The sequence below is a fragment of the Pseudomonas quebecensis genome (assembly GCF_026410085.1).
In the GTDB taxonomy this organism is placed as follows: domain Bacteria; phylum Pseudomonadota; class Gammaproteobacteria; order Pseudomonadales; family Pseudomonadaceae; genus Aquipseudomonas; species Aquipseudomonas quebecensis.
Map to the genome: position 1 here is coordinate 4,486,979 of NZ_CP112866.1, position 57,671 is coordinate 4,544,649.

At 57.3% G+C, this 57,671-nt stretch carries 47 protein-coding genes, 2 tRNA genes, 3 rRNA genes and 1 pseudogene (2 of these 53 running past the window's edge); 28 read left to right on the top strand and 25 right to left on the bottom strand.

Annotated features, from left to right (window positions below):
* Both OSC50_RS20965 and OSC50_RS20970 read left to right on the top strand, forming a co-directional pair.
* A protein-coding gene (locus OSC50_RS20965) for a hypothetical protein (protein WP_078827578.1) crosses the window boundary here: on the top strand, positions 1-24 show its final stretch. 201 nt of this gene lie to the left of the window's left edge; 24 of the gene's 225 nt are visible here — the last part of the coding sequence; the start codon falls outside the window, past its left edge; it ends in the stop codon at positions 22-24.
* Between the two features lie 789 nt (positions 25-813).
* Positions 814-1,014 carry a hypothetical protein gene (locus tag OSC50_RS20970; RefSeq protein ID WP_266245835.1) on the top strand — a complete coding sequence of 67 codons (201 nt, stop codon included), beginning with the start codon at positions 814-816 and terminating at the stop codon, positions 1,012-1,014.
* 100 nt (positions 1,015-1,114) lie between these two features.
* On the opposite strand, the gene OSC50_RS20975 is transcribed toward OSC50_RS20970, so the two are convergent.
* A complete protein-coding gene (locus tag OSC50_RS20975) occupies positions 1,115-1,309 on the bottom strand; it encodes a hypothetical protein (RefSeq protein WP_108525240.1) in 195 nt (64 codons plus the stop codon).
* A 20-nt stretch (positions 1,310-1,329) separates the two neighbouring features.
* A complete protein-coding gene (locus tag OSC50_RS20980) occupies positions 1,330-2,196 on the bottom strand; it encodes an SDH family Clp fold serine proteinase (protein WP_266245829.1) in 867 nt (288 codons plus the stop codon).
* 707 nt (positions 2,197-2,903) lie between these two features.
* On the opposite strand from OSC50_RS20980, the gene OSC50_RS20985 reads away from it, so the two are divergent.
* Together OSC50_RS20985 and ggt are read left to right on the top strand one after the other, a co-directional pair.
* Positions 2,904-3,683: a PhzF family phenazine biosynthesis protein gene (locus OSC50_RS20985; protein ID WP_266245827.1), complete on the top strand. Its 780-nt coding sequence runs from the start codon at positions 2,904-2,906 to the stop codon at positions 3,681-3,683.
* A gap of 37 nt (positions 3,684-3,720) precedes the next feature.
* Entirely contained in the window at positions 3,721-5,550 is a 1,830-nt protein-coding gene (ggt, locus tag OSC50_RS20990; protein ID WP_253510348.1) for a gamma-glutamyltransferase, read from the top strand.
* A 38-nt stretch (positions 5,551-5,588) separates the two neighbouring features.
* Here the strand turns inward: ggt and ddlA are convergent, their stop codons facing one another.
* Positions 5,589-6,683: a D-alanine--D-alanine ligase gene (gene ddlA / locus OSC50_RS20995; RefSeq protein WP_181079564.1), complete on the bottom strand. Its 1,095-nt coding sequence runs from the start codon at positions 6,681-6,683 to the stop codon at positions 5,589-5,591.
* A 159-nt stretch (positions 6,684-6,842) separates the two neighbouring features.
* On the opposite strand from ddlA, the gene OSC50_RS21000 reads away from it, so the two are divergent.
* The gene (locus tag OSC50_RS21000; protein ID WP_253510344.1) at positions 6,843-7,652 is read left to right on the top strand and encodes an AraC family transcriptional regulator; all 810 of its coding nucleotides are present in this window, start codon (positions 6,843-6,845) and stop codon (positions 7,650-7,652) included.
* A gap of 15 nt (positions 7,653-7,667) precedes the next feature.
* Here OSC50_RS21000 and OSC50_RS21005 read toward each other — a convergent pair whose 3' ends face one another.
* Entirely contained in the window at positions 7,668-8,243 is a 576-nt protein-coding gene (locus OSC50_RS21005; RefSeq protein ID WP_253510342.1) for a flavin reductase family protein, read from the bottom strand.
* A gap of 209 nt (positions 8,244-8,452) precedes the next feature.
* Here OSC50_RS21005 and OSC50_RS21010 point away from each other — a divergent pair, with 209 nt between their 5' ends.
* Complete coding sequence (locus OSC50_RS21010) at positions 8,453-9,823, top strand: GntT/GntP/DsdX family permease (RefSeq protein WP_266245822.1); 1,371 nt, start codon at positions 8,453-8,455, stop codon at positions 9,821-9,823.
* Positions 9,824-9,826: 3 nt separating this feature from the next.
* Here the strand turns inward: OSC50_RS21010 and OSC50_RS21015 are convergent, their stop codons facing one another.
* Positions 9,827-11,116, bottom strand: coding sequence for an MFS transporter (locus tag OSC50_RS21015; protein ID WP_181079560.1), 1,290 nt, complete (start codon positions 11,114-11,116; stop codon positions 9,827-9,829).
* A 186-nt stretch (positions 11,117-11,302) separates the two neighbouring features.
* Between OSC50_RS21015 and OSC50_RS21020 the strand changes: the two genes are divergently transcribed.
* The 4 genes from OSC50_RS21020 to OSC50_RS21035 all read left to right on the top strand — a co-directional run bounded on the left by OSC50_RS21020 (position 11,303) and on the right by OSC50_RS21035 (position 16,621).
* Positions 11,303-12,721, top strand: a complete 1,419-nt coding sequence (locus OSC50_RS21020) for a short-chain fatty acid transporter (protein WP_253510338.1) — start codon at positions 11,303-11,305, stop codon at positions 12,719-12,721.
* Between the two features lie 235 nt (positions 12,722-12,956).
* Entirely contained in the window at positions 12,957-14,657 is a 1,701-nt protein-coding gene (locus OSC50_RS21025) for an acid phosphatase (RefSeq protein WP_266245820.1), read from the top strand.
* Positions 14,658-14,779: 122 nt separating this feature from the next.
* Entirely contained in the window at positions 14,780-15,949 is a 1,170-nt protein-coding gene (locus OSC50_RS21030; protein ID WP_266245818.1) for a hypothetical protein, read from the top strand.
* Positions 15,950-16,108: 159 nt separating this feature from the next.
* Positions 16,109-16,621, top strand: coding sequence for an SET domain-containing protein-lysine N-methyltransferase (locus OSC50_RS21035; protein ID WP_253510334.1), 513 nt, complete (start codon positions 16,109-16,111; stop codon positions 16,619-16,621).
* Here OSC50_RS21035 and can read toward each other — a convergent pair.
* Positions 16,618-17,262, bottom strand: coding sequence for a carbonate dehydratase (can, locus tag OSC50_RS21040; RefSeq protein WP_025856499.1), 645 nt, complete (start codon positions 17,260-17,262; stop codon positions 16,618-16,620). The genes OSC50_RS21035 and can overlap by 4 nt on opposite strands.
* Positions 17,263-17,400: 138 nt before the next feature.
* Between can and OSC50_RS21045 the strand changes: the two genes are divergently transcribed.
* Positions 17,401-17,805 carry a serine kinase/phosphatase gene (locus OSC50_RS21045; protein WP_181079555.1) on the top strand — a complete coding sequence of 135 codons (405 nt, stop codon included), beginning with the start codon at positions 17,401-17,403 and terminating at the stop codon, positions 17,803-17,805.
* Positions 17,806-17,862: 57 nt separating this feature from the next.
* Here the strand turns inward: OSC50_RS21045 and rimI are convergent, their stop codons facing one another.
* Together rimI and OSC50_RS21055 are read right to left on the bottom strand one after the other, a co-directional pair.
* Positions 17,863-18,315: a ribosomal protein S18-alanine N-acetyltransferase gene (gene rimI / locus OSC50_RS21050; protein ID WP_003188286.1), complete on the bottom strand. Its 453-nt coding sequence runs from the start codon at positions 18,313-18,315 to the stop codon at positions 17,863-17,865.
* Positions 18,308-19,051: an energy transducer TonB gene (locus OSC50_RS21055; RefSeq protein ID WP_181079656.1), complete on the bottom strand. Its 744-nt coding sequence runs from the start codon at positions 19,049-19,051 to the stop codon at positions 18,308-18,310. Before OSC50_RS21055 ends, rimI begins: the two co-directional genes overlap by 8 nt.
* A gap of 187 nt (positions 19,052-19,238) precedes the next feature.
* On the opposite strand from OSC50_RS21055, the gene mksB reads away from it, so the two are divergent.
* The 3 genes from mksB to mksF are packed head-to-tail and all read left to right on the top strand — an operon-like array spanning position 19,239 to position 24,050.
* The gene (gene mksB, locus OSC50_RS21060) at positions 19,239-20,516 is read left to right on the top strand and encodes an Mks condensin complex protein MksB (RefSeq protein ID WP_181079554.1); all 1,278 of its coding nucleotides are present in this window, start codon (positions 19,239-19,241) and stop codon (positions 20,514-20,516) included.
* Complete coding sequence (mksE, locus tag OSC50_RS21065) at positions 20,506-21,213, top strand: Mks condensin complex protein MksE (RefSeq protein WP_253510327.1); 708 nt, start codon at positions 20,506-20,508, stop codon at positions 21,211-21,213. Before mksB ends, mksE begins: the two co-directional genes overlap by 11 nt.
* The gene (gene mksF, locus OSC50_RS21070; RefSeq protein WP_181079552.1) at positions 21,210-24,050 is read left to right on the top strand and encodes an Mks condensin complex protein MksF; all 2,841 of its coding nucleotides are present in this window, start codon (positions 21,210-21,212) and stop codon (positions 24,048-24,050) included. The genes mksE and mksF overlap by 4 nt, the downstream gene beginning before the upstream one ends.
* Before the next feature lie 101 nt (positions 24,051-24,151).
* Here mksF and OSC50_RS21075 read toward each other — a convergent pair whose 3' ends face one another.
* The 10 genes from OSC50_RS21075 to aptA form a co-directional block, all read right to left on the bottom strand.
* Positions 24,152-26,455: a PqiB family protein gene (locus tag OSC50_RS21075; protein WP_181079551.1), complete on the bottom strand. Its 2,304-nt coding sequence runs from the start codon at positions 26,453-26,455 to the stop codon at positions 24,152-24,154.
* A complete protein-coding gene (locus OSC50_RS21080) occupies positions 26,448-27,071 on the bottom strand; it encodes a paraquat-inducible protein A (RefSeq protein ID WP_181079550.1) in 624 nt (207 codons plus the stop codon). The genes OSC50_RS21075 and OSC50_RS21080 overlap by 8 nt, the downstream gene beginning before the upstream one ends.
* Positions 27,058-27,717 (bottom strand): paraquat-inducible protein A, encoded by a 660-nt coding sequence (locus OSC50_RS21085; RefSeq protein WP_253510323.1) that lies wholly within the window; start codon positions 27,715-27,717, stop codon positions 27,058-27,060. Before OSC50_RS21085 ends, OSC50_RS21080 begins: the two co-directional genes overlap by 14 nt.
* 204 nt (positions 27,718-27,921) lie before the next feature.
* Positions 27,922-28,037 (bottom strand): 5S ribosomal RNA (rrf, locus tag OSC50_RS21090).
* Positions 28,038-28,188: 151 nt separating this feature from the next.
* A 23S ribosomal RNA gene (locus OSC50_RS21095) occupies positions 28,189-31,080 on the bottom strand.
* 247 nt (positions 31,081-31,327) lie between these two features.
* A tRNA-Ala gene (locus OSC50_RS21100) sits at positions 31,328-31,403 on the bottom strand.
* A 30-nt stretch (positions 31,404-31,433) separates the two neighbouring features.
* Positions 31,434-31,510 (bottom strand) — tRNA-Ile (locus OSC50_RS21105).
* 82 nt (positions 31,511-31,592) lie between these two features.
* Positions 31,593-33,129, bottom strand: a 16S ribosomal RNA gene (locus tag OSC50_RS21110).
* The 16S, 23S and 5S rRNA genes sit together here with 2 tRNA genes alongside, the layout of an rRNA operon.
* A 627-nt stretch (positions 33,130-33,756) precedes the next feature.
* A complete protein-coding gene (locus OSC50_RS21115; RefSeq protein ID WP_181080832.1) occupies positions 33,757-35,250 on the bottom strand; it encodes a CoA-acylating methylmalonate-semialdehyde dehydrogenase in 1,494 nt (497 codons plus the stop codon).
* 39 nt (positions 35,251-35,289) lie between these two features.
* Positions 35,290-36,639: an omega-aminotransferase AptA gene (gene aptA, locus OSC50_RS21120; RefSeq protein ID WP_253510318.1), complete on the bottom strand. Its 1,350-nt coding sequence runs from the start codon at positions 36,637-36,639 to the stop codon at positions 35,290-35,292.
* A 125-nt stretch (positions 36,640-36,764) separates the two neighbouring features.
* On the opposite strand from aptA, the gene OSC50_RS21125 reads away from it, so the two are divergent.
* The 6 genes from OSC50_RS21125 (at position 36,765) to OSC50_RS21150 (ending at position 42,785) form a co-directional block, all read left to right on the top strand.
* The gene (locus OSC50_RS21125) at positions 36,765-37,685 is read left to right on the top strand and encodes a LysR family transcriptional regulator (RefSeq protein WP_181080834.1); all 921 of its coding nucleotides are present in this window, start codon (positions 36,765-36,767) and stop codon (positions 37,683-37,685) included.
* 88 nt (positions 37,686-37,773) lie between these two features.
* A complete protein-coding gene (locus OSC50_RS21130) occupies positions 37,774-39,168 on the top strand; it encodes a uracil-xanthine permease family protein (RefSeq protein ID WP_266245814.1) in 1,395 nt (464 codons plus the stop codon).
* A gap of 87 nt (positions 39,169-39,255) precedes the next feature.
* Entirely contained in the window at positions 39,256-39,915 is a 660-nt protein-coding gene (locus tag OSC50_RS21135; protein WP_181080836.1) for a TetR/AcrR family transcriptional regulator, read from the top strand.
* 12 nt (positions 39,916-39,927) lie between these two features.
* The gene (locus OSC50_RS21140) at positions 39,928-40,509 is read left to right on the top strand and encodes an IMPACT family protein (RefSeq protein WP_253510311.1); all 582 of its coding nucleotides are present in this window, start codon (positions 39,928-39,930) and stop codon (positions 40,507-40,509) included.
* Positions 40,510-40,566: 57 nt separating this feature from the next.
* The gene (locus tag OSC50_RS21145; protein WP_266245810.1) at positions 40,567-41,253 is read left to right on the top strand and encodes an SDR family oxidoreductase; all 687 of its coding nucleotides are present in this window, start codon (positions 40,567-40,569) and stop codon (positions 41,251-41,253) included.
* 173 nt (positions 41,254-41,426) lie between these two features.
* Positions 41,427-42,785: an 8-oxoguanine deaminase gene (locus OSC50_RS21150; protein WP_253510309.1), complete on the top strand. Its 1,359-nt coding sequence runs from the start codon at positions 41,427-41,429 to the stop codon at positions 42,783-42,785.
* 33 nt (positions 42,786-42,818) lie between these two features.
* Here the strand turns inward: OSC50_RS21150 and OSC50_RS21155 are convergent.
* Positions 42,819-43,592 (bottom strand): annotated as a pseudogene (locus OSC50_RS21155) (calcium:cation antiporter); the annotation flags it as partial.
* 1,009 nt (positions 43,593-44,601) lie between these two features.
* On the opposite strand from OSC50_RS21155, the gene OSC50_RS21160 reads away from it, so the two are divergent.
* The 4 genes from OSC50_RS21160 to OSC50_RS21175 are packed head-to-tail and all read left to right on the top strand — an operon-like array spanning position 44,602 to position 50,872.
* Positions 44,602-46,710 carry a hypothetical protein gene (locus OSC50_RS21160; protein ID WP_266245808.1) on the top strand — a complete coding sequence of 703 codons (2,109 nt, stop codon included), beginning with the start codon at positions 44,602-44,604 and terminating at the stop codon, positions 46,708-46,710.
* On the top strand, positions 46,710-48,884 hold the full coding sequence (locus tag OSC50_RS21165) for a hypothetical protein (RefSeq protein WP_266245807.1): 2,175 nt from the start codon (positions 46,710-46,712) through the stop codon (positions 48,882-48,884). The genes OSC50_RS21160 and OSC50_RS21165 overlap by 1 nt, the downstream gene beginning before the upstream one ends.
* Positions 48,865-49,413, top strand: coding sequence for a hypothetical protein (locus tag OSC50_RS21170; protein ID WP_266245806.1), 549 nt, complete (start codon positions 48,865-48,867; stop codon positions 49,411-49,413). Before OSC50_RS21165 ends, OSC50_RS21170 begins: the two co-directional genes overlap by 20 nt.
* Complete coding sequence (locus OSC50_RS21175) at positions 49,406-50,872, top strand: site-specific integrase (protein WP_266245805.1); 1,467 nt, start codon at positions 49,406-49,408, stop codon at positions 50,870-50,872. The genes OSC50_RS21170 and OSC50_RS21175 overlap by 8 nt, the downstream gene beginning before the upstream one ends.
* 31 nt (positions 50,873-50,903) lie before the next feature.
* On the opposite strand, the gene OSC50_RS21180 is transcribed toward OSC50_RS21175, so the two are convergent.
* Positions 50,904-51,185 (bottom strand): hypothetical protein, encoded by a 282-nt coding sequence (locus OSC50_RS21180; protein WP_266245803.1) that lies wholly within the window; start codon positions 51,183-51,185, stop codon positions 50,904-50,906.
* 410 nt (positions 51,186-51,595) lie between these two features.
* On the opposite strand from OSC50_RS21180, the gene OSC50_RS21185 reads away from it, so the two are divergent.
* Entirely contained in the window at positions 51,596-52,018 is a 423-nt protein-coding gene (locus tag OSC50_RS21185; protein WP_266245801.1) for a hypothetical protein, read from the top strand.
* Positions 52,019-52,498: 480 nt separating this feature from the next.
* Here the strand turns inward: OSC50_RS21185 and OSC50_RS21190 are convergent, their stop codons facing one another.
* The 3 genes from OSC50_RS21190 to OSC50_RS21200 all read right to left on the bottom strand — a co-directional run bounded on the left by OSC50_RS21190 (position 52,499) and on the right by OSC50_RS21200 (position 53,843).
* The gene (locus OSC50_RS21190) at positions 52,499-52,996 is read right to left on the bottom strand and encodes a GNAT family N-acetyltransferase (protein ID WP_266245799.1); all 498 of its coding nucleotides are present in this window, start codon (positions 52,994-52,996) and stop codon (positions 52,499-52,501) included.
* Positions 52,997-53,201: 205 nt separating this feature from the next.
* Positions 53,202-53,417: a hypothetical protein gene (locus tag OSC50_RS21195; protein ID WP_266245797.1), complete on the bottom strand. Its 216-nt coding sequence runs from the start codon at positions 53,415-53,417 to the stop codon at positions 53,202-53,204.
* An 18-nt stretch (positions 53,418-53,435) separates the two neighbouring features.
* Positions 53,436-53,843 carry a hypothetical protein gene (locus OSC50_RS21200; protein WP_099455446.1) on the bottom strand — a complete coding sequence of 136 codons (408 nt, stop codon included), beginning with the start codon at positions 53,841-53,843 and terminating at the stop codon, positions 53,436-53,438.
* A gap of 464 nt (positions 53,844-54,307) precedes the next feature.
* Here OSC50_RS21200 and OSC50_RS26295 point away from each other — a divergent pair, with 464 nt between their 5' ends.
* The 3 genes from OSC50_RS26295 to OSC50_RS21215 all read left to right on the top strand — a co-directional run bounded on the left by OSC50_RS26295 (position 54,308) and on the right by OSC50_RS21215 (position 55,525).
* Positions 54,308-54,631, top strand: coding sequence for a DUF7693 family protein (locus OSC50_RS26295; RefSeq protein WP_099455907.1), 324 nt, complete (start codon positions 54,308-54,310; stop codon positions 54,629-54,631).
* Between the two features lie 211 nt (positions 54,632-54,842).
* Positions 54,843-55,052, top strand: coding sequence for a hypothetical protein (locus OSC50_RS21210; RefSeq protein WP_150580683.1), 210 nt, complete (start codon positions 54,843-54,845; stop codon positions 55,050-55,052).
* A complete protein-coding gene (locus OSC50_RS21215; protein WP_150580684.1) occupies positions 55,049-55,525 on the top strand; it encodes a hypothetical protein in 477 nt (158 codons plus the stop codon). The genes OSC50_RS21210 and OSC50_RS21215 overlap by 4 nt, the downstream gene beginning before the upstream one ends.
* A 177-nt stretch (positions 55,526-55,702) precedes the next feature.
* On the opposite strand, the gene OSC50_RS21220 is transcribed toward OSC50_RS21215, so the two are convergent.
* Both OSC50_RS21220 and OSC50_RS21225 read right to left on the bottom strand, forming a co-directional pair.
* Positions 55,703-57,085 (bottom strand): heavy metal sensor histidine kinase, encoded by a 1,383-nt coding sequence (locus OSC50_RS21220; protein ID WP_150688123.1) that lies wholly within the window; start codon positions 57,083-57,085, stop codon positions 55,703-55,705.
* On the bottom strand, positions 57,082-57,671 hold the 3' portion of the coding sequence (locus OSC50_RS21225; RefSeq protein ID WP_096143229.1) for a heavy metal response regulator transcription factor. Its footprint extends 94 nt past the window's final position; only the last 590 of its 684 coding nucleotides appear in the window; its start codon lies beyond the right edge, outside the window — the gene reads right to left on this strand; it ends in the stop codon at positions 57,082-57,084. The genes OSC50_RS21220 and OSC50_RS21225 overlap by 4 nt, the downstream gene beginning before the upstream one ends.

Genomic DNA, 57,671 nt, shown 5'->3' on the forward strand with positions numbered 1-57,671 from the left:
GCCGGCAGTCTGGGCCAGTCGTGACGCTGGTTAGGATTCTGGACAGGCTCTGGACGGCTGGAGAGGCCGCAGTTCTTCCGGCCCGGCCCGCGGACCGAAGCCTGCAAAGGCTGGTGGCAGATCGGGCACGCGGACGGGTAGCTACCTCGTCCAGAAACAGGGGCGAGCCGTGACAGTCAGTTGCGGGACAAGTGGCTCACGGACGAACCAAACAAACGTGGCCAAAATCCTTGACCAGCCTTGACGGAACCTTGACGAAATTTTAGACAGGTCTTGACGGATTTATCTGGCGACACCAGCAGTGGGAACGCTCAAAGCCAAGTAGGGCAATGCTTTGCGGGCATTCGCTTGTCTTGGCCAACACCAGCCTCGTCAAGAATTTAGGAGGAGGCCGTCAAGGTAAATGCTCGATCAATATCAAGGCCCTGCTGGCGGGATGGGGTGGTGAAATACCGGGCCAGACAAATCCTTAGCGCACCAGGCAATACTAGACAGGCCCTAGACGGATTTCCGACGACAGAACATGGGAAAGCTGCCCACAGCCCAAGCAATGCGCAGTTTCCAGCTTTATAGGTGGTGTGCTAATGCTTGATGCTCGTCAAGTATTTATCGGAGCTTCCATAGACCTGACAGCAGGTCGGAGCAGGAGGTGAACGAGTTGCTCACCCTGGGGCGGAAACCGGTCGGCCTGCCAGCTTGGCCAACCCCCTGATTCCAAGTAGCGGCTCACGTTCCGCTGGTAACATCTGCAGGTCATCTGCTGGCCCCGCTTCATTCCGGCGCCAGCATCAACCGCGCATCGAGGATAGAGCCGTGTCCGTTATTGACTGTGATTATCTTCCAGCCGACAAGGTGCTGTTTCCGCCGGAGCTGGCGCTACTAATTATCAGGAAGGCAAGCGCAATGGCGGCGGCATTCGAGGAGCAAGCCCTCGACCAGCTCACCAAAGATGCCCGGCGCGCCCTTTCGCAAGGATCTGAGCTAAGGCGGGTCATCAAGGAGATGCGCTTGTAGGTGACCCGCTGGAAATAGCGCTACCTGGTAGAGCAGGCCTAAACCAGTCAGGCACAAAAAAGCCCCTCCTAAAAGGGGCCTTTTGCCATGCCATAGCCACTTAAGAAAAGGTGTTCTGGGTGGTTAGGGACATCGGATTGATAGGAGCAATATTGTAACGCTCCGGCTGGACCGCTCCGCTTTTTACCAAGCGTTCAAAGCGATCGTTCATATCATTCAGACGCTGAGCTCGATCAGTCGAGCGCTGGGCGAGCTCTCGCTGTACCGCTTCAGAGGTACGCTTGTCGATGGTCATCTGTGATCCCTCGTGGTCCGTTATTGATAGTGAAGCATAAAGGCTGATTGCTGGCGCTCTGCATGCTCAGCAAGCAGTTCCGAATAAATGCGCAGATTCTGCCTAAGCACTGAGTCATTCGTATAGTCCTCAATCTTAAGCTTCAGACCGTCGGTCAATGTCTGGATTCCAATCATCCGACCATGAGAATGCCACCGATTGTTATCACTGAGGTCTTTGGCGATTTGTTCGGCGCGCTGTTCTTTCTCGATCTGCGTGACCGGGGCGCCCGGATTAGTGATCGAGTGCGTCGCCCAATCCTTGAATTTGTATTTCACCAGCCACTGCTTAAGAAGGCTCACGGAAAGATCCCTTGCCTGCTCATAGCGACGCAGTGTCGCGAGGTCTAGCCGCTGTAACATCAAAAGTTCGGCGTCAGTCAGCTTGTTATTAGCTGACTTTTCTATGAGCTCGTTGACCTTATCGATATAACCAAGTGCTGGCACAAGATTTCCATTCTCAAGTGGGACCTGTGGGTCGATTGGTCCGAGAGAAGACGTGTAGTCCATGAAAATCTTATCACCAGACATACAGAAAATGGTTCCGGCAGACATCGCAGCCGTGGGCACGACAAAAAGCACCTCAGTGAAGTGATGGCGAGTAACTTCTACCATTTTCTCTACGGCCTCAACTACACCGCCGGGTGTAGCGAGCAAAATGCAGATCCGGCCCTGTACGTCAGTGCTCTTAGATTGGGCGACAATAGCCTCCACAGCTACAACGTAAGCGCTCAATACCGCTGGGTGGATGGGACCTGCATAAGCCAAAACTGGACACTGGAAATGCTGAGAAACCAAAGATCTATAATGGCCTAAAGCCATCAAAATGTGATTATCTAAGCTTGCCATTCCATCCCCCATCCATTGGTTTTTGTTGATGTGGAGATTAGTGCCGTTTTAGCGATCTGCAAGCGAGGGGCGAAATGGACAGAATTCATTGGTTTATAGGCGCGAACGCATCTTGACCAACGAGTTATCACTATCAGGTGGCAACCTTAAGGCAACTGACCATTACCCCGAAACGGGGTAGCGCTTGCGGTGAAGGTGCAACACGACTCCAGGATCACCGCCGCAAGATGTGGCGATGACTCCTTAAAAGCGAAGAACGAGATAGTCGGGCCACTTTGGACTGATCCATCAAAGGAGTGGTGGTGATGACAATACCTTTGCACTGGCGGCTATCACGATGACGATACCGTTCGTCGGGGGCGGAGCATCGAACCTCGACAGCTTTTTTAAGTCAGTGCGAAACGGGCCAGAAACACCCCAGCAGACAGCGCCGTGTATCCCCTGGTGTATCCCATAAAAACACAAAAACACAAATAGCCAATAAAAACAGCAACTTAAATATCCAGTTCAAATGTCTGTGTAGCCACCAAGTACTGAAAAACGGCTTACCGAAAGGTAGGCCGTTTTTTTATGCCCGCCGAAAAGCATGTCCGCCGTGCCCCACGCGGCCGTTGTACATGCGCGTAAAAAAACTCTCCAACTGTATTTTGACGCTCCCTCGACCCACTGTTAGTGTCCAGCCTCCCCCACACACGGAGTGCCCCACGGTGAAATTGGACATCTACCAAGTCGACGCCTTCAGCGAACAGCCTTTCGGCGGCAACCCGGCTGCGGTCTGCCCACTCACCGAGTGGTTGCCGGACGAGCGGCTGCAGGCAATAGCCGCCGAGAACAATCTCTCCGAAACCGCTTACTTCGTACGCCGGGGCGAAGGTTATGAGTTGCGCTGGTTTACCCCTGAAGTCGAAGTGGACCTGTGTGGCCATGCCACGCTCGCGGCGGCGTGGGTGTTGATTCACAAGCTGGCGGACAGGGCCGACGTGCTGCGCTTTGCCACCCGCAGCGGCGAGCTTCGCGTGACACGCAACGGTGATGAGCTGGCGATGGATTTCCCGGCCAAAACGCCACAACCGTGCGAGCCGCCCGCCGGAATGTTCGCCGCGCTGGGCATTGAACATGCCGACGTGTTCAGCACCGACGACTTCATTGTGCTGCTGCAGGATGAAGCCCAGGTGGCGGCGCTGACCCCGGACTTTGCACGGCTCAAGGGCCTGCCCAAGCGCGGAATTGCCGTGACCACGCGCGCTACGCGGTTTGACATTGTGTCGCGCTGGTTCGGACCGAATGTCGGGGTCAATGAAGACCCGGTCACCGGTTCGGCGCACACCTCGTTGGCGCCGTTCTGGGCCGAGCGCCTGGGCAAAACCCACTTGACTGCGGAGCAAGGCGGCGCACGTAAAGGCCAGCTGCACTGCGAACTCAAGGGCGACCGCGTGATTATTTCCGGCAAGGCTGCGCTGTATATGCAAGGCACGATTTACCTGTAGAACAGCCTTGGCCAAAGGACAACGATTACTGCTTACCATGAACGGAGTTCAGCGCGTGTTTTCGATTTCTCGCCGTCAACTGACGGTCATCGCCGCGACCCTGGCGTTGGCAGCCTGCCATAGCTCGGTTAACGAACAGCCTCCGGCTCCGGAGCTGGGCTCGGGCTATCGCACCGGCCTTACCCCCCGTCACGCCGAGCGCCACATGGCCGCCGCCGCCAACCCGCTGGCCGCGCAAGCCGGGCGCGACATGTTGCGCCAGGGCGGCTCGGCGATTGACGCCGCGATTGCAATGCAGGCGGTGTTGACCCTGGTGGAGCCGCAGTCATCGGGGATCGGTGGCGGTGCATTCATCCTGCTGTGGGATGGCGAAAACGTGCACGCGTACGACGGCCGCGAAACCGCACCGGCCGGGGCCTCAGAGCACCTGTTCCTCAGCGCCGACGGCAAGCCGATGGCGTTTCCCGAAGCACAGATCGGTGGCCGCTCGGTCGGTACGCCAGGGGTACTGCGTGCGCTGGAAATGGCGCATAAAAAGACCGGTCATCTGCAGTGGGCCAAATTGTTCGAGCCGGCGATCCGTCTGGCGGAACAAGGCTTCGCGATTTCCCCGCGCTTGCACAGTCTGATTGCCGCCGACCCGTATATCGCCCAATCGCCGGACATGGCGGCATATTTCCTGAATGCCGACGGCACGCCTAAAGCCACCGGCACCCTGTTGAAGAACCCGGCGCTGGCCCAGGTGTTCAAGCGCATCGCCAAGGAAGGGCCGGACGCGCTCTACACCGGGCCGATTGCCGACGAAATCGTGCGCAAGGTCCAGGGCCATCGCAATGCCGGGAGCCTGTCCCAGGCCGACCTGCAAGGCTACGCCGCCAAGGAGCGCGCGCCGCTGTGCAGCGATTACAAACAATGGACAGTCTGCGGCATGCCCCCGCCATCCTCCGGTGGGATTGCCGTGGCACAGATCCTGGGCACGCTGCAGGCGCTGGAAGCCCGCGATCCGCGCCTGGCCATCGCGCCGATGACACCGCTCAAAAGCCCATCGCCCGCCGGGTTGGAACCGACGCCCGAGGCCGTGCACCTGCTCGCCGAGGCCGGGCGCCTGGCATTTGCCGATCGCGCGCTGTATGTGGCCGACGCCGATTTCACACCGGTTCCGGTCGCAGGCCTGATCGCACCGGACTACCTGGCCCGGCGCGCCACCTTGATCGGTGAACGCAGCATGGGCGTGGCCAAGCCCGGTCAACCGGCTGGCCTGCAGGTGGCCTACGCACCGGATCGTTCGCCGCTGCGCATCTCCACCTCGCAGGTGGTGGCGGTGGATGACCTGGGCGGCGCGGTGTCGATGACCACCACGGTGGAAGCCGCGTTTGGCTCCCACCTGATGGTCCAGGGCTTTTTGCTCAACAACCAGATGACCGACTTTTCGTTCATCCCCGAAGAAAATGGCCAGCCCGTCGCCAACCGCGTGCAACCCGGCAAACGGCCACGTTCGGCCATGGCACCGACATTGGTATTCGACCGCCGCAGCGGTGAGCTGCTGGCCACTGTGGGCTCTCCGGGAGGCTCGCAAATCATCGAATACGTGAGCAAGTCCCTGGTGGCCCTGCTCGACTGGAAACTCGATCCGCAGGCGGCGATCAACCTGCCTAACTTCGGCAGTCGCAATGGCGCAACCGAGCTGGAGGCGGGCCTGGTCAGCCCGGCGCTCAAACAGGCGCTGAAAGACAAGGGCCACACGCTGAGCGAGATCGAGATGACCAGCGGCGTACAGGCCATCGTCCGCACGCGGGACGCGCAAGGCAAGGTATCGCTGAACGGCGGCGCCGACCCTCGGCGCGAAGGCGAAGCGCTGGGTGACTGACTGGAAGGGGGCAAGCCCGTTCACCACAACACGCTCACTCAGCGGCTGATCTTCAGCCCCTTGCGCGCCGCGTGCCGCTCCATCGCCAGTTCGATCAGGCGGGTGACCAGCTCGCTGTAGCTCATCCCCGCGGCCTGCCATAGCTTGGGGTACATGCTGATGCGGGTGAAGCCGGGCAGCGAGTTGATTTCGTTGATCAATACCTCGCCATTGTCAGTGAGGAACACATCGACACGCGCCAGCCCGGAGCAGCCCAACACTTCAAACGCCTGCACTGCCAGGTGGCGAATGCGTTCGCTGGCGTCATGACTGATCGCGGCCGGCACCACCACCTGGGCAGCCTGGTCGTCGATGTATTTGCTGTCGTAGGAATAGAACCCGCTGCTCACCACGATCTCGCCGCAACCGCTGGCGATGGGGTTGTCGTTGCCCAATACCGCACATTCGATTTCACGACCCTGAACAGCAGACTCCACCAGTACCTTCTCATCGAAACCCAGCGCCAGTTCAACGGCGGCACGGTACTCGGCTTCGCTGCCGACCTTGCTCACGCCCACTGAAGATCCCTGGTTGGCCGGTTTGACGAACAGCGGCAGGCCCAGCGTATTCGCCGCCTTCTCAAACGAAGTGCGGGCCGCATTGCCACGGGTGAGCGTCAGGAAGGGAGTGACGGCGATACCGGCGTCACGCAGCAGGCGCTTGCTGATGTCCTTGTCCATGCAAATAGCCGAGCCCAGCACGTCGGAACCGACAAACGGCAGGTCGGCCATGCGCAGCAAGCCTTGCAGGCACCCGTCTTCCCCAAGGGTGCCGTGGACGATGGGAAAGATCACGTCGATATGTTCCAGCACGCCTTGGCCGGAAGTCTCCACGACCTGGCGATTGGCTTTGCCCGGCACGACCGCCAGTTCGCGATTGGATTGGTTGAGGGCGATCAAGGCTGGGTTTTCCTGATTAAGCAGGAAGTTGGAGGTGTCGTTGAGGTGCCAGTGACCGGCCTTGTCGATGCCAATCAGGATCGGTTCGAAGCGCGTACGGTCGAGGGCATCGACGATGTTGCGCGCCGACTGCAACGACACTTCATGCTCAGCCGAACGGCCACCGAAAATAATACCTACCCGCACCTTGCCCATGACTCGACCTCATTGTTGAACGTAGGGCTTCTTACCATGGGCGGTCAGCGCTTGCCAAACGCGCGGGTAGCCAGCGGCTGCACGATCGTACAAGACCCCGCAGACAGCGCGCCCCACACTGAGTTACCGTGTTTCCACCTCTTCCTGTGACAAGTCACCATGGGCAATTCGACCACCCCGCTCGATTGGCTGCACCGTGCGCCGCACGCCAGCGGCCTGGACCGTATCGAGGCGTACTTTGCAGGTTTCGCCTTCGACCCGCATCGCCACGACACTTACGCCATCGGGCGTACGTTGTTCGGCGTGCAGAGTTTTCATTACCGCGGCGGCATGATCCACAGCCTGCCCGGCACGACCATGGTGATTCATCCCGATGAGGTGCACGACGGCCGCGCCGGGAGCGAGGAAGGCTTCAAGTACCGCATGATTTATGTGGAACCGGCGTTGATTCAGCAGATCCTCGGCGGCAGGCCGTTGCCGTTCGTGCCCGCAGGATTGTCCACCGATCCGCGGCTGTTCCGCGCCAGCGAAGTGCTGTTGCAGAACCTGGATTGCCCGGTCGACCCGTTGCAGGAACAGGATGCGTTGTTCGACCTGGCCCAGGCGTTGAGCGCTGCGTCAGGAGCGGTCGTCAGCCGCAAGACGTTCGACTACCTGGCCGCCGAGCGGGCACGGGAATTTATCCACAGTGCCCTGGGCCGCAGCATCACACTCGATGACATGGCCGAGCACGCAGGGCGAGACCGCTGGGCCTTGTCGCGGGATTTTCGCCTGCTGTTCGGCACCAGCCCCTACCGTTACCTGACCATGCGCCGCCTGGACCTGGTGCGCAGCCTCCTGGCCCAGGGCCAATCTCTGGTAGATGCGGCGCTCACCGCCGGCTTCACCGACCAGAGCCATATGACCCGGCAATTTCGCAGCACCTACGGCATGCCGCCGTCGCGCTGGGTGAAGATGCTGGGACGTTGAATGCGTTGGCCAGGCTTACAACTGGCGCCCATCGATCGGCTGGCCGATGCTCAGGAAATGCCCGCCCGCCACGTGGTGCAAGGTGCGCAATGGGTCGTGCCCCTCGAAGTGCCAGCGCCCGTCACTGAAGACACGCTCATCGGCGTAGGCGGCGACCACTTCACCGAGGAACAGGTCGTAGGTTTGCTGGTTATGCGGCTCGGGCAGCAGGCGGCACTCCAACCACGCCACGCACCCCTCCAGCAACGGTGCGTCGGTGTGTTCACCGTTGAACGTGCGCAAGCCATAGGCGGCGAATTTGTCGAGGTCGCGGCCACTGATGGTACCGACGGTCTGCACCAGGTCGGCCTGGGCCGCACACGGCACCTGCAGCACAAAGGTGCCGGCGCCTTCCAGCAGTTCGCGGGTCCAGGTGGATTTGTCCAACACCACCGCGACCTTCGGCGGTTCGAAATCCATCGGCATGGCCCAGGCGGCAGCCATGATAGTGCGCTGGCCTTCATGAGCGGCGCTCACCAGCACGGTCGGGCCGTGATTGAGCAAGCGGTAGGCCTTGGGCAGCGGGACAGGACGGCAGTGTTCGGGGCTCATGCAGGGTGGCTCTTCAAGCGAAAAAACCTACGATACCTCAAGCACAAGCTCCCCGGGTAAGGTCCGCCGTGAGTGGCCAAGCCCTCGGAACATGAAAAAAATCGCCAACACAACGGATCTATAGGGGGGCAACGTCCGATCAGGTATCCTTTTGGCGCAGGAAACAAAAAGAAACAATTATCCTAACCTGTTCGATAAGGAGTCCCGCTTTGGCGTTATCGACTGCTGCGTGGATGGTGCACGACACCCGCCTGATGTTTTGCGTACTACTGGCCATCGCCAGCATCATCGTGCTGATCAGCGCGACCAAGCTACCGCCGTTTCTGTCGATTTTGATCGGCACCTTTATCGCCGGGGTTGGTGCAGGCCTGCCGCCGGAAGACGTGGCCAAGGCCTTCAGCAAAGGCGCCGGGGCGATCCTTGGCGAGGCCGGGATCATCATTGCCCTGGGTTCGATGCTAGGCGCGCTGATGGCCGAGTCCGGTGCGGCCGATCGCATCGCCACCACCCTGCTGGGGCTGGGCAAGGGCAAGTCGCTGCCGTGGGTCATGGCCTTGGTGGCGATGGTGATCGGCTTGCCGCTGTTCTTTGAAGTGGGCCTGGTGATGATGGTGCCGATCATCTTCGTCATGGCCAAGCGCTCGAACCAGCCACTGCTGAAAATCGCCATCCCGGCGCTGGCGGGCATGACCACGTTGCACGCGTTGATGCCGCCGCACCCAGGGCCGCTGATTGCGGTGGGCGCGCTTCACGCCGACCTGGGCCTGACCATGTTGCTGGGCTTTAGCCTGGCGGTGCCGGCGGTGATACTGGCCGGGCCGATCTATGGCAACTGGCTGTCCAAGCGCCTGCATGTGGATGAGCCGGCCGACATCGGCGCGCTGTTCAGCGCGCCGCCCAAGGCACCGCGCCAGCCGACCTTCGGCGTGTCGTTGCTGATCATTCTGTTGCCGGTGATTCTGATGCTCGGCAGCACCTTGGCCAAAGTCGCATTGCCCGCCGAAAGCAGTGTGGGCATGACGCTCAAGTTCCTCGGCGAACCGCTGATCGCCCTCGGCCTGGCGGTAATCGCTGCGGTGATCTGCCTGGGCTGGGCGGCCGGCATGCCACGCGCCGAGGTCGGCAATACCCTGCGCAAGGCACTCGCGCCGATTGCGGTGTTGCTGTTGACCATCGGAGCCGGCGGCGGCCTCAAGCAAACCCTGCTCGACGCCGGCGTCAGCCAGACCATCAGCAAGGTCGCCGAAGGCGCGCACATGCCGTATCTGCTGCTGGCCTGGCTGATCGCCGTGGCGTTGCGGCAGGCCACGGGTTCGGCCACCGTCGCCACCACCACAACGGCGGGCATCCTGGCGCCGATGATGGCGGGCCTGGCGGCGACACAAAGCTCACTGGTGGCCCTGGCGATCGGCGCCGGCTCGGTGTTCTTCTGCCACGTCAACGATGCCGGGTTCTGGATGGTGCGTGAGTATTTCGGGCTGCAGCTCAAGCAGACCATTTGGGTCTGGTCGGTACTGCAGACCATTGTGTCCGTGGTCGGCCTGGTCGGTACGTTGCTGCTCTGGCACTTCCTGACCTGACCCTCAGGCCATCAAAGCGTGGCGCTTGCCAAACAGCGCCACACTGCCCACCCCCACCGCGCCCATCACCACGCAGTAGCCCACACAGATCCACGGACTGGCGGGCATGAGTGCGATCAGCATCAGCGGCGTGGTGCTGGCCCACAGCGCGTAGGCGATGTTGTACGTGAAGGAAATCCCCGACACCCTCACCGCCGGCGGAAACAGGCCGACCATCACCGAGGGCACGGCGCCCACCACCCCGCAGCTCAAGCCCGCAACGGCATACGCGGCGCCGAGCCACGCACCACCGCCGATCAGGCTGGCGTACAACAGCGCAATCCCCACCGGCAGCAACAGGCTGTAGACCAGCACCGCGCGCCAGGCACCGATGCGGTCCACCAGCAGGCCGGCGAGCACACAGCCGATGTTGAGAAAGACGATGCCCAGCGCGCTCAAGGCGAAGGTGTGACTGGGGCTCATGCCGAAGGTTTTCTGCATCATGGTCGGGGTAATGACCACCAGCACCACCACGGCCGAGGTGAGCACGCAGGTGAGGATCATCGCCGGCAGCAACACCGCGCGATGGTCGCGCAATACGGTGCGCAGCGGCAGTTCGGCGGCAGCCTGTCGGCGCGCCTGCATTTGCATGAAGACCGGGGTTTCACTGAGCCAGCGGCGCAGCCACACGCCGATCACCCCGAACACACCACCGAGCAGGAAAGGAAACCGCCAGGCGTAGTCGAGGATCTCAGCGGGCGTAAAGACTTGCGCCAGCAGCGTTGCGGTCAGAGCGCCAAGCAAGTAACCGAAGGTCAGCCCGGCCTGTAGGAAACCGAGCGCGTAACCGCGATGGTTGCGCGGCGCATGCTCGGCAACGAAGGTCCAGGCACTGGGCACTTCACCGCCCACCGCCGCGCCTTGCAGCACCCGCAGCGCCAACAGGATCAGCGGTGCGAAATAACCGATCTGGGCGTAGGTGGGCATGATCCCGATCAGCAGGCAGGGCAAGGCCATCATCAGGATGCTCAGGCTGAATACGCGTTTGCGTCCCAGGTGATCGGCAAAATGCGCCATCAGGATGCCGCCCAACGGGCGCGCCAGGTAGCCGGTGACAAAGATGCCGAAGCTTTGCAGCAGGCGCAGCCACTCGGGCATTTGCGGCGGGAAGAACAGTTGGCTGAGGGTCAGCGCGAAAAACACAAAGATGATGAAGTCATAGATTTCCAAGGCACCGCCCAAGGCAGCCAGGCCCAGGGTTTTGTAGTCGGAGCGGGAAAAGCGCTGCGCCTGTGCGACAGAGGTGGCAGTCATGGAGTGGCTCGGCAGACAAACAAAATGGCGTGCAGGTTATGAGCTGAACCGGATCATGGCAATCGCGGCAGATATATTTGTTTTCCTCATGGATCGATGAAGATAACTGCATTCCCATATGAATGGCCGTAGCGGAATATGCCGTCCAATTGCCAAACCCATAATAACGACAAGAGGTAATGACTCGTGGCCGACGCTATCGAAGAAAGCCGCTATGCCCGATTCGCCCTGCGCTGCTCCAACTTTGCCGAACGCTGGTTCCCGGACTCCTGGGTGTTTGCCGCGCTCGCGGTGATCATCGTCGCCGTGGCGACCCTGGGCATGGGCGCCGCCCCGACCGACGCCGCCAAAGCCTTTGGCGATGGTTTCTGGAGCCTGATCCCGTTCACTATGCAGATGGCCTTTGTGGTGATTGGCGGTTATGTGGTCGCCAGCTCGCCGCCGGCGGTGCGCTTGATTGACCGCCTGGCCCGCATTCCGAAGAACGGCCGCTCGGCCGTGGCGTGGGTGGCGCTGATTTCCATGGTCGCGTCGTTGCTGAATTGGGGCTTGTCCCTGGTGTTCGGCGGTCTGCTGGTGCGGGCGCTGGCTCGGCGCAACGACCTGCGCATGGATTACCGCGCGGCGGGTGCGGCCGCCTATCTGGGCCTGGGCGCGGTGTGGGCGCTGGGACTGTCGTCGTCGGCCGCGCAGTTGCAGGCCAACCCAGGCAGTTTGCCGCCATCCATCCTGGCCATCACCGGGATGATCCCCTTCACCGAGACGATCTTCCTGTGGCAATCCGGCGTGCTGTTGCTGGCGCTGATCGTGGTGTCGCTGATCATCGCCTACGCCACCGCCCCAGGCCCCAACAGTGCCCGCGACGCCCAGGCCTGTGGCGTCGATCCGGCCTTCAACCTGCCCAAGCCGCAGGCACCGACGCGCCCCGGCGAATGGCTGGAACACAGCCCGCTGCTGACCATCCTGCTGGCGCTGCTGGCCGCCGGTTGGCTGTTCCATGAGTTTTCGACCAAGCCGGCGATCAGTGCCATCTCGGGGCTCAACACCTATAACTTTCTGTTCATCATGGTCGGCGCGCTGCTGCACTGGCGCCCGCGCAGTTTCCTGGATGCGGTGGCCCGCGCGGTGCCGACCACCACCGGGGTGTTGATCCAATTCCCGTTGTACGGTTCGATCGCCGCGCTGATGACAGTGGTCAAGGGCGGCGACGGCCAGACCCTGGCGCACCATATCTCGACCTTCTTCACCTCCATCGCCTCCCACGACACCTATGCGCTGCTGATGGGGGTGTACTCGGCGGTGCTGGGCTTCTTTATTCCTTCGGGCGGCGGCAAGTGGATCATCGAGGCGCCGTACGTGATGCAGGTGGCCAACGATCTGCAATACCACCTGGGTTGGTCGGTGCAGATCTACAACGCCGCCGAAGCGCTGCCGAACCTGATCAACCCGTTCTATATGCTGCCGCTGTTGGGAGTACTGGGGCTCAAGGCGAGGGATTTGATCGGTTTTTCGTTCGTGCAATTGCTGGTGCATGCGCCGCTGGTGCTGTTCTTGTTGTGGGCGTTGGGGACCACGCTGGCGTATTTGCCGCCGGTGATGCCGTAGGCAATGGAGAGTGCGCCTGTTATTGCAACGGGCGCAGTCAATCAGGCGCGACAGCCGGTATATGTGCTCGGTCTGATGCGACATTGCAGTCGACTGTCAGGCAGTCATCGGGGGCAAGCCCCCTCCCACAGGTTCTCGCAGCGCCGACAGGTCGCACTGTTGTCTTGGTTCCGTCATATCCCCCTGCTACCGTCCTGCGAAATATCTTGCAACATCTCGCCAGGACTCCCCCGCAATGAGTGACGAGCACAAAGACCGCCCCTCCCCCGATTCTGTAACTCAACCGCCTGTGGACACCAGCCGTCGGCGCTTTCTGGGAGGCGCGGCGGTACTGGGGGTGGGCGCTACCTTGAGCGGCTGCGGCAATACCAGCGAAGCGCCCGACACACCGCAGGCACGACCACTGACGCCGCAGGAACTGGACAAGGCTTTGCGCGAACAGGTGAAAACCGTGGTGGTGATCTACGCCGAAAACCGCAGTTTCAATAATCTGTTTGCGGATTTCCCCGGCGTGGAGAAACCACTGTCGGCGCTCTCCGCCGCCGACTACCAGCAGCGCGACCGCGACGGCAGCCTGCTGACCACCCTGCCTGCAGTTTGGGGCGGTGTGCTGCAGGTAGGCCCGCAAAGCGTGGACGGGGTGACTTACCCCAATGACTTTCAATTCCAGGAAAACCTGCCCAACGCACCGTTCGCCCTCAAGGGCCCGAATGCCGAAGACTTGCCTTTGAGCCTGGTGACCCGCGACTTATGGCATGTGTTCTACCAGAACCAGATGCAGATCAACGGCGGCAAGAACGACGGTTTTGTTGCCTGGGCCGATTCCGGCGGCCTGGTGATGGGCCATTACGCCCAGAGCCGTTATTCCCTGCGTCTGTGGGACGTGGCCAAAGAGTTCGTGCTTTGCGACAACTTCTTCCAGGGCGCGTTTGGCGGCTCATTCCTCAACCATCAATACCTGATCAGCGCCACCGCGCCGGTGTACCCGAACGCGGCGCAATCGGTGGCCAAATCGCAGATCGCCACGTTGCAAAGCGATGACCCCACCGACACGCGCCTCAAGCCATTGGACAAATCCCCGGCCAGCGCCATGACCGGCCCGCCGCAATTCGGCCCCAGTGCGTTGACTCCGGACGGTTATGCGGTAAACACCCTGGCCCCGCCCTATTGGCCGACCTGGATCCGCGACCCGCAGAATCCGGATTACTCCAAGCCCGACCTGCCCAATGTGCTGGTGCCGCAGACCCACGAACACATCGGCGACAAGCTGTCGAAGAAGAATGTCGACTGGGCCTGGTACGCCGGGGCCTGGCAGGCGACGCTGGATCAGTTCAAGGATTCGGGCGGGATCCCCAAGATTCCCAATTTCCAGTACCACCATCAGCCGTTCAACTACTTCAAGCAACAGGGGCCGCAGAACCCGGCGGAGCGCAGCAAGCGTCTGCGCGATGGGGGGTTGGGCGATGAGTCCAGTACCAACAAGTTCTTTGCCGATGCGCAGGCTGGAAAGCTGCCGGCAGTGACGTTCTACAAGCCTCAGGGCAACCTGAACATGCACGCCGGTTACGCCGATGTGGCGTCGGGCGACCGGCATATCGTCCGCGCGCTGAAGGTGTTGCAGGAAAGTGCGCAATGGAAAAACATGGTGGTAGTGGTGACCGTCGATGAAAACGGCGGCTGGTGGGACCACGTGGCACCGCCCAAGGGTGATCGCTGGGGCCCTGGCACGCGCGTTCCGGCGCTGGTGGTGTCGCCCTTCGCGCGCAAGGGCACAGTGGACCACACGGTTTACGACACCGCGTCGATCCTGCGGTTGATTACTCGGGTTTTCCAGCTCGAGACCCTGCCCGGCCTGAAACAGCGCGACGACGCGATGATTGCACGCGGCCAGGTGCCGATGGGCGATCTGAGCAACGCATTGCACTTCAGCGTGTAGGGTTTCTTATCCAATAGCGACATGTTCGCTGATTTAGCACGCGGTTTTCCTGGTCAGCCGCTACTGTGTGCAAGTGGGCCTTCATCCCGCGCAGACGGGCTTTCGCTGACAAGGAATCAATTATGTTCACATCGACCAGGCTGTCCCTGACCCTGGCCGCACTGATGGTCAGTGCGGTCGTGCAAGCCGATATCGAAGTACCTCTGGGCAGTACCCAGCGCGTCACCCAATTGTTCGCCTTTCCCAATAACTGCAATGTGATCTGTTATCGGCCCTGGACGCTGGAGCAGACCGCCGAGCATTACCTGAACCAGAGCCTGCAGCGCGACGGTTACAGCCGCGCCAAAGTCAGCGTCAAAAGCCATGACGGCCAGGTGACGGCGACATTCAGCGGCGTGCCGGACGGTTATGGCCAGCCATTGACTACCCTGCTCAACACCGCCGACCTGGCGTATCAGGGCGCCAGCAAACTCAACAGCGACGGCAAGTGGGCCTATAACTGGTACCTGTTCCTGCCGCTGGGCATGGCCCTGGAAAACCGCAAGAGCATCGAATTGCTGCACTTCCCGCCGGACTATTCGCTGACCCAGGCCCAGGATTACCTGGAATCGGCCACCACCGACCGTTGGGCCACGCTGCTCATCGACAACGGTGTGCCGGCCACCGAAACCCCGGCCTACCAGACCATCATCGATATCGCCCCCATCGCCGCACCCTCCAATGCCGGTAAAGATTTGGAGGCGGTCTACAGCTATTTCACCGACTACCAGACGCGCATGGTCAAGGAATTGAGCCTGTTGCCCAACGGCGCGCTGCCGATGGTGGCGTTCGGCGCACCGGTGCGTAACTGGATCAAGCAGCAATACGGGCAAACCGTGGGCGTGCTGGGCCTGGCGCAGATCAGCCCGGCTGTCGGTAAGAGCGTATCGGTGCTGGGCTCCAACCACCCCAGCTATATCTGGTACGCCGCCGACCCGGCGACGTATGACGGCAACGAGCAGAAGGCCGACGAGGCGGGTTTGAAAGTCATGGGCCAGGACTTGAGCGCCGCCTGCTGGCAGGCGGGCATGGGCCAGAAACCGGCGAGCGATGCGAACGTGCTGCTCCAGGCCTGTATGAACACCTGGCAGGTCACGCGCAAGGAACAGACCTGTGAATTGTTCTACACCTCGGTGCGCAAACTGACCCCGACCGAAGCTAACGCCAAGTGCGCCACCCCGACCATAAAAACTCAGCTCAAGCAACTGAAGAACGCCGCCCCGACGCCGACAATCATGGCGCCGCACCTGTAGGGCGCCACCCTGCGCGAACGATTTCTACTGTCATATTTGACAGTAGAAATCGGATCCAACTTCGGCGAACCTTGAGCCGCGCCCATCCATTGCAAGACTGGCAGTCAGACATTATCCGCAGGTCGAAGCAGCCTGACCAAGGGCCCACCTAGGAGAGTCATGAAAACTCAAGCCATGGGTATGGCTGAAACGGCAGCAAATGATTGCCTGTACCCTTTCAAGACATTGCTCGTTGAGCGAGGCTACCCCTCGTCCAAACACTTCAAGATCGTTGGCAAAGGCGGCGGTGTCGAGGCGCGCGTTGGATTCGACAGCCGTGTGCTGATTGCACAGGTTTCCGGCTACGCCGTGAACAAACGAGGCCCGCGCACGCTGCAGTTGTCGCCGCGTATCCACTTGTACGACTGCTGGTTCTGCGGCCTGCTGCGGCACTCGTGTAACCCGAATGTATTTTTCGACAGCACCTACCTCGAGTTGTGGACCGTAAGGCCCATCCCCGCCGGCACGCCACTGACGCTCGATTACGCCAGCAACGAGGACACCCTGTCCCGACAATTCGCCTGCCATTGCGGCGAGCTCAATTGCCGGGGCTGGATCACGGGTCGCGATGAGCCGCTGAACGCCGAAGGGCAGGCGTTCATGGCTCGATGGCGCGAGCGTAAGCGCCCTTAAGCTTCGCCCAGCGGACGCAGGCGGTATTGCGGTGGCAGTTGCTCGAAGCCGCTGATGGTGGTGTTCAGGCTTTTCCAGCGGCCATCCTTGATGCCGTAGATGCAACCATGGATCGACAGGCTCTGCCCGCGGTGCCAGGCGTTTTGCACAATGCTGGTGTGGCCGACGTTGGCTACTTGCTGAATCACGTTCAGCTCGCACAGCCGGTCCACACGCTCTTCTTCGGTCGGCAGCTGGGCCAGCACGTCACGGTTCTCATAGTAGAGATCACGAATGGTGCGCAGCCAGCCGTCGATCAGGCCGAACTGGCGGTCCTGCATGGAAGCACGCACGCCTCCGCAGCCATAGTGCCCGGTGACGAGGATGTGTTTGACCTTGAGTACATCGACTGCGTACTGGATCACCGACAGGCAATTGAGGTCGGTGTGCAGCACCACGTTGGCCACGTTCCGGTGCACGAACAGATCGCCCGGCAGCATGCCGACGATCTCGTTGGCCGGCACCCGCGCATCGGAACAGCCGATCCACAGGTATTCCGGGGTTTGCTGGCGGGCGAGCTTGGCGAAGAATTCGGGATCTTCCTGTTTGATCGCATCCGCCCAGCGTTCGTTGTTATCAAGCAGGTCTTGTAGTTCGTTCATCAGGAAAGCCTCAGGAATGATGCGCAGCTGTGTGACACACGACCACTCGTCCAGGTCACGCCCATGCGCAATTAGCTTGAATCTTTGGGGCGCCGTGCCTGTCCACACACTATATGCCCCACAGTATGAGGATTGGCCATGACTGAATCACGACGTCCCTACGGCGCTACCCAGCCCGAACCGATTGATGACAACGAAGACCGCATGGGTTCGATGCGCGAGCTGGATTTTGACGACGAGGCACCCAGCGCAGAAATCGGCGACGAAATCCCCCGTGGCGAGCGCGAACACTTGATGCCTGACGAGCGCGTGCGTGAAGCCGGGATGACCGGGGCTTCCACCGACGATCATGAATCGACCGACGACGACATGAGCCCGGAAACCCTGATCCACGAAGATGGCGCACGGGATGCACGAGAGGCCGGCGAAGACAGCCCCGCCGATTTCGATCTGAGTGTTGTGGACGAAGACGAGATTGGCGCAGGAAATGGTCTGGATGAGGCAGAACTGGCGGATATCGACCCTGTAGACGGTAATCGCTGACCGGCGCAGTTCAACCTGCGGGAGCCGGCTCAGCCGCTCCCGCATCGGCTGGGGTGGTCAATCCACCAGGGTGCAGGCCATGACCACCGCATCTTCACGCCCACCGACCGCCGGGTAGTAATCCCGGCGACGGCCGATTTCATTGAATCCGTAGCGCTCGTACAACCGAAAGGCCCCGGTATTGCTGTCACGCACTTCCAGGAAACACTCCCGCGCATTCGCCGCATAGGCACGCGACATCAGGTGTTCCAGCAGTGCCAGGCCCAGGCCACGGCCCTGGTTCTCCGGCTTGACCGTAATATTGAGCAGATGAGCCTCGTCGAGAATGATCTGCACCACGCCATGCCCCACCTGCTGCTCCCCTTCGAACATCAGCCAGATCTGGTACTTGCCCAGCCCATCGAGGAAAATGCCACGGGTCCAAGGGTGGCTGAACGCCGCGTATTCGATTTTCAGCACGGCGTCGAGGTCGGCCTCGGTCATCGGGCGGAAGGATAAAGCCTCACTCATCGGTTGTTTTCCAGCGCGCCATCAGCCGGCGCATGGCTTGCCAGACATCAGCCTTACGCTGTGGCTCTTCCATTAATAATTCCAGGCCCGGCAGGGCCCAAACCGAGCCCAGGCTTTCGACCTGCAGCTCGCGATACCACGCCTCGGCGTTGGCTTCACCGGCAAACCGCACGGCGGGCAGGCCAATCAGCCACACGCACACGCTGGGTTCGTCTTCCAGGCGCGCCGCGACAAACCCTTGCACGAAGTCGCGCGCGGCCTCCGGGCCTTGATCCATGGTGCCCCGCGCCAGCAACGGCCAGCGCACCGGGTCGCCGACGATCTGCGGGCTGTCGGGCAGGCCGGCGGCACGCAGCATGTCCTTGAGCAGCAGGTAGGCCGGGTCGCGGGTTTGGAAGCGCTCGCCGGTAGGCAGTTCCACCAGCAGCAGGCAGCGCCCGGCACGCAGCAATTGCAGGGCAAAACGCGGCGGCGGCACCACCGGCGCCTTGACCACCGGCGCAGCCTCTTCGGCCACTGTGGGCTTGGTCACTGGCGAAGGCCGCGGGACTTCGACCTTGGTCCGCTCCACCGCCGGGCGTGTCTCGGGCACCGACTTGATCACCGCGACCGGCGGGGCCGCTTCCTCCCCCGAAGACTCCAACACCACATCGGGCTCAAGCGCCTGCAACAGCTCGGGCCGCGATGGCGCGGCAAACGGCAGTTCGGTACGGGGCAGCCAATTGACCACCTGCATGGCGGTCAAGTAAGCGCGACGTCGGGACTCGATAAGCACAGCTCGGCCACTTGTGGATAAGTAAAGAGCGGGGATTCTACCGCTGTTCGCTCTCAATCGCCCACTGCGCACTGACCGGCTGTGGATAAATCCCCCGTCCGATGCAGTACAATCGCGACTTTTAATCGCCAACCAGCCGGCCATTCCCATGATCGAACCCAAGCGCGTCCTGCGCGCCCTCGCCGAACACTGGGCCTTACTTGAGCCACTGTGCGAACACTTCGACCAAGGCACCCTGAGCCTGAGCGAGCTGCGCGCGCAACTGGCCGCCCAACAACTGGACAGCACGCCGCAGGACATCACCAGCCTGCTGGACGTGTGGATTCGCCTCGACATCCTCGTACCTGTGGCCAAGAGCCCGAACCGCTTCGAGCTTAACGCCCAGATTCACGATTTCCTGGCCTACCTTCGCAAGGAACACCGGCTCGGCCTGTGCCTGGAGATCGAAGCCTACCTGCGCCACCTCGAGCGTCTGGCCGGCTATATTCAGGACGCCTTCGACATCCGCGACGGCCACGACCTGGCTCGCCAACTGCGCCTGCTCGATATGCGCGTGCGCGACGTGCTGAAAAAACTCGCCAACGATGAACAGGCCCTCGCCGCCGTGGCCGACCGCGCCAAGACCAGCGACCGGCAGATTCCGTTGCGCCAGCGCTATGCCGAAGTCCTGGCGACCTGGGATGAATACGTCGAACCGATGATCCAACTGGTGAACGCCGACGGCGCCTTCGAACAAGGCGTGCGCAAGGTCGAGAATGTGCTGTTGCGCCTGCTCACCGAACAGCAGCGCCTCGGCCATCTGGTGGACGATGACATGCTGCTGCGCACCCACGCGCGCATCCTCGAAATGCAGACCAGCGCCCAATTGACCTTGCGCCATGCGCGGGAACTGTTGCTGCCGCTGCGTGAAGAAGCGCGCCGGCACAACGCCGTGACCCGTGGCGCGGCGTTGGCCTTGTCAGCGATTCGACGCAAAGGCCTGGACGCGGTGCCGCAAGCGGCGATGCCTATGTTCACCCGACCGCAAAGCACCTTCCTGGGCAGCGCGAGCCAGGTGGAAGCCTATGTGTATGCCCTGGCGAACTTCGAGCCCAAGCCTGCGCGGTTCCCCAAGGCACACAAGTCCCACAAGGGCGAAGCCCAACGCGCGCCGCGCACGGTCAAGGAGATGCTCGAGCGCTGCGAAGACGCACTGCCGATGCCGGACCTGATGACCTGGCTGCTGGAGCAGGAGCCCGACGGCGCCACCGACGAGTTGCTGTACTGGTTCTCGCGCCTGTCCCGGGAAAAACGCTTCAAGCGCGAACGCCTGGAACGTCGCGATTACCACACCCACGAGCATCAGGTCAGCCTGCGCTCTTTCGCCCTGCTCCCGGCCACGCCCGACGCGGCCGAGCATTCTGCGAGCATTCCTCATGCATCTTGATCTATCCGAACTGTCCCAGCTGGCGCCGATTTTCCGCGAGCTGTTCAAGGGTTACCACGTCAGTCGCCGCGACCCGGAGCTGTACGCCCAACTGTCGAACTTCCAGGACCAGTACCGCATGCTGTTCAAAGCCCTGGGCTTTGAGCTGGTGTGCGACACCCGCGGTTTCTATTACTTCGTGCCGGACACCGCCGTGGCTGCCGCGCAGGTCAACAAGACCGCGCAGCGCCTGGCGTTGTTCACCTTCATCCTCGTCGAGCACCTGGCCGACCAGGGCCGCGACCCGATCGCCGTGCTCGACGGCGGCAGCCTGGGTCGCGACGAACTGCCCTCGCTGCTGGAAAAGTACCGCGACCTGTTTATCCAGGCTGAAGTGCAAACCCAGGAAGAACTCGAAGAAAAAATCATGCGCCGCATGACCCAGCTCGGATTCGCCGGCGAAGACAACGGCGTGTACCGCTTCCTGCCACCGATGCATCGCTTTCTCGACGTGTGCCTGTCGGTGCAGCAGGACCGCGATCTGGCGGCCAGCGTGCACAGCGTGTTGCCACTGCCGGCGCCGGTGATCATCGACGAAGACAGCGATGAAAAACTGTTGCAGACCGATGACCCGCTGGACCTCAGCGAGTTTGACAACGAGAGCGAAGAAGACGCCCTGGCCCGCGCCATTGCCGAAGAACAGGAGACCGACGCATGAGTAAGGAACGCTACGGCATCCGCCGCTTCGCCCTATTGAACACCGCCGGTTACAGCCTGGGCTTGTTTCCGCTGGAAGAGCCGCTGTCGGTGTACGGCGCGAACAACCTGGGTAAATCCGCCTCGATCAACGCGCTGCAGTTCCCGATCCTGGCGCGCATGTCGGACATGAGTTTCGGCAAGTACACCCTGGAACAATCGCGGCGTTTCTACTTTGCCAGCGACACCAGCTACATCCTCGTCGAAGTCTCCCTGCCCCACGGCCCGCATGTGATCGGGGTGGTCGGTCGCGGCCCCGGCGGCGGTTTCGGCCACCAGTTTTTTGCCTACGCGGGCAAACTGGACCTGGCCCATTACCAGCAGAACGACACCTGCCTGCGTCAGAAAGAGCTGTTCACCAACCTGGAGCGCGAGGGCCTCAAGGCCTATGAGCTCAAACCGGATGAACTGCGGCGCTTGCTGGTGGGTGGCCACACGTCGATCCCGCTGGACCTGACGTTGATCCCGCTGCGCTCCACCAGCGAGCAGAGCCTGAAGACCTTCCGCGCGCTGTTTATCAACCTGCTGCACATGCGCGAAATCACCGCGGCCAAGCTCAAGCAACTGTTCCTCGATGCGTTTGAACACAGCCTGCGGTCCGGCAGTGTAGATTACATCGCCGCGTGCGAAGAAGCCTTCCGCGATGTGCGACGCATGGAACAGGACTACAACTCGCTGGTGGCCGCCGGGCCGCTGGTCGAAGCCCTGGCCAATGGCGTGAAACAGCGCGACATTCTGCGTGGCAAGCTGCATCGTCTGTCGCCGCTGCTGGATTCGCTGCTGGGGACCTGGTCGGACTACGCCAGTGCGCGCAAGGAAGAGCTGACGATCCAGGCCGAGCACTACCGCAACGAGCAGGACGCCCTGCAGAACGACCAGCGCGGCGGTACTCAGGAACTGATGCGCCTGGAGCGGGAGATCAGCGGCATCCAGCGTTGGCTGGGTGAATTGTCGGTGCTCAAGCATCGCTTTGCGCTGGTGGATGACGTCAAGGTGCTGGAGCAACAGCTGCTGGCCGCCAAGGACGCCCACGACGAACTGGCCGGCGCACTGGCACAGTCGCGGCAGTTCAGCGCCGAAGACCTGGATGAGCGTTTGCGCGATCTGGAAAAGCGCTTGAAGTCAGTCAAGCAACAGCTCGATCACGCGGACAACAACAGTTACGCCAAACTGCGCGAAGAATTCTCACAGCAGGACGTCGAGCGTCTGATGCGTCTGTTCAACAGTTCGCTGTTCAGCCTGCCGCTGGGCGAACACGGCATCACGCTGGACGAGGACGGTCAGTGGGTCAAATCCCTGGAGCAGATCCTTGATGGTTTCAAGGGCGAGCGCTTTGAAGTACCGGGGCTGTCCATCGATATCTCGCACATCGAACCGCCGGCATTGCAGGCCCTGGCGGACCGCGCGGCTTTGCGCGATCAGAAAGAGCGCCTTGAAAAAGAACTCAAGCAGCTCAAAACCCAGCAAGCCGTGGCGGCTGACCGCGCGGCGAGCAAAACCCAGACCGAAGCGTTGTACCAACAGGTGCTGGATGCGCAAAAAGCTTTGGAAGACTTCCGCCGCGCGCAGACCCTGAGCGCCGAGGAAGGCGAAAAACTGGAAAGCCTGGCGCAGATGGAAGCGGCGCAGGACGAGTTGAAACGCTCCAGCGATGCGTTCACCGAGCGCGTCCAGCAACTGTCGGCCAAGCTGCAACTGGTCGGGCGGCAGATCGGCGACATGGAAGCCAAGCAGCGCACCCTGGATGACGCGCTGCGCCGTCGCCAGTTGCTGCCGGCGGATCTGCCGTTCGGCACACCGTTCATGGACCCGGTCGATGACTCCATGGACAACCTGCTGCCGTTGCTCAATGACTATCAGGACAGTTGGCAGGGCCTGCTGCGCGCCGACGGCCAGATCGAAGCGCTGTACGCTCAGGTGCGCCTCAAGGGTGTGGCCAAGTTCGACAGCGAGGATGATGTGGAACGTCGCCTGCAACTGCTGATCAACGCTTATGCCCACCGCACGGATGAAGCCTTGACTCTTGGCAAGGCACGCCGCGCGGCGGTCACCGATATCGCGCGAACCTTGCGCAATATCCGCAGCGACTACGACAGCCTGGAACATCAGCTGGCGCTGTTCAACCGCGAGATCAACAAGCGCCAGGTGTCCAACCTGCAAAGCTTCCGCATCGTGCTGGCGCCGAACAAGGAAGCGCTCAAGCATATCGACCAGATCATCCACAGCGCCGGGCAGTATGAGGAAGGCGAAACCTTGTCGGTATTCGACCTCAGCCAGAGCGCCGAGCAAGACAACAAGAACGAAGAAGCCAAGGAATACCTGGCTCGCCTGGTGGCCGCTAATCACAACCAGTTGGGCCTCAAGGATCTGTTCGAGCTGGCCTTCGAAATCACTAAGGTCAACGGCCAGCCGGTGATCCACACCGATATCGATGGCGCGGCGTCCAACGGCACTACCATGACCATCAAGGCGCTGACCAACATGTATTTGTTGCTGCACCTGATGGACCGTGACCAGGCCGGCCGCGTGCGCTTGCCGTACTACCTGGATGAGGCGGCGGATATCGATGAGAAGAACCAGGCAGCGCTGCTGGAAACCAGTTTGCAGTTGGGCTTCGTGCCGATCCTGGCGAGTGTGAAACCCCAGGTATCCGCCCAGGTGGCGATCGACCTGGAAGGTGGCAGCGGGCCGAACGGCATCTATATCGACGAGGCGGACTGGAAGTACATCCGTCGCCATGATGTGGTGAAGGCGACGGTGAATGTGCAGGCGGATGAACCGGAGCTGGATGAGGTCTGACCTGCGGCACTGAAATGCAAAAAGGCCGCGATTTTATGGATCGCGGCCTTTTTGGTTTTTGCAATGATGTTGAGGGCCCCATCGGGGGCAAGCCCCCCGGTTTATCTGCCCAGTGGAATTTTAGGCGCCCAGGTCAGCCATTCGTCTTCAAATTTGTCGAACAGCGCAAAGGTTTGTTGCGGTCGCGCGGCGTTGCCCATGCGCTCGCCTTCCGGCGTCGCGAAGGCAATGCCGCCGGCAACCAGGGTCTCCAGGGATTCGGTGCGTACCGTTGCGCCTTTGAACAAGCCGAAGTCGAGGCCGAAACCGCTGGTGTTCCAGAAGCGGCTGCCGCTGCGCACAAGTGGCGCGTACTTGGGCTCGATCAGGATATGAATCAGCACACGGTCGGCGGTTTGCCCCAACTCGTAGCCGGTGACTTTGCCCACGGTGACCTCACGGTAGGTAACCGGCACGCCTTCCTTCAACGAACCACGACGCGCGGCGCTCAGCACCAAGCTCAGGCCGGCCTCTTGGTGGACGGCTTCCGGCGGCTGGTTCAGCGCGACGAAACTCTTCTGCGGGCCAGCATTTTTCGCTGCCGGTTGCACTTCGATGTACTGGCCGGTGACCAGGGTTTCGAGATTCGAGGTTTTCATCAGGCCCAGCTCAGGCTTGACCACCCAGAATTGGCTGCCGGCCCGCGCGATGCGATCCGCCACTTGGGTAATACGGGCGGTCAGCAGCACCGACTGCATATCGGCACTGAGGTCGACGTTCTCGATCTTGCCGACATCCAGGCCTTTGAAGCGCACAGGAGTTCCCGGACGAAGGCCGTCGGCACGGTCCACCTTGATGGTCACCAGGGTGCCATGTTGGTTGGCCGCTTCACGGTCGGCAAACAGGCGGAAACGAGGGATACGTTTTTTCAGCGGTACATTGGGCTGTGGCGTTTCGAATGCGATCCCGCCCGCCATCAGGCTGGCCAAGGATTCACTCTTGACCTGGATGCCACCGGTGAGACCGCCGGTCAGGGTCACGCCGCTGGCATTCCAGAACCGCGTCGAACCGTTGACCAGGTTTTCGTATTCCTTCTCGATGTGAACGCCGATCACCAGTTGCTTGTTCTTGCGCGAGAACTGGTAGCTCTGCACCGAACCGACCTTAACCTGCTTGTAAAGGATCGGGCTGCCGACATCCAGGGAGCCCAGGTTATCGGTGAACAACACCATGTGCAGACCTGGGGAACGCAGGTCCAGCGGTGGCGCTTTGGCGCGCGCGACAAACTCACGTTGCGGAGCACTGCCTTTATCGCCGGGGCGGATGGCGATGTAGTTACCTTTTACCAAGGCTTCCAGGCCGGTGATGCCGGCCAGAGAGATGGACGGCTTGACCACCCAGAATTGAGTGTCCTGTACCAGGTAGTCTTCCGCCAGGGGGTCGAGGGTCAACTCGGCGTTGGCGCTGGACAGATCCGGGTCGATCTTCAAGGTTTTAAGGCTACCGACCTGAATGCCTTTGTACATGACTGGAGTGCGGCCCGCTTGCAGGCCCTCGAAGTCGGTGAGCTTGACCTTGACCCGAATGCCGGCCGCGGCGGCGTCGAAATCTTCGTACAAACGGAACGGCAGACTTGGATCCGTGGGCGGGCTGTCCTTGCGATTCTCCGGAGTAGCGAACGCGATACCGCCGGCGACGATGCTGGAGAGCGATTCGCTGCGCACCTTCACACCGGAGAGATTAGCGTCGATGCTGATGCCGCTCGCATTCCAGAAGCGCGTGTGTTTGCGCACCAGGTGAGCGTAGGTCGGCTCGATATAAAGCTTGATCTCGACAGTGCTCTGGTCTTCGGACAGCAGGTAGCTTTTGACCTGACCAACCTGGATCTGTTTGTAGAACACTGGGCTGCCACGATTCAGCGAACCCAGACGGTCGGCTTTGACGGTCAGGTGCAGGCCGGGCTTGGCGTCCGATAAAGGTGGCTCTTCAGAGAGAGCCTTGAATTTACGCGTGGGTTCGCCATCGCCGGGGCTGGCGGCGATGTAATTGCCGGAGACCAGGGTTTCCAGGCCGGTGATACCGGCGAGGCTGACGCTTGGCTTGACCAGCCAGAAACGCGTATTGGTCTTGAGGTATTGCTCGACGTCCTTGCCCATCTCGATGGTGGCGATTACCCCGCGGTTGCTGCCTTCGTCGTCCAGCGCCAGGGCTTTGACCTTGCCCACGGGCATGCCTTTATAGACCACCTCGGTTTTGTTGACCTGGATGCCTTCGCCGCTTTCAAAGCGCACTTGAATCTCGATGCCCTGTTGCGAGTAGGCACGCCAGCCAAGCCAGCCGCCAATGATCAAGGCAATCAGGGGCAAGACCCAAATGGCCGACCAATTGGAGGCGGGGCGGGTTTTAGCTTTAGGCAAGTCACTCATGGTCGTCGTCCGACTCCGTGTTATCCCAAATCAGTCGGGGATCGAAAGTTACAGCGGCAAGCATCGTCAAGATCACCACACTGGCGAACGCTGCAGCGCCGAGGTTGGCCTCGACGCTGGCAAGTCGTCCAAAGTTAACGACCGCCACCAGAATGGCGATCACGAAGATATCCAACATGGACCAACGTCCAATGAATTCGATAAAACGGTACATCACGATACGTTGTTGTGCGGAGAGCGGCTGATGACGCTGCACCGAAAACAGGAGCAGCCCAATGCCCACGAGCTTAAAAGTCGGCACCAGGATACTGGCGATGAACACCACGGCGGCGATGGGAAACATACCGTGCTGCACCAACTGGATCACACCGGCCATGATAGTGCTGGGTTCTCCCTGGCCGAGTGAGTTGACCGTCATGATCGGCAATACATTGGCGGGGATATACAGAATCGCAGCGGTAATCAGCAACGCCCAGGTACGCACAAGGCTGTCAGGGCGGCGTGCATGGATCAGCGCACCACAACGAGTGCAGGTTTGCTCATCAGTATCAGGCTCTTGCCTGTTCAACTCATGGCATTCGGTACATATCAGAATGCCCGCATCAATCGCCCGCATGATCATCCTCTCCTGACAGCGCTTGCCAGATCTGGTGGGGCGACATCACTACCTCAAGCAGGACTTGAACCATTAATAAACTGATAAAGCAGAACAGGCCCAAGCCGATCGTGATGGAGGCCATGTCTGCGAGCTTTACGATCGCTACGAGCACCCCCATCAAATAGACTTCCAGCATTCCCCAATCCTTCATATGGTGGTAGATGCGGTACAGCAGTAACCCGTAACTGCGGCCGATGTTCCAACGAACACTCAGCAACACCAACAATTGGCATAGCAGCTTGAGCAAGGGGATGCCCATGCTGCACAGGAACACCACGATGGACACGCCTTGCATACCGGTGTCGAACAAACCAACAACGCCGCTCCATACGGTATCTTCCGAGGATTGCCCGAGTAGATTGAGCTGCATGATGGGTAGAAAGTTCGCGGGTATGTATAGCAACAAAGCGGCTAGTACCAACGCCAGGCTTCGTTCAATCACGTTGTGGCGGTGAGCGTAGAGCTCATAACCGCAGCGCGGACATTGGGCCTTTTCTCCAAGGGCGAGCTCTGGCTTGCGCATCAGCAGGTCGCACTCATGGCATGCCACCAGATCGTCCAGCGGTAAGTCCGATACCTCAAGGGCATCAACTGGATCGGGCATAGGTAGGGCTCTGACTCTAAAAAAGGTTAGGTGCCTATTCTAATGATCTGGTTCAGAAATAACTGTGCAAATTTGTCGGGCGGCTTGACGAGGCGTGTGCAGGCGCAATGGCTGATAACAGTACTCGCGCTGATACCGGTGGCGCTTTTCGAGCGCCCAAAACAAAACCCCAACTGCTCACGCAATTGGGGTTTCGGAATTTAATCTTGACGATGACCTACTCTCACATGGGGAAACCCCACACTACCATCGGCGATGCATCGTTTCACTGCTGAGTTCGGGATGGGATCAGGTGGTTCCAATGCTCTATGGTCGTCAAGAAATTCGGGTACTGAGTCGCGGCCAGATGGCCTCGCTTCAGCAAATTGGGTATGTGACAGCTGTCGGTGTTTTGTGAGCGTCGAACTTTCGGTTCATTGCGTCTTCACACACCGCAATCTGGCCTTTCGACTCAAATTGCTTGGGTGTTATATGGTCAAGCCTCACGGGCAATTAGTATTGGTTAGCTCAACGCCTCACAGCGCTTACACACCCAACCTATCAACGTCGTAGTCTTCGACGGCCCTTCAGGGAACTCAAGGTTCCAGTGAGATCTCATCTTGAGGCTAGTTTCCCGCTTAGATGCTTTCAGCGGTTATCTATTCCGAACATAGCTACCCGGCAATGCCACTGGCGTGACAACCGGAACACCAGAGGTTCGTCCACTCCGGTCCTCTCGTACTAGGAGCAGCCCCTCTCAAATCTCAAACGTCCACGGCAGATAGGGACCGAACTGTCTCACGACGTTCTAAACCCAGCTCGCGTACCACTTTAAATGGCGAACAGCCATACCCTTGGGACCGGCTTCAGCCCCAGGATGTGATGAGCCGACATCGAGGTGCCAAACACCGCCGTCGATATGAACTCTTGGGCGGTATCAGCCTGTTATCCCCGGAGTACCTTTTATCCGTTGAGCGATGGCCCTTCCATACAGAACCACCGGATCACTAAGACCTACTTTCGTACCTGCTCGACGTGTCTGTCTCGCAGTCAAGCGCGCTTTTGCCTTTATACTCTACGACCGATTTCCGACCGGTCTGAGCGCACCTTCGTACTCCTCCGTTACTCTTTAGGAGGAGACCGCCCCAGTCAAACTACCCACCATACACTGTCCTCGATCCGGATAACGGACCTGAGTTAGAACCTCAAAGTTGCCAGGGTGGTATTTCAAGGATGGCTCCACGCAGACTGGCGTCCACGCTTCAAAGCCTCCCACCTATCCTACACAAGCAAATTCAAAGTCCAGTGCAAAGCTATAGTAAAGGTTCACGGGGTCTTTCCGTCTAGCCGCGGATACACTGCATCTTCACAGCGATTTCAATTTCACTGAGTCTCGGGTGGAGACAGCGCCGCCATCGTTACGCCATTCGTGCAGGTCGGAACTTACCCGACAAGGAATTTCGCTACCTTAGGACCGTTATAGTTACGGCCGCCGTTTACCGGGGCTTCGATCAAGAGCTTCGCGTTAGCTAACCCCATCAATTAACCTTCCGGCACCGGGCAGGCGTCACACCCTATACGTCCACTTTCGTGTTTGCAGAGTGCTGTGTTTTTAATAAACAGTCGCAGCGGCCTGGTATCTTCGACCGGCATGAGCTTACGGAGCAAGTCCTTCACCCTCACCGGCGCACCTTCTCCCGAAGTTACGGTGCCATTTTGCCTAGTTCCTTCACCCGAGTTCTCTCAAGCGCCTTGGTATTCTCTACCCAACCACCTGTGTCGGTTTGGGGTACGGTTCCTGGTTACCTGAAGCTTAGAAGCTTTTCTTGGAAGCATGGCATCAACCACTTCGTCATCTAAAAGATGACTCGTCATCAGCTCTCGGCCTTAAGATCCCGGATTTACCTAAGATCTCAGCCTACCACCTTAAACTTGGACAACCAACGCCAAGCTGGCCTAGCCTTCTCCGTCCCTCCATCGCAATAACCAGAAGTACAGGAATATTAACCTGTTTTCCATCGACTACGCTTTTCAGCCTCGCCTTAGGGACCGACTAACCCTGCGTCGATTAACGTTGCGCAGGAAACCTTGGTCTTTCGGCGTGGGTGTTTTTCACACCCATTGTCGTTACTCATGTCAGCATTCGCACTTCTGATACCTCCAGCAAGCTTCTCAACTCACCTTCACAGGCTTACAGAACGCTCCTCTACCGCATCACTTACGTGATACCCGTAGCTTCGGTGTATGGTTTGAGCCCCGTTACATCTTCCGCGCAGGCCGACTCGACTAGTGAGCTATTACGCTTTCTTTAAAGGGTGGCTGCTTCTAAGCCAACCTCCTAGCTGTCTAAGCCTTCCCACATCGTTTCCCACTTAACCATAACTTTGGGACCTTAGCTGACGGTCTGGGTTGTTTCCCTTTTCACGACGGACGTTAGCACCCGCCGTGTGTCTCCCATGCTCGGCACTTGTAGGTATTCGGAGTTTGCATCGGTTTGGTAAGTCGGGATGACCCCCTAGCCGAAACAGTGCTCTACCCCCTACAGTGATACATGAGGCGCTACCTAAATAGCTTTCGAGGAGAACCAGCTATCTCCGAGCTTGATTAGCCTTTCACTCCGATCCACAGGTCATCCGCTAACTTTTCAACGGTAGTCGGTTCGGTCCTCCAGTTAGTGTTACCCAACCTTCAACCTGCCCATGGATAGATCGCCCGGTTTCGGGTCTATTCCCAGCGACTAGACGCCCTATTAAGACTCGCTTTCGCTACGCCTCCCCTATTCGGTTAAGCTCGCCACTGAAAATAAGTCGCTGACCCATTATACAAAAGGTACGCAGTCACCCAACAAAGTGGGCTCCCACTGCTTGTACGCATACGGTTTCAGGATCTATTTCACTCCCCTCTCCGGGGTTCTTTTCGCCTTTCCCTCACGGTACTAGTTCACTATCGGTCAGTCAGTAGTATTTAGCCTTGGAGGATGGTCCCCCCATATTCAGACAAAGTTTCTCGTGCTCCGTCCTACTCGATTTCATGACTAAGAGATTTTCGCGTACAGGGCTATCACCCACTATGGCCGCACTTTCCAGAGCGTTCCGCTAATCTCAAAGCCACTTAAGGGCTAGTCCCCGTTCGCTCGCCACTACTAAGGGAATCTCGGTTGATTTCTTTTCCTCAGGGTACTTAGATGTTTCAGTTCCCCTGGTTCGCCTCTTGCACCTATGTATTCAGTACAAGATAACCATCTTATGATGGCTGGGTTCCCCCATTCAGACATCTCCGGATCAAAGTCTGTTTGCCGACTCCCCGAAGCTTTTCGCAGGCTACCACGTCTTTCATCGCCTCTGACTGCCAAGGCATCCACCGTATGCGCTTCTTCACTTGACCATATAACCCCAAGCAATCTGGTTATACTGTGAAGACGACATTCGCCGAAAATTCGAATTTCTCAATTAAGAGAACTCACAAATTTTACCTTAGCCTGATCCGTTACCAGTGAAAGTAACGTTCAGTCTATCTTTCTATCACATACCCAAATTTTTAAAGAACGAACTAGTCAAAGACTAGAAATCAACATTCACCATCGCAGCGATGGAATGCTCATTTCTAAGCTTTCAAACGTCAGAAGCAGTAGTGGTGGAGCCAAACGGGATCGAACCGTTGACCTCCTGCGTGCAAGGCAGGCGCTCTCCCAGCTGAGCTATGGCCCCGTATTTCTACAGGCGTTTCCCACACAAAATTGGTGGGTCTGGGCAGATTCGAACTGCCGACCTCACCCTTATCAGGGGTGCGCTCTAACCAACTGAGCTACAGACCCAATTTCGGGCTGCTTCTTATCGTCTTCTTCAATGAATCAAGCAATTCGTGTGGGAACTTATGGAGCAGCTGATGTCGTCGATTAAGGAGGTGATCCAGCCGCAGGTTCCCCTACGGCTACCTTGTTACGACTTCACCCCAGTCATGAATCACACCGTGGTAACCGTCCCCCCGAAGGTTAGACTAGCTACTTCTGGTGCAACCCACTCCCATGGTGTGACGGGCGGTGTGTACAAGGCCCGGGAACGTATTCACCGCGACATTCTGATTCGCGATTACTAGCGATTCCGACTTCACGCAGTCGAGTTGCAGACTGCGATCCGGACTACGATCGGTTTTATGGGATTAGCTCCACCTCGCGGCTTGGCAACCCTTTGTACCGACCATTGTAGCACGTGTGTAGCCCAGGCCGTAAGGGCCATGATGACTTGACGTCATCCCCACCTTCCTCCGGTTTGTCACCGGCAGTCTCCTTAGAGTGCCCACCATAACGTGCTGGTAACTAAGGACAAGGGTTGCGCTCGTTACGGGACTTAACCCAACATCTCACGACACGAGCTGACGACAGCCATGCAGCACCTGTCTCAATGTTCCCGAAGGCACCAATCTATCTCTAGAAAGTTCATTGGATGTCAAGGCCTGGTAAGGTTCTTCGCGTTGCTTCGAATTAAACCACATGCTCCACCGCTTGTGCGGGCCCCCGTCAATTCATTTGAGTTTTAACCTTGCGGCCGTACTCCCCAGGCGGTCAACTTAATGCGTTAGCTGCGCCACTAAGAGCTCAAGGCTCCCAACGGCTAGTTGACATCGTTTACGGCGTGGACTACCAGGGTATCTAATCCTGTTTGCTCCCCACGCTTTCGCACCTCAGTGTCAGTATCAGTCCAGGTGGTCGCCTTCGCCACTGGTGTTCCTTCCTATATCTACGCATTTCACCGCTACACAGGAAATTCCACCACCCTCTACCATACTCTAGTCAGTCAGTTTTGAATGCAGTTCCCAGGTTGAGCCCGGGGATTTCACATCCAACTTAACAAACCACCTACGCGCGCTTTACGCCCAGTAATTCCGATTAACGCTTGCACCCTCTGTATTACCGCGGCTGCTGGCACAGAGTTAGCCGGTGCTTATTCTGTCGGTAACGTCAAAACCATCACGTATTAGGTAATGGCCCTTCCTCCCAACTTAAAGTGCTTTACAATCCGAAGACCTTCTTCACACACGCGGCATGGCTGGATCAGGCTTTCGCCCATTGTCCAATATTCCCCACTGCTGCCTCCCGTAGGAGTCTGGACCGTGTCTCAGTTCCAGTGTGACTGATCATCCTCTCAGACCAGTTACGGATCGTCGCCTTGGTGAGCCATTACCCCACCAACTAGCTAATCCGACCTAGGCTCATCTGATAGCGCAAGGCCCGAAGGTCCCCTGCTTTCTCCCGTAGGACGTATGCGGTATTAGCGTCCGTTTCCGGACGTTATCCCCCACTACCAGGCAGATTCCTAGGCATTACTCACCCGTCCGCCGCTCTCAAGAGAAGCAAGCTTCTCTCTACCGCTCGACTTGCATGTGTTAGGCCTGCCGCCAGCGTTCAATCTGAGCCATGATCAAACTCTTCAGTTCAAACATCTTTGGGTTTTTAAGAAACCCTAAACTTGGCTCAGCAATCGTTGGTTACATCTTTGATTTCTCGCGGAGTAACTTGTGATGCTGATAATCTTGTTGACTATCAGTCTGACTCCACAAGCACCCACACGAATTGCTTGATTCAGTTGTTAAAGAGCGGTTGGTTAAGATCTTTCGTCTCAACCGAGGCGCGCATTCTACAGCAGCCTCATTTGCTGTCAAGTGATTATTTTCAGAAGTTTTCGAAGATTTCTTCAACAACTTCAACCACTTGCGCTTCCGATCTCTCGTTAGCGGGAGGCGAATTCTACAGCGTTACACGCTGCTGTCAACACCTCTTTTTCTCCGCTTTCGACCGAGAAGATCGAAACGTTAATAGAGCCAAACAACCTTGCCCTACCAACTCCTTCTGAGCTCCGATGAACTGAAGCGATCCGCTGTCGAATTCTGCGTAACTCTTTGTTTACCAAGGAGTTTTCCGTTTCGACTGCGCCGGAAGTGGGGCGAATTATAGACTTCTGGAATCTGCCGTCAACCCCTATTTTCCCAATTCTGTCATATCGACCTAAATGCACCCAAAAATACAAAAGCCGGTCCTACGAACCGGCTTTTCGCTACAGCGTCTTACAGGCTAGGGAAAGCAAACTGCGACGCTTCATGACTGGCCCGCTGCGGCCAACGCTGGGTAATCGCCTTGCGACGAGTGTAAAAACGCACACCATCGGGCCCATACGCATGCAAGTCGCCAAACAATGAGCGCTTCCAGCCACCAAAGCTGTGATAGGCCACCGGCACCGGCAATGGAACGTTCACACCCACCATGCCCACTTCGATTTCGTCACAGAACAGACGCGCCGCCTCACCATCGCGGGTGAAGATACAGGTGCCATTGCCGTACTCGTGATCATTGATCAGCTGCATCGCCGCTTCCAGGCTGTCCACCCGTACCACGCACAGCACCGGCCCAAAAATCTCTTCTTTATAGATACGCATCTCAGGGGTCACGCGATCAAACAGGCTGCCGCCCAGGAAAAATCCCTGTTCATGCCCGGCAACACTTAGCCCGCGGCCATCGACCACCAACTCGGCCCCGGCTGCCACACCGTCTTCTATATAGCCGCTGACCTTGTCCCGCGCCTGACCAGTGACCAATGGCCCCATATCCAGGCCGCAGGAGGTCCCCGCACCAATCTTCAAAGCCTTGACCTGCGGCACCAGCTTGGCAATGAGTGCATCGGCGACCTGGTCACCCACGCACACCGCGACCGAAATCGCCATGCAACGCTCACCGCAGGAACCATAGGCAGCGCCCATCAAAGCACTGACCGCATTATCCAGATCCGCGTCAGGCATCAACACCGCGTGGTTCTTCGCTCCGCCCAGCGCCTGTACGCGTTTGCCGCGCTTGGTCGCTTCGCAATAGATGTACTCGGCAATCGGCGTCGACCCTACAAAGCTCAGCGCTTTAACTTCAGGCGCCTCGATCAACGCATCCACCGCCCCCTTGTCTCCGTGTACCACGCTGAGGACGCCTCTAGGCAGACCGGCTTCCTGCAACAGTTGCGCGATCAGCAGCGTCGAGCTTGGATCGCGCTCCGAAGGCTTGAGAATGAAACAGTTGCCGCAGACGATCGCCAGCGGGTACATCCACAGAGGCACCATCGCGGGGAAGTTGAACGGCGTGATACCCGCCACCACGCCCAACGGCTGAAAGTCCGACCACGCATCAATGTTCGGACCAACGTTACGGCTGTATTCCCCCTTGAGAATCTCCGGCGCCGAGCACGCGTACTCCACGTTCTCGATCCCGCGCTTGAGCTCACCGGCGGCATCTTCCAACGTCTTGCCATGTTCCTCGCTGATCAATTGCGAGATACGGGCCTCGTTCTGTTCCAGCAACTGCTTGAAACGAAACATCACCTGGGCGCGCTTGGCCGCCGGTGTATTACGCCAAGCCGGGAACGCCGCCTTGGCAGCGTCGATGGCACGCTGGATGGTTTCACGACTGGCCAAAGGCACTTGGTGAATCACCTGACCGGTGGACGGGTTGTATACGTCGGCACTGCGACCGTTGTCGTTGACCAACTCGCCGTTGATCAAGTGCTGGATAAGGCTCATGCAGGGCTCCTGAAAAAGTGTTCTATATAGAAGGAAAAATCAGTCGATTTTGTTCAGCACGTCGCCGACCGCATCGAACAGGCGATCCAGATCCTGCGGCTTACTGTTGAAGGTTGGTCCGAACTGCAGGGTGTCCCCGCCAAAACGCACATAAAACCCGGCTTTCCACAGGGCCATGCCGGCCTCAAATGGGCGCACGATGGCGTCACCGTCACGCGGGGCGATCTGGATCGCACCCGCCAGGCCATAGTTGCGAATATCGATCACATTCTTGCTGCCCTTCAAACCGTGCAGTGCATTCTCAAAGTGCGGAGCCACTTCGGCGACGCTCTGCACCAGATTTTCCTTCTGCAGCAGGTCCAAAGCGGCCAGACCCGCCGCACAGGCAACCGGGTGCGCCGAGTAGGTGTAGCCATGCGGGAATTCCACCGCATACTCCGGCGTCGCCTGGTTCATGAAGGTGTGATAGATCTCGCTGCTGGCAATTACCGCCCCCATCGGGATCGCGCCGTTAGTGACCTGCTTGGCGATGCACATCAAATCCGGCGTCACCCCGAAGCTGTCGGCGCCGAACATCGAACCCGTGCGACCGAAACCGGTGATCACCTCATCAAACACCAACAGGATGTTGTGCTGGTCGCAAATCTCACGCAGACGCTTAAGATAGCCCTGCGGCGGCACCAGCACGCCCGCCGAACCCGCCATCGGCTCGACAAACACCGCGGCGATATTCGACGCATCATGCAGTTCGATCAACTTGAGCAGCTCATCGGCCAAGGCGATGCCACCCTGCTCCGGCATGCCTCGAGAAAACGCATTGCTCGCCAGCAAGGTGTGGGGCAGGTGATCCACATCCATCAGCCCCTGACCAAACAGCTTTCGGTTGCCGTTTACACCACCGAGGCTGGTGCCGGCGATGTTTACACCGTGATAGCCACGCGCACGACCAATCATCTTGGTCTTGGTGGCCTGACCTTTGAGGCGCCAGTACGCACGCACCATTTTCACCGCGGTGTCGGCGCACTCAGAACCGGAGTCAGTGAAGAACACATGATTAAGGTTGCCGGGTGTCAGGTCGGTGATCTTTTCCGCCAGTTGGAAGGACAGCGGATGACCGTACTGAAAGCCAGGCGAGTAGTCCAAGGTGCCCAACTGCCTGGCCACCGCCTCCTGGATTTCCTTGCGCGTGTGCCCGGCGCCACAGGTCCAAAGACCCGACAGCGAGTCATAAACCTTGCGCCCTTTGTCATCCGTCAGCCAACTGCCCTCGGCCGCGACGATCAAACGTGGATCGCGCTGAAAATTGCGGTTGGCGGTGTACGGCATCCAATGCGCATCCAATTTCAGTTGGCTGGCCAGGGACGAAGGGGCGTTTTCGGGCATGTTCATCAGCAAAACCTCGCAGGGCAGAAGGCAGCGTCGGGATTGAAAAGCGTTCTTGCAGCTAAATTGACACGACGATAAAGTCGGTGAAATTCAACTCTTCTAACCTTCAGTCAGGGCGTCACTAAACTATGAGCATCCGTCGTCCCGACCCCCTGGCCCAAGTCAGCGACTTCGATATTCGTTTATTGCGCATCTTCCGCAGCGTGGTGGAATGCGGCGGGTTCTCTGCCGCCGAAACCGTGCTCGGCATCGGGCGCTCGGCCATCAGCCAACAAATGAGCGATCTCGAACAGCGACTGGGTCTAAGACTTTGCCAACGTGGCCGCGCGGGGTTCTCACTCACCGAAGAAGGTCGCGAGGTGTACCAGTGCGCCCTGCAATTGTTGAGCGCGCTGGAGAGTTTTCGCACCGAGGTCAATGGCTTGCACCAGCATTTGCGTGGCGAGTTGATCATCGGTCTGACCGACAACCTCGTCACCCTGCCCCACATGCGCATTACACATGCCTTGGCACAATTGAAAGAACGCGGGCCGGACGTGCAGATACAAATCCGCATGATCGCGCCCAACGAAGTGGAACAAGGCGTACTCGATGGCCGCCTGCATGTGGGCGTCGTGCCTCAGGCCAGCGCTCTGTCCGGCCTGGAATACCAGCCGCTCTACAGTGAACGTTCGCTGCTCTACTGCGCGGTGGGTCATCCGCTGTTCTATGCCGACGACAAGGCGCTGGACGACGCACGCATCGACAGCCAGGACGCCATTGCCCCGACCTTCCGCCTGCCCGCGGACATCCAGGCCCGCTATCAGGCGCTCAATTGCACCGCCAGCGCCTCGGACCGCGAAGGCATGGCATTCCTGATCCTCACCGGTCGCTACATCGGCTATTTGCCCGATCACTACGCCGGCCTCTGGGTGCAACAAGGCCGACTGCGCGCGCTGAAACCGACTACACGTTTTTACGATTTGAGCCTGGCATCGGTCACGCGCAAGGGCCGTCGCCCTCATTTGGTGCTGGAAAGCTTTCTCGATAGCCTGGCCGCAACGCGCTAATTCAGGCCCAGGCACAAAAGTTGAGCAGCTGGACAGCTTTTTGCAAGGGCATCAGGACCTGGAACCGTCCGCCTAGAGTTTGCCCGCCATGCCACCTGAATCTTCCACCCCCAGCGATCTGATCTACGGCCTCAACGATCGCCCGAAACCCGCCGCCGCCCTCTTGGCCGCTCTGCAACATGTGTTGGCCGCGTTTGTCGGAATCATTACCCCGCCGCTGATCATCGGCTCCACCCTCGGCCTTACTGCACATTTGCCCTACCTGATCAGCATGGCCTTGATGGTGTCCGGTGTAGGCACATTCATCCAGGCGCGTAGGCCATTTGGTATTGGCGCCGGAATGATCTGCCTGCAAGGCACCAGTTTTGCGTTTCTCGGCGCGGTGCTGTCAGCCGGTTTTCTGGTCAAACAACGCGGCGGCAGCCCGGAAGACATCATGGCGATGATCTTCGGTGTGTGTTTTTTCGGCGCAGCCGTGCAGATCGTCCTCAGCCGTTTCATTGGCCAGTTGCACCGCGTAATCACACCGCTGGTCACCGGCATCGTGATAACGCTGATCGGCATCAGCCTGATCAAAGTCGGCATTACCGACCTGGGCGGCGGCTTCAATGCCGCCGATTTCGGCGCTCCCACCAATCTGGCGCTGGGGCTGTTCGTGGTGCTGACGATCATTTTGCTCAATCGCTCGGACACGCCGTGGGTGCGCCTTTCGGCGATCATCATCGGCCTGGCCCTGGGGAGTCTGGCGGCCTGGTTTAGTGGCAAGCTGGTGCCTCAGTCCCTGCCGAATTTGCCTCTGGTCAGTTTGCCGATACCGTTTCGGTTTGGTTTCAACTTCGACTGGAGCGCTTTCCTACCGATTGCACTGATCTATCTGATCAGCAGCATCGAAACCGTCGGCGACCTGACCGCCAATTGCATGATCGCCCGCCAGCCCATCAGCGGCCCCTCCTATATAAGCCGACTCAAAGGCGGCGTGCTGGGCGACGGTGTGAGCTGCATGATCGCCGCGACCTTCAGCGCATTTCCCAACACCACCTTCGCGCAGAACAACGGCGTGATCCAACTCACCGGCGTCGCCAGCCGTTACGTCGGCTTATATATCGGTGGAGTGCTGTTTTGCCTCGGTCTGTTTCCGCTGATCGGGGCGGTGCTGCAGCAAATCCCCAAGCCGGTATTGGGCGGCGCGACCCTGGTGATGTTCGGCAGTGTCGCCGCCGCCGGCGTGCGTATCCTTGCGCAGGCGCCATTGGACAGACGCAGCATGCTGATCATCGCCACGTCATTCGGCGTCGGCCTGGGAATCGCCGCTCAACCGAACCTGCTGCACCTGATGCCCGCACTGATACAGAACCTGTTCGACTCCGCCATCACCAGCGGCGGCCTGACTGCGATTGTGCTGTGCCTGCTGCTGCCGGAAGCCAAACCCCCCGGTGCTGCCGCAAACCACGCAGTGGAAAGCGACACGCTGGAATCACTTTGACGGTTTTATTGCATCGGGACTTGTCTGGGGCTTGAGGGTGGGTTATCTGTGCACACGTCGTCTCTATCGATCAGCACGGTAATCTCCATGAGCCTCGAAGTTCCTGCCCACAGCAACCACGCCGGTAAGCCCGCCAGCCGCATTCGGCAAAAGAACGAACAAGCGATTCTGCAGGCTGCTGAAGATGAGTTCGCGCGTCATGGTTACAAGGGCACCAGCATGAATACCATTGCTGCCAGCGCCGGGCTGCCCAAGGCTAACTTGCATTACTACTTCACCAATAAGCTGGGCCTGTATATCGCGGTGCTCAGCAATATCCTCGAGCTGTGGGACAGTACCTTCAACGCCCTGACCGCCGAGGACGATCCCGCCGAAGCACTGACCCGCTATATCCGCACCAAAATGGAGTTTTCACGCCGCCAGCCCCAGGCCTCGCGGATCTTCGCCATGGAAATCATCAGCGGCGGCGAATGCCTCACCGAATATTTCAGCCAGGACTACCGCGCCTGGTTCAGCGGGCGCGCGGCGGTGTTCCAGGCGTGGATCGACGCCGGCAAAATGGACCCTGTCGACCCCGTCCACCTGATCTTCCTGCTGTGGGGCAGCACCCAGCACTACGCCGACTTCGCCACCCAGATCTGCCGTGTCACCGGGCGCACTCGCCTGACCAAACAAGACATGGACGACGCCGGCACCAACCTGATCCATATCATTCTCAAAGGCTGCGGCATCAAGCCGGCCCTCTAGACGAAGCAACCTATGCCTTTCACGCTCACCGGCCTTTGCGAGTTTCGTGAAGAGATACGCAAAAGCCGCTTTATAACCCTCGCCGCACCGATTACCAGCCCCCAGGACGCCCAGGCGTTTTTCGAGCAGCACAGTGTCCAAGACGCCACGCACAACTGCTGGGCCTGGAAACTGGGCGATCAGTACCGCAGCAACGACGATGGCGAACCTGGCGGCACGGCCGGCCGACCGATCCTGGCCGCCATCGAGGCGCAAGGCTTCGACCAGGTCGCGGTGCTGGTTATCCGTTGGTACGGCGGCATTCAACTGGGCACCGGAGGGCTCGCCCGTGCCTATGGCGGTGGCGCGAATAAATGCTTGCAAAACGCCGAGCGCATCGAGCTGATCAGCCGCGTGCCGTTGACCTGTGCCTGCGGTTTCTCCGAATTGAATCTGGTCAAACTGCGTGTGGCCGAACTGGGCGGGCTGGTGGTGGAAGAAACCTTCACCGCCAATGGCGTCGAACTGCAACTGGCCCTGGGCGAGGCGCAGATCGAAACCCTGCAGACCCAACTCGCCGACTTGAGCCGTGGCCGCATCCTCCTGCAACGCTGAAACTGCTACTGTTGTGCGCTGAAACTCCCTGAACCGCGATTTCATAGGAAGCCTTTCATGTCTACGTCAAAAACCGCATTGATCATCGGCGCCTCCCGTGGGCTGGGCCTCGGCCTGGTCAAGCAACTGCTCCAGGACGGTTGGGACGTGACCGCCACCGTGCGCGATCCGAACAAGGCCGATGCGCTGAAAGCCGTTGGTCCGGTGCAGATCGAGACACTCGACATGGACGATCAGCAAGCCGTAATCGCCCTGAATCAGCGGCTCAAGGACCGCACCTTCGATCTGCTGTTCGTCAATGCCGGCGTCAAAGGCCCGGATAACCAGGAACCCGGCCACGCCACCCTCGCCGAAGTCGGCAAGTTGTTCTTCACCAACGCCGTAGCGCCGATCAACCTGGCCCAGCGTTTTGTCGGGCAAATCCGCAAAGACAGTGGCGTGTTGGCGTTCATGAGTTCGGTGCTGGGCAGCGTCACCATTGCCGACGGCTCCGACATGGCGCTGTACAAGGCCAGCAAGGCCGCGCTCAACTCCATGACCAACAGCTTCATCACCCAACTGGGCGACCATCGGCTCACCGTGCTGTCAATGCACCCGGGCTGGGTGAAAACCGACATGGGCGGCGAAAACGCACACATCGATGTCGACACCAGCGTGCGCGGCCTGGTGGATCAAGTGAACGCCTTCAGCGGCAAGGGTGGCCATCACTTTGTGGACTACAAAGGCGACACCATTGCCTGGTGAGCATTAAGGAAGTACATGTGGGAGGGGGTTGTCCTTCCCACACGAATCAATCCACTTTCCTACAAACCGAACTCCACGTAATCTAGCGCCTCGCCCCACCGGCGACCCTGGATCAGCAGACAGGGCAACACTGAGCTGGCAAACCTGAACCCATCATTCAGAGGAGCCGGCCAATGCCTGCGACCCGTATCTGGTTAAAAAACCCCCTCGCGATTTTCACCGCCAATGGTCTCGATGCCCGTGGCGGCCTGGTGGTGCAAGACGGCGTAATCGTCCAAGTGCTGGCACTCGGCCAAGTACCTGCGCAGCCTTGTTCACCGGTATTCGACGCCCATGAGCATGTGGTCCTGCCCGGTCTGATCAACACCCATCATCACTTCTACCAGACCCTCACCCGCGCCTGGGCGCCCGTGGTCAATCAGCCCTTGTTTCCGTGGCTGAAAACCCTCTACCCGGTCTGGGCGCGGCTGACCCCGGCAAGGCTCGCCCTGGCCACGAAAGTGGCGTTGGCCGAACTGTTGCTCTCCGGCTGCACCACGGCGGCCGACCACCACTACCTGTTCCCCGACGGCCTGGAACATGCTATCGACGTGCAAGTGGACAGCGTGCGCGAACTGGGCATGCGCGCGATGCTCACGCGCGGTTCCATGAGCCTGGGCGAGGCCGATGGCGGCCTGCCACCGCAGCAGACCGTGCAACAAGGCCAGGTGATCCTGGACGACAGCCAGCGCCTGATCCGCGCCTACCATCAACGCGGCGACGGCGCACAGATCCAGATTGCCCTGGCACCTTGCTCGCCGTTTTCAGTCACGCCGCACATCATGCGCGCCAGCGCCGACCTGGCCACTCAACTGGATGTGCGCCTGCACACTCACCTGGCCGAAACCCTCGACGAAGAAGATTTTTGCCTGCAACGTTTCGGCCTGCGCACGGTGGATTACCTCGACAGCGTCGGCTGGCTCGGCCCACGCACCTGGCTGGCCCACGGCATTCATTTCAACCCGGATGAAATTGCACGCCTGGGGCAGGCCGGCACCGGGATCTGTCATTGCCCAAGTTCCAATATGCGCCTGGCCTCGGGCATCTGCCCGACCCTGGACCTGATCGCCGCCGGTGCGCCGATCGGCCTGGGCGTGGACGGCTCGGCCTCCAACGATGCGTCGAACATGATCCTCGAGGCGCGCCAAGCCCTGTATATCCAGCGCCTGCGTTATGGCGCGCAGCACATCACCCCCGAAGGCGTGCTCGGCTGGGCCACCAAAGGCTCGGCACAGTTGTTGGGCCGTACGGATATCGGCGAATTGGCCGTCGGCAAACAGGCCGACCTGGCGCTGTTCAAGCTCGACGAGCTGCGCTTTTCCGGCAGCCATGACCCGATTTCGGCGCTGCTGCTGTGCGGCGCCGACCGAGCGGACCGGGTGATGATCGGCGGAAAATGGCGAGTCATCGACGGACAGGTGGAAGGCCTGGATTTGAAAGGCCTGATCGCCGATCACACCCAGGCGGCGCGAGCGTTGATCGCCGGAACCTGATCCAGCCCCCTCGCCTGCGGGGTTCGGCGCAGCTTACAGGCCCAGCAGCGACAACATGATAAAGGTCGCAAACAGCACAAAGTGGGTCATCCCTTCGATGGCATTCGTCTCGCCATCGTTGAGGTTGATCGCACTGACGATCAACGTGATAAACACCATCACGGTTTGCACGGGGGTCATTGCCATCTGGAACGGTTGGCCGGTGTAGAGCGCCATGGCCTCCATCACCGGCACAGTCAGGATCACCGTCGACAACGAGGCGCCCAACGCGATGTTAACCACCGACTGCATTCGGTTGGCCAAGGCGGCGCGCAAGGCCGTCAGGATTTCCGGCGCTGCCGAAATGGCCGCCACCACAATCGCCGTCACCACCGGCGGCGCGCCGGTGCCTTCAAGGCCAAGGTCGAGGGTCTTGGACATCACCTCCGCCAACGCACCGATCACCACCACGCCAAACACCAAAGTACCAATGGAAAACGCCAGGCTGACCGGCGCCGCTTCCTCTTGCGTCGGCAACTTCTTACGGCGTTTTTCCGGGTAGCTGTAGCTGAAGAAATAACTGTGCGGCCCCACCTGCATCCTCAGGAACAAGGTGTACAGCACGACCATCGCGCCGATGGTGAACGCTGAGTAAATTTTCCAGTCGCCCTCGGGGATAAATTCCGGCACGACCATCGATACACCCATGGCAGTGAGGATCATCACACTGTAGGTGCGCGCCGAATCGTCGTTGTAGGACTGTTCGCCATGTTTGATCCCGCCCATCAGCGCGGCCAGACCCAGGATGCCGTTGATGTCGAGCAAAATTCTTTTCTAGACACATGAATTCATCTAGAAGGTGTAACCCTATACGAATCAGCAGCTTAGAAAACGATTTTGACACCTAAAACTTGACACCCATTTCCATGTGCTTCGGATACCCCAGACGGAAAAAACGCTGAATTCATCGACACTCCACCACCTCCCATAGGCTGAGAACGGAAGAGAGATCTCACAATGATCGATATGAGTTCATCGGGGCCAGGTTGCCCATCACCTCGAATTGACGGGTGGGAAGCCCTAGCGCACCATCCATCGCCTTTGCCCCCTCCCCCCCACAAATCACCAATCTCAAGGGTGGACAGCAGGCGCATATCGCAGTGTTGTCTGCGGCGAGGCGCGGGATGTCCAGTCACACCTGAAAAAAATCACGGTTGCGCTGGACGTGATTCAAGCCGATTCGGAGCCTAACATTAGACTCGATACCACAAGCTAGGGGCCGAACACCAACCGAACTAAATATATGCGGAGGTAGTGCTTGTACTCCGTAGAACACGGCGACGAGATAAATCGATAATTGATTCAAACGCTAAGTCAATATTGCTTTAATTAATGCCCCGCCAGCAGTCCCGGCAAAGAGCTATTAGAGACCACCTGGTTGAGGATGACCAAGCAATCGCTCAGTGAAATACTCTCTAGGAACTGAGTACACGGGGAAGGAGCAACCGCCGTCCTTGCGCTCAACCACGCTTAGGCATGCCGATAACCACGAACCCTCTCGTCCAGCCTAATCCCTACCCCCCGGCGTATTGGCTGATCAGCGTCCAGGCGGCAATTCCTTATCAGCGAAACACAGACAAAACAGATATACAAAACAACATATCAATTGTCGGCCAACCTTTCACTGCGACATGAGGTTAAAGCAAAATTCCGTCCAGAAATACATGTAAGAGTATGCTTTTAATACACTATTTAAAACTTTAGAAGCACGCACGAAAGTGCTTGACCAGAGCAGCAAGATCACTACGCTATGCCGTTTTTGGCGTAGGATCTAATTATGCTTACCTACCAAGTGCAGGATGATCGCATCACATTCAAGTGGGATGATGATGAATGTATTCGCGGCTACCGGATTGCTACTATCCACACTCCATCGTGGGTCGACAAAGAAGTGCTCGACAAAGTAGCCGAAGCGGTTAGGGCATTATGCATCACAGGAGCTGAAACTAGCTATTCAGGGCGCTTCCGGGCAAGCAAATATATCTTCAAGCACATTACCAAGCTTCGGTTAAAGTTCCCACCTGCGGAAGATGACTGGAACAACTTCATACTCACACATTACTCCCATCACCTCTACAACAAAGATCTCATACCCACGACCCGCTTTGACCATTGGAGTGCGGTAGCGTTTGTTTATAAAAAACTGAGGCGAGATGGATTCATACCGGAAGACACATTCATCCCAGATTCAACAGCGAAGTCCGTCAGTCAACCGGAGAATATGTCTCAACCGGCTGGATACGGGACTATGCACACGCCCATTCCCAAAAGCCCACAATTTCTGCTCCCCAAAAAATACCTTGTGGAAGAAGGCTTGAGTCTTGAAGATGACGTGTACCTACTTAATCTTAAGAACACTCTCGCGACAAGGGCCGATGCCATTGTTGAATGCTCGGTAGACTACTGGAATCGAATGCTAAGATGCCATGCCCGAGGTGATGAACTATGCAAGAACATTTCGAACGACGAAATCGAGGCAGTGCTTGAGAGCGGAAAATTCAGCAGAAATGGGATGCATCTTGCGCATCCAGATTCGCCTACAGGTATTAACTGGTTTCTAGCCGTCGCTAGATATTATGCCGAACAGACCGACGAGCTTAAATCGATGACATTCGACGACCTGCAAGAGCTACCTTTCTTCAGGCCCGTCATCTACAACTCCCATAGCAAGCCAAAACTTAGGGCTCGACTATGGGAGGCTGCCGGCGACGACTGCATCGATAACAATACAGTTAACGAAACTTTCAATCGACTACTGGGCTACTTATCACCCAGAGACTGCGCAGTTGCAAGTGCGATCATTGCATCAGAAAACCCTTCGTTCAATCCATCATCACTGACCAACATAAGGTTATACCGGCGAGATGGAAAATTCTATCTACGCGGCAATAGTGACACCAAGCGAATAACAGTCAGCGTTAGCAAACCTCGCGCGCAGTCACGCAAGGTCTCTGTACTTCCCCCATTGAGCACACGGATCGTTATGGATGTGATTCGGTGTACGAGCATGCCAAGACGACGCCTGCTATCGGAGGGTAAGAGCGGGTGGAGGAAGCTGTTCCTTGTCTCGAGCAGAAACCAAATTGGCTCCAGTCCTAACTTTGCAAAAACTTTGACTACGAATGCTGGACTCTCTCTGCACGATCTATATAAAAACGAGCTAGAAAAAGTAGGCGTGACGCCCGCCATGATCAATCTCTACACGATCCGATGCACTCAAGGGATTTTGGAGTTTTTGCGTACTGGTAGTCTCCAGGCCGTAGCGGACATGCTGGGCAACTCTTTGCAGGTGGTCAGAGATAAATATATTCCGGTCTGGATGGTTCATCGATGGGCGACGAGGTTTTTCAGGGTGCTACATCAAAAGGTCATCTTAGTAGCAACAGAAGGCGAGCCTTGGCAGTTAGCTGCATCTGACTTTAGCACTCGAGAAGAGCTACAGGCTTTTGTCCGACGGATACTATTAGGCCTTAAGAAGGGAGACCCTTTAAGCGAAGCCTTACGCTCGAAGCTTGGTCATTACTCGCCTGACCCCAGCTCTCTAATTGAAATGTTTGTAGAGCGCGAGCTGCTGTTTGATCGGAGTGCGGATAGCCTTGCCGCGATCTACGCATACGCAGATGCCGTCGATAAGCTTGCACTAGAAGAACGCTCGGTGATCGATGAGCGAACCAGTGTGCCCCTATGGATCTTCCCGGTGCTCAGGGATTTAGTAGCGAAAACAGTTTCCCTCGATTTCCATAGCGCATCTAACGCTGAGATGGCTATCGCGGGCAGGGTCTCGGGCGATTCCATGAGTGAACTCCGGAAATCGCATGCTCGTGCGACCATCCTGAAACACGACCTTCGTCCCCTAGTCTCGCTTTCTGTTTGGAAGGCCGTCTAATGGAAGACTTTTCATTCGACGAGCGTCGTATCAAAGCGATGATCGAACAAGCGGAACGGCAAAGCAAAATCTATAAAAGAAGCCACAGCTATCAAGCAGATTGGCTGGTAAGGGGCGGGATTGGAAGTCAGGAATGGTTGGTCAGTTTTCCAGGTGGGTCAAAGCTTCAGTGCATGAGCTTTGATCGCTTGATGGCGGACGGCACCAACCTCACCGACGACTCTAATAAACTGCTGCTAGAAACGGTGCAGAAATGGTTATTTCACTGTCGCATGGGCACCATTACAGGTAAACCAGTCGCGGAAGGTCGATGGATTACATACTTTAGCTTCGCTATGAATTTGGCAGCACGCGCCAATCTTTATAAAGACACTTATGAAACCTGTACGCATGGCTTCCGGCTCTTTGACGAGGACGCGTGCAAAGCTATCGCCGAAACTTTCAGTCAGGGTGGATGGACTGCTGCTTTGTTGTTGAAGGAGCGTTTCATTTCACACCTGCTTGATATCTTACCTGTCTCCTTCTCATTAGAGGAACTCATATCAGCCCCGGACGCCCTACCAGTTGAGCTCACAAGAGAAGCCATTTCCTACTTCACTCGAAACGATCTCTATGTCTCCAGCGCCCAAAGCAGCACCTATGATAAAGGATTGCTTTCAAGAGACTATATTGGCTCCATTCTCGGTCGACCTTCAACGTCTCTGCATAATGCAAATTTCCGCCTGTTCATTAGGCAGTTTGAGCCAACCTTGGCCCATGACGACTTGCTACAAAGAGGTGTGCGCACAAATCTTCACAGCACTCAAAACACTAAGACATTAGATGAAGCAGCTGACGGGGCAATCGGCATCAGCTCTTTCCTAGATACTATGTCATGCCTAAAATTGTTTTTCCAAGGCCATGATATCCTGCCCGAAGACATCCCCGACATTAAACTGAACATCGACCAACTTTCTCTTAATTACAAGCAACACTTGAAGCTAGGTGGCCACACCAAATTGCTACCTCTTGATATTGGCTTCAAATGCCTGAACCAAGCCTGCAAGTGGATAACCGTCTACGGGAATGCCATCGTTGAATCTCTGATTTTTTATATCGAGCAATTCGTCTCTATTGACGAAGATAATTCATTGTCGAAACAGTCCGTAAAAAAGAACGAGCTCTTCCAGAAAACGAAACACCTATGGATGACGACAGGTATGGAAAACCTACCTGCGCAGCCGCTATACCAAGCGCTCGCCATAAGCAGGCTCCAAACCAAAGAGAAGAAAAACTTCCCTGTAGACAAAACCAACTTCAAAATGGTGATGGAATCTTTTTATGGTGCTTGCGCCATAATTATCGGCATCATAAAACCTATTCGGAACATTGAGCTTAGCACCCTGGAGCGCAACTGCCTTTCTACCGACCGGGGCAACAATGGCGCTTTTATGGGCCACATGGTCGGGAAAACTGGGGAGTTGGGTGCAAACGACTTCATTGAACGCCCTATCCCCTACGTTGCGGCTCATGCCATCCAGCTACTCCAAGTGCTCGGCGAAAAGCTGGCAGGTATCTATGGGGATGAATCGGAGTATGCACGGAGGCTGTTCTATATTCCTGGCAGGGGATTCAAATGCCCTAGTGGAGGAATTCCCGAATGGAAAGTAAACTTGTGCATTAATACTTTCTGTGATGCTGTCCACCTGCCCGTCGATAAATTGGGTCGGCGATGGTATGTGCGCATTCACGAGATGAGAAAATTCTTCCTCCTGCTCGTACACAGGCACGTAGGAGATTCAGGGAAGGAATTGCTGAGATATATGGCAGGTCACTCCAATAGAAAGCATATTGACGATTACACAGATTATGAGCCATCAGATTCGGAAGCCGTCCGATATGAATCCGAATGCATCGATGACAAGCTCATTGCTCTTGAAAACGGCTTACTGTCCAAAGATACAAACCAAGGGCTTCTAGCACTGTACACAGAAGCCTTGAAGAACTTTAAAGCCACTAGCATCGCTTCGATTAGCAACAAGGAATTACTCAAATACCTAGACAAAATGGTGCAACAACCTGAGTTCGATATGACCACATATAAAGTCAGGCTTGAAACTTACGATGAAGAAATCTACACCATCGATTTCGCTATTTGTCTAGGAGGCCAAAAAGATGAGAGATACGACAAATAAAAACCTCCACTCTCGTCACACTTGGCTTTCACAGGTGCTATCTAAAGAAATTACACCGTCGAAAGACCAGCTTCGAGCTCTATCCTCGATGCGAGGCTTCTGCAAACTGGAGGTCGCTGGCTGCTTCACATCGATTTCGCTCAACTCCCTGAAGCAAGCGGCTAAGGTTGCACAGTTTGGCATCTCTGGGTCAAGCCTGTGGGACAAGATGCTACAGATGAGAACCATGGCATTCGCCCTGTTGACCCCCAAGGTTAACCCGGCGCCGGCGCCTAACCTTCCTTCAGACAAGGATCAGGCACGCATCGCGCTGCTGGAGGCTCACATCGCCTCGATGGCGTACTTTGACATCCTGACTTTCCTAGAGCGTATTGATCCTCAGAACACCCGTAGCGCTGATGAAATCCGTGCAGCCATCGCACTTAAAGTCAAAACGTCCAAGGCCAAATATCACTCTTTCCTGATAAGCGACCAGATATTTTCTTCAGAGAAAATGAAGGTTATCGACGGCGGCAAAAAGGATGGGTAAGCAACTCTACACGGAATATGAGTCCGTAAGCGTACCAGACAAAGCTATGCCGGTTCGGAAGACTGGGGCGTTCATTGGAAAGCCACGCATTATCAGAAATTTCGTACTTATTCGTTGGCCCAACGGGAGGCCATGTAACCTTGCCAATCTATGGATGGATGAGATCTGCGCGTCCACAGGCGCCAGGGATTCTGCGCGGGTAGACGCGGCGCTCATCACGCACTTCGTTCGCTTCTGCTCTGTCAAGAACATTCAATTCAGTAATTTCAACGAAACTAATTTTCAGGATTTTACTAAACAGCTAGTTGAAGAAACCAAATCCACCCTTCGTGGTATCGAACCAGCAAGGAACAACAACCGCACCCGGCTAATTCAGCATACCATGCTTAACTTTCTGCACTGGCTAACCGAAAATTACCCAAATCTATCTAAAACACCATTGATAGGCTTAAAGAATAGTGGTGCAAACATCACGATATCTTACGAGACAAATCCCAAAACCAAGCGATGCTACATGGTTCATCCACTGCTCGTAGCTCCCGTGCCGTACAACGATGACAAGGTGGCAATAGACGAACATATCATCCAAAAAATCCAGGATGAGATTTTCCGGAAGCGAGACTGGGAGGATCTGCCTGCTAGCTCCAGACTTAAATCAATCAGTGACCTCGAACTTTACGATGCTACCAGTGTGTATCTATACGAACGGCGGATGTTCACGTTAAGAATGATGAAGCTCACAGGACTACGTCCTGAGGAGCTGTTTGACCTCGACCTTGAGCTCAATCAAAACATTTCGAACACACTGGAGATTGTGATCCCCACTAAAAAGCGCGGAACTCCGGCACCGTTACGCCGTTTTAAAATCAATGCTGCAGATGCAAGGCGGTTTGCAATTTACGTGGAGGCTAGGAAGGCTTACATTGACTTCCTAGCAGATCGTAATATTTTGTTCGACCAGCCCAACAATATATTCCTAGGTGAAAACGGTAGTCGACTGAAAAAAGAATCAATCACTAAGGAGTTTGACCGACTGTGTTTAGGTGCTGGTTTGTCAGGTACCCGTGTTTGCCTGTCCATGTTTAGACATCGTTTTGTCACGCGTCAAATCAATATCAGACTGGAGGAAAGATTCGCCCAAACCCCCGCTCTAAAGAAAGGGTGGACGCCGGCGCTGCGAGACGATGTTTGCGCAGAGGTGGCCCAACTCACCGGCCACTCTGACCCTGCTTCTCTCCATCATTATTTTCACGCTGAATACAAGGCGCTCACCTCGAGTTCTACCTACAGTTCGATGCTTGAGGCCCAAGACGAACTGGACTCTGTTAAAGACACGCTCACGGCTCTGGAGCATAAATCTAAGCTGCAAAAAATTGATCTGTCGGTTGAGATCCGAAACGTCAAAGCTCTGGTCGAAAAGCTGGAAATGCGGCTAAGCAGCCGCGAGAGTGCTGAGTAGTGCTGCCACACCACCCGAACGGCCTGGGAACCTAAGTCATCACGGTGCCATGCCCTACCGGTGTATCACCTCGCTTACGCAACTGATCCTGACAGAGACCATGCATATCTTGCGCATCAAAAGACCAGTGCGTGATCAGCGAGCTGAAGGAGATCTCACGCGACACGACAGCAACTTCAATCGGATAGCTGTCAGGAGCTATTCCAGAGGCTTCAAAATCAATAAAAAAAGAAGGCCGTTCCACCTTGCTGCTCCTGGTTGAAGGTTGCGACTGTCCCCGCACAGCCTTAGGAAAGACGGTCTTGATAAGCATGAAGTCGCCCCTAACAAAAGGTGGTCACGTCGTAAGGGTATGCTCGCAAGATACTGATTTCTTGTCGGAAAACAAAAAAACATATCCTTCATAACCTTGACCAACTGCACCCCATGGTCTTCATTTCTCGCAATCACCCAAGAGAGATGCCGGCATGACCTTTTCATCCTTGTTTCGCCCCGATAGCGCCCCTGTAACACTCGATAACACCTTCAACTACCTCATGTTGAGCTCTCTCCATTGGAAAGACGCCGACCTTTAGGTGATGACAAAGGCAGCCAAGCAGCGCTTCGCCGTCCTCGCCCTTCGGGCTTCCATCCCACACGCCTGCGCGCTCCGCTTGTCCAGTTGCATAACAAATCAGAAGTCCCCCAAAACAGGGCCGGCCATAGCTCAGCGAGGAGTCTCTGATGCACCAGTCACCATACGTAATTCATCGCGACATCCTTCTGAACGGCATGTATGGAACAGCCTATCGATTGCAAGAGTTCGTCCTCTATCAGCTTGATCCTGGTAGGTACACATTCGACATCGATGAGCATCGCGGAGGGTTCGACAGCGTCCATCTTCAGATCTATCAGGATATGAAGCAGTGGTACTGGGACAACGGCCCATCAAGCGCTGGCTTCAAAGACGTCGCCGAGGCACTTCAAGATAGGTACACCAGGCGAGCCCAAGAGAATCTAGAGGAGCTGTATCTCCTCCAAGCGATGCAGCCAAGCGATTTTCCTGCTGAGCCTGGCGAGATACCTGCAGACTTTCATAGGCATGCAGTTGAGCGAGCTGAGCTGCTTCACAGGGAGTATGTCGGCAAAGGGTTCATCAACGAGTAGACGTAGTCTACCGTTCCCCTCCATCCAACCAGACATGAGGCAAAACCGATGGCATGGCTATTTTGGAAAGACAAACGCCCTGCCTGGGTGCAGGCAGAAGAACGAGAGTTCATCAAAGCGGTGAATAGCCTGCAAACGCTGCAGACAACACCTCGTGGCGGGATGAGGATTGATCCTGAAGAGCTCAGGGATCAGATCCTTGAGTCACGAGAACGATACAAAGATCTGGTGAAGAGGTAGCGATGCGAAGTGTCATCTGGTTGGGTGCCTGACTCAGTTGTTCACGCAGGGGCGGATTGGTGTGTGCCCCTGCGGGGAATGGTTGTCGTGAGCCGAGCCTTGGAAAAGCCCACGTCTCGGCCTTTGGGCTTCCATCTTGCACGCCGCGCACCGCTTACCATGCCCACGCACTTGAGCAATTTACTCACGCAGGACTCATGTGATCATTGTTTGATCCGCACGCGCAGTTAGCTCTCGTAATCAATCCCACCTCAATTTGATGCCCATCTCATGCCACGTGCTGACCTCGTCGGAAGTCATCGCTTGGATATATCGATACCCCTGCTCCCGAAAAAAGTCGACGTACTGATCCCTGCAACGCAGATGGACTGACTTCTTGTTGAGGTCTTCTGGAATAGACTCAAAATTAGCGATCAGCGCTTGTACGAAATGATCCCGTTGAAACAACGGATCGACAGCAATGGATCTGACGTGGATATAGGGGGCAGATGCATCCTCATTGCACTGTTCTTTGAAACCTTCTTCCGTGATGAAGTCGTCATTCGAGTGGCCAAAATGAGCAAAGCCTACGAAATTGCCTTCATGCTCATAGATGAGGAAGTTCTCGGGGGTGCGTTGAATCCAATCCTGAAAATCTTCTAGGGTAGCGTTCGCGTCGCCTGCGCAGGCTGAGCCTTCAGCGCGGAAGCAATTCAGTGCATCGCCTGGGGTGGCTGAGCGGTATACGGATGCCCACATATCAGTACCTCGGTGATCCCAAAGGCCTGCATGGTAATCGGTGTGCGGATTCTTCGCATTACATCTAGTTGGCCGCAATGCCCGCCGTAGAGCCTCCTTAGCTGTATGAGCAGCTGGATTTAGCTGGCAACAGATTGCCTTCGAGGCGTCTCAAGACAAGGTCAGGTAGGGTAATGGCTAGCCTGGATGGAGCGTGGTGCCAGTGCTAAGTGGTGCGTCGGCCCCAAGGGCCCCAGGTCGGTGGTTTTTCGACGATATCAATAGATGTGCTGAGCTCGTCTTGCATGTGTTCAAAAACTCTGTCGAGACTTGGATGAGCTTTCGACTCTCGCAGTGCAGTCACTAAATCCAGTAGCTCCCGGCCTTGGGCCACAGGCATTTGGATATCGCAATACACGGTGTCATCGCTGTCTCGTTCCACGTCTTTTCTCCGTCTGCATCAATCCAGCTTGGGCTTACTGCTGGCAGCTCTGTGTGCCTCGAGGTGCTGCATCTCTGATTCCCAACAAGCCAGGAATTTATACCAGTCCGCAGCGTAAGGCCCATCTAACAATCTGGTCGACCCGATACTCGCCTGATTGAAGCGCTCCCTCCAGGGCTGGGGGATAGTCTGCTCCAAAATGATGTCGATTCCGGAGTGGTGATACTGCACGGTGACACAATCCCGAAGCTGGTTGAGCTCAAGTGGCTTGTCAGCATGAGGGGAGTCTTTTCGCTCTTGAAGTTCAAGGTCATCAAGAATGGATAAGGGATCGAACGCCTTCGAATCGCCTGGAGATATGTTCGCAAGTACCCACAAAGCCTTTCGTCTCTTGGCCTCCAGTTCGCGGAGTTCATCGTCGGGCATTTGAGTTACCTCTTGTTGGCGTTGATGGCGTGCCGCCTGCGGCGTCAGGCTGCCGTGAATCGAGCCCCGCCAAGGCGGGTCTCGCCCCTGCGGGCTCGCATCCCTCACGCCTGCGCGCTCCGCTTGCTTGGTGTCTGAGCCTCTGTGAAGCATAGATCGCAACGCATCCTACCCTCATGATTCGGAGCTCGGCATCGCTATTCGAAGCGTTCTGTTATCGTTCTAAAAGTAATTTAGTCGCTCTTAGTCATCAGCCTTCTGGGGAGCCGGGAATGGACACAACTCGACGTGTACCAGGCAGAGCCTACCAAAAGGTTCGCGATCCCGAACGGCTGCTCATTGAAGAGCGCGCCGAAGCTCTATCCGCTGCCGGCTACCCGCTGCCAGCTGATGACCCGGCCATGTACGCCGAGCGAAGGCTGAAGGAGGCCAGAGCGGCAGCGCGTTCATCCCAGGTAGGTAGCATTAGCGAAAGCACTGCGGCTGAGCTCTCCGCAAGAGAGGTATGCCAGGTTCTAAGGGAGGCGATTTTCGGTCGAAGCGTTATGGGTAGGGTGGGTCATGAATCGTGGGACGAAATTTATGCCGGCCACTTCCAGATCAATGTAGATGGTTGGGAGATATCGATTTACAACGACTGCGATCAGCTCGACTACTGCGAACAATGCGTCAGTCCAGATGGGCGACACTGGTCGTTTGACTCCGGGGATCGCTTTGGCACTGATCCAGTTGCACTGCTCAGCACATGGGAACATCAGACACTTGAGCGGATGTTGAAGGAGTTGTAAGTCCGAATTGCCGTATCGTTGCGTGTCCCTGGAGGAACGGCTGTCGTGAACCAAGCCTTGTCGTAAACGCCAGCGTCTTGGCCCTGCGGGCTTCCATCCTCACGCCTTCGGCTGTCGCCTGCGCGCTCCGCTTGCTTTGATCATTCTTGAGTGGATAACGCGATGCTTTTGCTCCTGCTATTCTGCCGACTCTGACCATGGAGGTGATCAAGTGCAGAGTGAATATTCGCTATCAGATGTGCTGGAAAGGATGTACGAAAACCAGCTCGCCCTAGAGGCAGCCCTGATGGAGTTGACCCTCCACGTCGAGGCTCACGGTCATGCAGATGTTGGGAATAATGTCCGAGGTGCCCTCGAGACAATCGGCGAGAACTCGGGCCACATAAAACAGGGCTTGGCGCGTCTCAGCAAGCTCCCATGAGGCAGCCGCTCTTTGATTTTGATCTCAAACGCGTCTCACGCGAGCACTATATAACCGGCAAAGCTGCGATCAATTTTCCGCACGCTGGGAGCACTACTGGTGGGTGGCATTTTCTGTCGTACTTCGACCGCGAGACCGAGGTGTTGAAGGTGTCGCTGGCAGGTATCCACTATCCTGACACCACCAGTTTTTTTGGCGACGAAGGCATCGTTGATGTCACTGAGCAAATGGCGAAGCGTGGCTGGTCTGTAGAAAGTCGAAAGTTTTACATGGCGGATCACTACAGAGCTGCTGCAGATATGGTTGTCAGGTGGGCTCTTAGTGACTCAGATCACTGCAATGTCGAGATTGATGAGTGGTTTCCATCCCCTACCGATAAGCAAAGATTGCTCGATCTCCTGGATACCGGGGAGCCGCAGCTTCTTGAGATGGGCAGACTCAAAAAGGTAGAAGCCTGGCTTCACTCGCAGTAACGCTACCTCAGCATCTGCGGCATCAAGGCCACCCTAGCCAATCGAGGGAATGTGCTGTCGAACTTAAATTAGGTTTGCCCAACGAACGCGCTGGAGTTTTTCGCGTCATGGTTGCTTACTAGGAGCCAAAAACTGTTGTCATTGCGAAAAGCACATCCCTCCTCGTTGCTTTTACTCTTAGTCTGCAGGCCACGCAGCTAAGCGGATCACAAAGGTCGTATGGCCTTCTCTGGAGACGCATCCGACGGTGCCGTCATGGGCGTCTACCAATGATTTGACGATTGCCAAACCTAGCCCGGCATTGTTTGTAGCACCATCTCTACGTGCGGGATCAGCTCTGTAAAAGCGGTCAAACAGGCGGGGCAGATGCTCTGCTGCTATCTCCTCTCCGGGGTTCGTCACTGACACGCTGATCATGCTACCCAACGACTCGATTTTTACGGAGACAGTGCAGTCAGGAGGGGTATACCTAAGCGCATTAGAAAGTAAATTCGAGATCATCCTATCCAACATCGTACCGTCACCATAGACCGCGCCGTGTCCGGAGACTTGTAGCTTTACTCCGGTGTCCTCTGCCAGCAACTGGTAATACTCGAAGAGTTTTTCGACCACCGAACGCAACTCGACTTTCTCTTTGGCAGGTAGAACCAGACCGTTGTCCGATTTTGCCAAGAAAAGCATGCCGTCAATAATGCTGGAGAGCCGGTTGAGATCCTCCAGGTTGGAATAGAGATTCTCTTCATAAGTGTCCGGCGCACGCTTCTTTGAGAGGATGACTTCGGTGTGCGTGCGCAGATTGCTGATAGGGGTTCGTAGCTCGTGCGCAATATCGGCTGAAAAGTTGGACAGCCGAACAAAAGACTCTTCAAGGCGAGCAAGCATGGCGTTGAACGAAGAGACAAGGCTCTCAAGCTCACGAGGCACCGAGTCCATCGGGATGCGCTCTTTCAGCGAACCGGCTGACATTGAGGCCGCGACTTGCGTCACTTGTGCGACCGGCTTCAACCCGCTCCGCGCCACCAGCCACCCTAAGGCTGCGCTGACTAGAGCGCTGATAGCCAGCCCAATGACCAGCCACCAACGCAAAGTTTCAACGAAGTGCATGTGACTGGTGATATCCATACTCAACCAGGCAGTTAGTGGCTCAGTTTCATTCACTAAATGAACTTGTGCCCTCATGCCTCTGTACATATGGCCGCCAGCAGTCCACTCCGACATGTCCTCCACTGCCTCATGAGCGGCAGCAGGAGGTTGTGCAGCGCCGTTGGGGGTAGCGAAGATCGTCCTTCCACCTTTGGTGACAATCGATGCTGAAAGCTCCTGATGGGCACCTAGCAGGGCTTGCAGTTGCAACACCACCTCTGAAGAGTCTACGGAGCCAGCTTCGCCATCCATGATTTGCCGAATGGATTCGAGCTTTTCCATCATGAGTTGACGGTCGAGGCCTTTGAAGTGGTGACGACTGAACGCATCGAAGGTAAAGCCAGCTACAACCAGCACGGCAACGACTGCACAGACGAACATCATGCTCAAACGAAGGGTAAGAGATGCTCGCTTCATTCTGTGTCAGGAGCGTCTAGCATGTAGCCCATTCCCCTCGTCGTCTGAATCAGCTTGGTGTCGAAATCATCATCGATTTTGGCCCGGAGCCGGCGAATTGCTACTTCGATCACGTTGGTATCACTGTCGAAGTTCATATCCCAAACCTGCGATGCGATCAGTGATTTTGGCAGGACTTCCCCTCTACGGCGCATAAGGAGTTCTAAGAGGGAGAATTCCTTTGCGGTGAGGTCAATACGTCGACCTGAGCGTGAGGCACGGCGCTTTAGTAGGTCGACCTCCAAATCCCCGATCTTGATAGATGTCTGGTTGGGCACGGCGGATCCACGTCGAAGCAAGCTTCTGACGCGAGCTAGTAACTCGGAAAATGCGAAGGGTTTAACGAGATAGTCGTCCGCGCCCAACTCCAAACCTTTGACCCGATCATCGACTCCATCCCTGGCCGTTAGAAAAAGCACAGGGACTGAGCTCCCGGATGCACGTACACCCCGGATGACTTCCCAGCCATCAACGCCCGGCATCATCACGTCCAGAATCAGGAGATCGTAGGTCTCGCTCAGCGCTTGATGTAGCGCCTCCGTTCCCG

What these genes read in the sequence shown, in the direction of transcription:
- OSC50_RS21160 (WP_266245808.1), top strand. Translation starts at nt 44,602, where the DNA reads ATGCTTACCTACCAAGTGCAGGATGATCGCATCACATTCAAGTGGGAT.
- mksB (WP_181079554.1), top strand. Translation starts at nt 19,239, where the DNA reads ATGATCGAACCCAAGCGCGTCCTGCGCGCCCTCGCCGAACACTGGGCC.
- OSC50_RS21045 (WP_181079555.1), top strand. Translation starts at nt 17,401, where the DNA reads ATGACTGAATCACGACGTCCCTACGGCGCTACCCAGCCCGAACCGATT.
- OSC50_RS20980 (WP_266245829.1), bottom strand. Translation starts at nt 2,196, where the DNA reads ATGGCAAGCTTAGATAATCACATTTTGATGGCTTTAGGCCATTATAGA.
- OSC50_RS21190 (WP_266245799.1), bottom strand. Translation starts at nt 52,996, where the DNA reads ATGTGGGCATCCGTATACCGCTCAGCCACCCCAGGCGATGCACTGAAT.
- rimI (WP_003188286.1), bottom strand. Translation starts at nt 18,315, where the DNA reads ATGAGTGAGGCTTTATCCTTCCGCCCGATGACCGAGGCCGACCTCGAC.
- OSC50_RS21165 (WP_266245807.1), top strand. Translation starts at nt 46,710, where the DNA reads ATGGAAGACTTTTCATTCGACGAGCGTCGTATCAAAGCGATGATCGAA.
- mksE (WP_253510327.1), top strand. Translation starts at nt 20,506, where the DNA reads ATGCATCTTGATCTATCCGAACTGTCCCAGCTGGCGCCGATTTTCCGC.
- aptA (WP_253510318.1), bottom strand. Translation starts at nt 36,639, where the DNA reads ATGAACATGCCCGAAAACGCCCCTTCGTCCCTGGCCAGCCAACTGAAA.
- OSC50_RS21085 (WP_253510323.1), bottom strand. Translation starts at nt 27,717, where the DNA reads ATGCCCGATCCAGTTGATGCCCTTGAGGTATCGGACTTACCGCTGGAC.
- OSC50_RS21130 (WP_266245814.1), top strand. Translation starts at nt 37,774, where the DNA reads ATGCCACCTGAATCTTCCACCCCCAGCGATCTGATCTACGGCCTCAAC.
- OSC50_RS21035 (WP_253510334.1), top strand. Translation starts at nt 16,109, where the DNA reads ATGAAAACTCAAGCCATGGGTATGGCTGAAACGGCAGCAAATGATTGC.
- OSC50_RS21005 (WP_253510342.1), bottom strand. Translation starts at nt 8,243, where the DNA reads ATGAGCCCCGAACACTGCCGTCCTGTCCCGCTGCCCAAGGCCTACCGC.
- OSC50_RS21175 (WP_266245805.1), top strand. Translation starts at nt 49,406, where the DNA reads ATGGGTAAGCAACTCTACACGGAATATGAGTCCGTAAGCGTACCAGAC.
- OSC50_RS21075 (WP_181079551.1), bottom strand. Translation starts at nt 26,455, where the DNA reads ATGAGTGACTTGCCTAAAGCTAAAACCCGCCCCGCCTCCAATTGGTCG.
- OSC50_RS21055 (WP_181079656.1), bottom strand. Translation starts at nt 19,051, where the DNA reads ATGCAGGTGGTCAATTGGCTGCCCCGTACCGAACTGCCGTTTGCCGCG.
- OSC50_RS21080 (WP_181079550.1), bottom strand. Translation starts at nt 27,071, where the DNA reads ATGCGGGCGATTGATGCGGGCATTCTGATATGTACCGAATGCCATGAG.
- OSC50_RS21220 (WP_150688123.1), bottom strand. Translation starts at nt 57,085, where the DNA reads ATGAAGCGAGCATCTCTTACCCTTCGTTTGAGCATGATGTTCGTCTGT.
- OSC50_RS21150 (WP_253510309.1), top strand. Translation starts at nt 41,427, where the DNA reads ATGCCTGCGACCCGTATCTGGTTAAAAAACCCCCTCGCGATTTTCACC.
- ddlA (WP_181079564.1), bottom strand. Translation starts at nt 6,683, where the DNA reads ATGGGCAAGGTGCGGGTAGGTATTATTTTCGGTGGCCGTTCGGCTGAG.
- OSC50_RS21200 (WP_099455446.1), bottom strand. Translation starts at nt 53,843, where the DNA reads ATGCCCGACGATGAACTCCGCGAACTGGAGGCCAAGAGACGAAAGGCT.
- mksF (WP_181079552.1), top strand. Translation starts at nt 21,210, where the DNA reads ATGAGTAAGGAACGCTACGGCATCCGCCGCTTCGCCCTATTGAACACC.
- OSC50_RS21125 (WP_181080834.1), top strand. Translation starts at nt 36,765, where the DNA reads ATGAGCATCCGTCGTCCCGACCCCCTGGCCCAAGTCAGCGACTTCGAT.
- OSC50_RS21000 (WP_253510344.1), top strand. Translation starts at nt 6,843, where the DNA reads ATGGGCAATTCGACCACCCCGCTCGATTGGCTGCACCGTGCGCCGCAC.
- OSC50_RS21140 (WP_253510311.1), top strand. Translation starts at nt 39,928, where the DNA reads ATGCCTTTCACGCTCACCGGCCTTTGCGAGTTTCGTGAAGAGATACGC.
- ggt (WP_253510348.1), top strand. Translation starts at nt 3,721, where the DNA reads ATGAACGGAGTTCAGCGCGTGTTTTCGATTTCTCGCCGTCAACTGACG.
- OSC50_RS21115 (WP_181080832.1), bottom strand. Translation starts at nt 35,250, where the DNA reads ATGAGCCTTATCCAGCACTTGATCAACGGCGAGTTGGTCAACGACAAC.
- OSC50_RS21030 (WP_266245818.1), top strand. Translation starts at nt 14,780, where the DNA reads ATGTTCACATCGACCAGGCTGTCCCTGACCCTGGCCGCACTGATGGTC.
- OSC50_RS21170 (WP_266245806.1), top strand. Translation starts at nt 48,865, where the DNA reads ATGAGAGATACGACAAATAAAAACCTCCACTCTCGTCACACTTGGCTT.
- OSC50_RS21180 (WP_266245803.1), bottom strand. Translation starts at nt 51,185, where the DNA reads ATGCTTATCAAGACCGTCTTTCCTAAGGCTGTGCGGGGACAGTCGCAA.
- OSC50_RS21015 (WP_181079560.1), bottom strand. Translation starts at nt 11,116, where the DNA reads ATGACTGCCACCTCTGTCGCACAGGCGCAGCGCTTTTCCCGCTCCGAC.
- OSC50_RS21145 (WP_266245810.1), top strand. Translation starts at nt 40,567, where the DNA reads ATGTCTACGTCAAAAACCGCATTGATCATCGGCGCCTCCCGTGGGCTG.
- OSC50_RS21185 (WP_266245801.1), top strand. Translation starts at nt 51,596, where the DNA reads ATGCACCAGTCACCATACGTAATTCATCGCGACATCCTTCTGAACGGC.
- OSC50_RS21135 (WP_181080836.1), top strand. Translation starts at nt 39,256, where the DNA reads ATGAGCCTCGAAGTTCCTGCCCACAGCAACCACGCCGGTAAGCCCGCC.
- can (WP_025856499.1), bottom strand. Translation starts at nt 17,262, where the DNA reads ATGAACGAACTACAAGACCTGCTTGATAACAACGAACGCTGGGCGGAT.
- OSC50_RS21215 (WP_150580684.1), top strand. Translation starts at nt 55,049, where the DNA reads ATGAGGCAGCCGCTCTTTGATTTTGATCTCAAACGCGTCTCACGCGAG.
- OSC50_RS20975 (WP_108525240.1), bottom strand. Translation starts at nt 1,309, where the DNA reads ATGACCATCGACAAGCGTACCTCTGAAGCGGTACAGCGAGAGCTCGCC.
- OSC50_RS21025 (WP_266245820.1), top strand. Translation starts at nt 12,957, where the DNA reads ATGAGTGACGAGCACAAAGACCGCCCCTCCCCCGATTCTGTAACTCAA.